The following is a 57671-nucleotide window of genomic DNA, read 5'->3' on the forward strand; positions in this document are numbered from 1 at the left end:
GTCACCGCTCCGGCTCCGGTCGTCGTCCTTTCTGCCGTCACCGCCCCTGCTGCCGTCGTCGCTCCGGCCGCCGCCCTCGCCGCCGTACGCGGTGACATCACCGTTCGCCTGATGCATGCCTGTCAGGTTGGCGGCCTGCCTCCTGGTACGACGCCGTTAGGTCCGCCGCCGGGAGTGCAACGTAACTGCCTGGAGGGATGATTGCCCGCATGTCATGATCGGCGCATGACCGATCCGGGGGCCACCGCAGCCGTGGCGGACGTGGCCGACCGCGCTGCCTGGGTACGTGCGGCAGCTCGTAACAACGCCGAATGGTGCGACGCGGTCTGCCGCGCCCACGGGCTACGGGGGGACTTCGGCGGCGGCGCCTGGACCAGCCCCCGCCGCACTCCCCCGCTCTACCCGGACGCCGTGACGCTCACGGACCGCGTCAGCGCTTCCGCCGAGCTTCTGGAACGGATCGACACGGCGTCTCCCGGATGCTCGGTCAAGGACAGTTTCGCCTGCCTGGACCTGGCCCCGGCCGGATTCGAGGTGCTCTTCGAGGCCCGGTGGATCCACCGCCCGGCCCATGCGCCCGCGCCCACCCCCATTTCCGCACCCGTCCCTGTTCCCGCACCCCTCCCCGCACCCGAATCCACCCCCGTACCCGAGTCCACCTCCTCGGCCAGGCCCGCCGCCCACATCACCTGGGATGTGATCACCGCGCCCCGCGACCTGTCCGCCCGGGCGGCGGCCTGGGGAGCCGAGCCGGGCGGCTGCGACCCGTTCCGGCCGGAACTGCTCACGGACGACGCCACCCGCTTCCTGCGCGCCCGGTCCGCCGACGGGACGGTCCTGGCCGGGGCCGTCGCCACGCTCAGCGGCGAAGTGGTCGGCCTGTCCAACGTCTTCACCGCTTCCGGAGCCGCGGCTTCCGGGCTCGGTCCTCGGAGTACCCGGGCCGGCTGCCTCTCCGCCGTGACCGCCCGGTGGCCCGGCCTGCCGGTCGTCGGTTACGAGTCCGGCGCCGGCCTGGAAGCGGCGGTGGGGGTCGGGTTCCGGCCGGTCGGGCCGCTGCGTGTGGGGTGGCGGCAGTAGTGGCGTCCGCCGCAAGCCCGTTGCTGCGGCGGGTGGGTGACCTGTGGGAGACGCTGAGTGCGGCGCCCGTGAGGTTTCCGCCGCCCGGCAGCCCCCCGGTCGTGGTCGTCTCCCCGGACTCCGGCCTGTGCCCGGCCTCGTGGGCGGGGATCGTGGCGCTCGGGCCGTCGGCCATCGTCACCGCGCCGGACCCGACCGCCGCGTATGCCCTGCGCACCTCGCTGAGCGCCGTACCGGCCGACGCGCTGACCTGCCCGGACGCCATCCGCGCGGTGCTGCCCGTCGCGGACGTCCTGGGCCCGGCCACCCTGGCGTACGTGACGGAGGACGCGTTCCGCCGCGTACCGGACGGCGGTGGGGTGCGGCGGCTTGCGGCCGGGCACGCCGCCGTGATGACCCTGTTGCGGGCCGTCGGCCGTACGGACGCGGAGGAGAGCGGCCTGGCGGAGATCACTTCGCCCGCCTTCGTCATCCAGGACCCGGCAGGCCCGTCAGGCCCGTACGCACCCGAGGCCTTTGTCACCGCCGCGGCCGGTTACCGTCTCTGGCCCCGCGGGACCGCGCACCTCTGTGTGCTCACCGCGCCGGACCGGCGCGGTCAGGGGCTCGCCCGCCGTGTGGCGTCCGCCGCGGTGGCGCACGCGCTCACGGCCGGTCTGCTCCCCCAGTGGCGCGCCCGTCCCCCGGCTTCGCGGCGCGCGGCGCGGGCGTTGGTGTTCCGGGAGGTGGGAAGCCAGTTGAGCGTACGGCTGGCGGCGGAACCGGATGTCTGCGGCGCACGGGCCCCCGGAATGCCGTACAGCCGGTACGGCCGGATTCCGCCCACGGGTTCACAGGGGTGACGGAAGGGTCGTAACGGGAACAGCCGTGCGGGCGATGACGGAGAGCATGACCACTCGATCAGCAGCGGCCTGGTCGGCCCTCGTCCTCACCCTGACCACCCTGTCGGCGGCGGGCCCCGCCCTCGCCGCCCCCGGCCCGGCGACCGCCGCCACTCCCGCGGCCGTCCGCGCTCCCGTGACCGCCGCCGCGCCCGCCACCGCAACCACTCCGACCGGCCCGGACGTGGCCGTCTCCCAAGCGGGCAATTACCCCACCACACCCAACAGTTACGGCACCTTCTCCGTCAGCTGGTCCTCGGTCGGTACGGCCGACACCACCGGGATCACCCGCCTGACCGTCGATCTGCCGCCCGGCCTGAGGACCGGTGGCGCGCTGATGTACTCGACGCCGTACGACTACACCTTCGAGCAGACCGTGTCGCCGGACGGGCGGCATCTGGAGGCGACCTTCCGCGGGACCCGCGTGCCCGGCCGCGGCGACTTCATGAAGGTGCAGGTGTCCTCGGGCCCGGAGCGGCCGTCCGGGGTGATCAGGGCGACCGTCGCCAACCGTGACGACGTCGATCCCGCCGACAACGTGAGTACGTACACGGTCAACGGCCCGCAGCAGCCCGCCGAGGCGCCGGTCCGCCCGGTGGTGACCGGAATCGGCACGACCACCGGCCCGGGCACCGGCGGCACCGCCGTCACCGTCACCGGGACCGGCCTGAGCAGCGGGTTCGTGCTCTTCGGGAACGACGTGGCGAAGGACGTCCGCTGCACGGCCACACGGTGCACCGCGACCACGCCCGGTGGTTCCGGCAGCGTCCCCGTCACCGTCGTCACCCCGGGCGGAGCCGCGGCAGCCCCGACCGGCTTCGCCTACACGGGTCCGCCGCCCACGCCGCCCGCCGCCCCGGTGGTGACCGGCCTGAACGTGCGCGGCGGCCCGTCGCAGGGCGGGACTTCGGTGTACGTCCTCGGGAAGAACCTGGCAGGCGGCACGGTCGCGTTCGGGGACGCGCCGGCCGCGCACGTCTCCTGCGGGGACTCCTTCTGCGGCAGCACCTCGCCCGCCGGATCGGGGACCGTGCACGTCACCGTGACGACGGCGGGCGGCACCAGCGCCACTGTGGACGCGGACCGGTTCACGTACACGGACCCAGACGCGGACACGCACGCGCACGCGGCAGCACGTCACCAGGGGCAGGGCACCGTCGCGACGCACCGCCGCGGCGCCCCACCCGTCGCCGCAGCACCATTGCACTGATCGGTGGCTGCTGGTTAGCTCTTGAGGGCTCCCGGCCGTACGGTCCGGGGGCCCGGGGGCGGGCGCAAACGGTTCTGCGAAACCTTGGACCGGTTCTTCGAGGGGGTGGCCGGTGACGCGCGACGCGACCGGCGGGGACACGAGCTCGACGGACTTACGGGACGACGGCGTCGCACGGCGCCCTGCCGGACCGACCCGGCGCCGTCTCCTGCACACCGGCGCCGCGCTGGCGGCCGGCGTCGCGGGCGCGCCGCTCCTCGGCGCCTGCCGGTCCTCGGCGGCCGGCAGTGTGGGCGCCGACGGCAGGGTCCTCGTCGAACTGTGGCACGGTCAGGCCGACACCGGCCGCAAGGCCGTCCAGTCGCTCGTCGACGACTTCAACCGCAGGCAGTCGCGCATCCGAGTCGACGCCGGGGGCGGCGGGGTGGTGGCCGACGCGATGCTCCAGAAGGTGACGGCGGCGCTGGCCGCGGGCTCGTACCCGGACATCGCGTACATCTTCGGGGCCGACCTGGCCAGGGTGGCCCGCAGCCCGCGCGTCGTCGACCTCACCGACGCGCTGCGCGGCACCGCGTACTGGCCGCGGTTGTGGGGCTCGGTCCGCGACGCGGTCGAACTCAACGGCCAGGTACGGGCCGCGCCCGCCGTACTGGACTCCCTGTGCGTCGTCTACAACAGGAAGCTGTTCCGGCGGGCCGGGATCCCGTACCCGAAGGCGGGCTGGACGTGGGACGACTTCATCCGTACGGCGCGCCTGCTGACCGACCGGCGCCGCGGCACGTTCGGTACAAGCTGGCCGGGCACCGGTGACGAGGACACCGTGTGGCGGCTGTGGCCGCTGGTGTGGGACCTCGGCGGCGAGGTCATCGCCCCGGACGGGCACAGCATCGGCTTCAAGGACGTCGGGGAGCAGGCGCTGGGCACCCTGGCACGGCTCGCCGCCGACAAGAGCGTCTACGTCGACCCCAAGCCGGGCAGCGAGCAGATGCACCAGGTCTTCATCGGCGGCCGGATGGGCATGATGGCCACCGGCCCGTGGGAGCTGCCGGACATCATCGAGGGCAAGGTCGACTACGACGTGGTGGCGCCGCCGACCTACAGCGGACGGCCCTGCACGATCTCCGGCCCCGACACCTGGACCGTCTTCGACAACGGCCCGGAGCGTTCGCGGGCGGCGGTCGAGTTCCTGCGCTGGCTGGGCGATCCGGCACAGGACGTGCGGTGGGCGCTGGGCGGCGGCAGCCTGCCGCTGAGCAAGGCGTCGGCCGCGCGCCCGGAGTGGCGGCGGCACTCGGCGCGGACCGCCGGGCTGCCGGTGTTCACCACCGCGCTGGACACCGCGCGGGTCCGGCCCGTCCACCCGGCGTACCCGCAGATCTCGCAGGCCGTCGGTGAGGCGATCGTGGCCGTACTGCTGGGGCGCAGCTCCCCCGCCGAGGCGCTGCGCACCTGTGCCGAAAAAGCCGACGCGGCCCTGCTGATCCCGCGATGAGACCGGACGACGCCCACGAGGCGGCCGGACACGGCCGGACGGGAGAGGGTGCGATGCCGTCAGATTTCCACGGGGGCCGGCGGACGGCACGAGGCCGTACGGAGCCGCGCCGTACGGAGCCGCAACGTATGGAGCCGAGCCGTACGCGACCCGGGCACTCGGCGCCCCGCCGCACCACCCCCCGCGCCTTCACCCTCGACCCGCGCCGCGACGCCACCGGCCGACGGGCCACGACAACGAACCGGCCCCCCGGCGCCCCCGCACCCCGCCGTCCCCGTACCCTCGCCGGCCGCGCCCGCCGGGAGAACGCCACCGCCTGGGCGTTCATCAGCCCGTCCGTCCTGATCATCCTCGGACTGAGCATCGTCCCCGTCGTCTGGTCGCTGCTGCTCTCCTTCCGGGCCGACGACCTGGTCACGCCGGGACGCTGGGTGGGCCTGGACAACTACCGGGCGCTGGTGCGGGATCCGGGCTTCCGTACGGCGGTGGAGAACACCCTCGGCTACGCGGGTCTGTACGTGCCGCTCAGCCTGGCCGGCGGGCTGGCCCTCGCGCTGGCGCTCAACCGCCGCATCCGGCTGATCGGCCTGTACCGGACGCTGGTCTTCATCCCGTTCGTGATCTCGGCCGCCGCGCAGGGCGTGCTGTTCTTCTTCATCCTCGACCCGCAGTTCGGGGTGGCCAACTCCCTCCTGCACCACCTGGGAGTGTCCCCGCAGGGCTTCCTCTCCGACCCCGGACAGGCGCTTTACCTGCTGGTGCTCATCTCCCTGTGGAGCGGGATCGGCTTCTGTGTCGTCGTCTACCTGGCCGCGCTCCAGGACGTACCGCCGGAGCTGATCGAGTCGGCGCGGCTGGACGGCGCGGGCCGGCTGCGGGTGCTGTGGCACATCAAGCTGCCCTCGCTGACGCCGGTGACCGTCTTCCTGCTGCTGTGGCAACTGATCACCGCGCTCCAGGTGTTCGACCTGATCTACGTCACCACGAAGGGCGGCCCCCTCGGGTCGACCACCGTCATCGTCTACTTCGTATGGGAGCAGGCGTTCCAGATGTTCACCGCCGGGTACGGGGCTGCCGCCGCGTACGTCCTCGCGGTCGCTCTGCTCGTCGTGGGCACCGCCCTGCACCTGTACCGGCGGCGCCGGCCGGGCGCCGCGCCGGACGGAGCGGTCCGTTGACCGCGCCCGCGGCCGTGCCGCCCGGACCCGCCGGCCCGTCCGGTGCCGCACGCCCGCGCGGGAGCGCCGCGCCTCGGCGCCCGGCCCGGCGCCGCCTGCCCTTCAGCGCCTGGCACCTGCTGCTCGCGCCCCTGTCGCTGGGCTTCGCGCTGCCGCTGGTGTGGCTGGTGCTCAGTTCGGTGATGACCAACGCGGAGATCAACCGCTTCCCGCCGTCGCTGTGGCCGTCCGGCATCGACCTCGGCGGGTACGACTACGTGCTGGGCAACGCGATGTTCCCGCGGTGGTTCGCCAACTCCTCGATCGTCGCGGTCACGGCGGTGCTCTCCAACCTGGTGCTCGGCTCGCTGGGCGGCTACGCCTTCGCGCGGATGCGGTTCGCCGGGTCGCGGGTGCTGCTGGGGCTGATGCTGGCGACCATGGTCATCCCGTTCCAGCTGACCATGATCCCGACGTTCCTGGTGATGAAGAACCTGGGGCTGATCGACACGCTGGGGGCGCTGATCGTGCCGTCCCTGGTCACGCCGTTCGCAGTCTTCCTCTTCCGGCAGTTCTTCCTGGCGCTGCCGCGGGAGCTGGAGGAGGCGGCCTGGATCGACGGGTGCTCGCGGCTGCGGGTGCTGTACTCCGTCGTCCTGCCGCTGGCCCGCCCGGCGCTGGCCACCGTCGCCGTACTGACCTTCCTGACCACCTGGAACGATCTGACCTGGCCGCTCATCGCGATCAACCACGACACCCAGTACACGCTCCAGCTGGGGCTGACGACCTTCCAGGGCCAGCACCACAACCGGTGGTCGGCGATCATGGCGGGCAATGTGCTCACCGTGCTGCCGGTCCTGGTGGCGTTCCTCTTCGCGCAGAAGACTTTCATCCAGTCGCTGACGTCCAGCGGACTGAAGGGGTAGCCCCGCCCCAGGCTCTCCTCCCCCGCGTTCCTCCCTCTGCCGCCCCGTCCTCCCCGGAGGTGCCCGTGCCCCGCTCCTTCGACCTCCTCGTCATCGGCGACGCCAATCCCGATGTGGTGGTCGGCCCGGTCCCGCGCACTCTGGAGTTCGCGCAACGCGAGCAACTCGTCGCCTCCGGGAGCCTGCTGACGGGCGGCTCGGCCGCGATCACGGCCTGCGGCGCGGCGCGGCTGGGGCTGCGCGTGGCGTTCGCCGGGCGGGTCGGCGACGATGCCGCGGGGGCCTTCGTCCGTACGGCGCTGGCCGAGCGCGGCGTGGACGTCTCGGCCCTGGCCACCGATCCGGAGCTGCCCACCCCGCTCACCACCGTCCTCACGCACGGCGACGACCGCGCCATCCTGACCGCCTCCGGCTGCCTGGCCGCCACCGGGCCGCGGGACGTGCCGGACCGGCTGCTGGCCGACTGCCGGCACGTGCACGCCGGATCGTTCTTCCTGATGCCACGGCTGGCCCGGTCCCTGGGCGAGGTGTTCGCGCGGGCCCGCGGGCACGGCGCGGCCACCTCACTCGACACCAACGACGACCCCGCGCGGCGCTGGGACGCCGAACTCCTCGGCCCGGTCCTGAAGTCCACCGACGTACTGCTGCCGAACGCGGCAGAGGTACGGGCCCTGGCCGGGTCGCTGGCACCGGAGCCGGACCGGCCCGCGTCCGTGGACGCGGCGGACCGCGACGACGGCCCGGCCACCGCGAACCGCGACGTCAGCCCCGCCACCGCTGCCGCCGCCCTGGCCCGCCTCGGCCCGCTGGTCGTCGTCAAGGACGGCGCGGCGGGCGCGCTCGCCCACGACGGCGCCACGCTCACCCGTACCGCCGCCGTCCCCGCCGACCCGGTGGACAGTGTCGGCGCCGGTGACAGCTTCGACGCCGGTTTCGTCGCCGCGGTCCTGCACGGCATGGACCTGCCCGCGGCGCTCTCCTTCGCCGCGGCCTGCGGCGCCCTGTCCACCCGCGCCCACGGTGGTACGGCGGCCCAGCCCACCTGGGACGAGGCCCGTGCCGCCGCCCTCACGACCCGACCAGGGAGCCACGCATGACCAGCACCGCCCCGACCGGCCGCACCGGCACCGTGAAAATCGCGTTCATCGGCGCCGGCAGCGTCGTGTTCACCCAGGGCCTCCTCGCCGACCTGCTCACCTTCCCCGAGCTGCGGCGCGTCCACGTCGCCCTGCACGACATCGACCCCGAACGCCTCGCCACCGCCGAAGGCGCGGCGCGCCACATCGCCACCGCACGCGGCGCCGAGCCGGTCGTCACGGCCCACCTCGACCGGCGCGCGGCGCTCGACGGCGCCGACTTCGTGATCAACACCGTCCAGGTCGGCATGAACGAGGCCACCCGTACGGACTTCGGCATCCCCGCCCGCTACGGGCTGCGCCAGACCATCGGCGACACACTCGGCATCGGCGGCATCTTCCGCGCCCTGCGCACCTTCCCGCTGCTGCGCGCCCTCGCCGACGACATCGCCGAACACTGCCCGGACGCGTGGCTGCTGAACTACACCAACCCGATGGCGATGAACGTGATGTACCTGGCACAGGCCACGCCCCTGCGCCGCGTCGTCGGACTGTGCCACTCGGTGTACTGGACCGTGCACGACCTCGCCGAGCTGCTGGGCGTCCCGTACGAGGAGATCTCGTACCTGGCCGCCGGGGTCAACCACCAGGCGTGGGTGCTGCGATTCGAACGGAACGGGCAGAACCTGTACCCGCTGCTCGACGAGGTGATCGCCAAGGACCCGCAGCTGCTGCGCCGGGTCCGCGTGGACATGTACCGCAGGCTCGGTCACTACCCGACCGAGACCAGCGAGCACTCCTCCGAGTACGTGCCCTGGTACCTCCACCACGACAGCGAGGTGGAGCGGCTGCGGCTGCCCATCGGCACGTACCTGGACATCATCGAGGAGAACACCGCGGAGTACGAGCGGACCCGGGACGCGCTCGCCGCCGGAACGCCGCTGCCGGTGGAGGGGACCATGGAGTACGCGCCGCAGATCATCCACAGCATCGTCTCCGGCACCCCGCGCACCGTCTACGGCAACGTCCCCAACCACGGCCTGGTGGACAACCTGCCCGGCACCGCGGTGGTGGAGGTGCCGTGCCTGGTGGACTCGCTGGGGGTCCAGCCCACCCGGATCGGCGCCCTGCCCCCGCAGTGCGCGGCCCTGAACCGGGCTTACGTCAGCGCCAACGAACTGGTCGTACGCGCAGCGGTGGACGGCGAGCCGCGCCACATCAGGCACGCGGCGATGGCGGACCCGGCCACCGCCGCCGCGCTGCCCGTCGAGCGCATCTGGGACCTGTGCGACGACCTCGTACGCGCCCACGCCGACCTGCTCCAGCCGGAGCTGCGGGAGGTGCTGGGGCACTGAGCCGAGGCAGCGCGGACCGGGCCCGGCGCCGCTACTGGAGGCCGAGCGCCATCCACTTGCCGGGCTCGGCCAGCGGCTCGAAGCCCACCCGCGCGTACACGTCGTGGGCGTCGCCCGTCGCCAGCAGGATACGGCGCAGGCCGTACGGCGCCAGGTGGTCGCGGACGCGGGCGACGAGGGCGGTGCCGAGGCCCTTGCCACGGGCGGCGGGGGCGATGTAGACGTCGCAGAGCCAGGCGAAGGTGGTGCGGTCGGTGACGACGCGGGCGTAGCCGACCTGCCGTCCCCGGCCGGATCCGGCGCCGTCCGCCTCGTACAGGCCGAAGTTGAGCGAGCCCGCCACCGCCCGGTCCTGGCGCTCACGGGAGCGCCCGAGGGCCCAGTAGGCGTCGGTGGAGAGCCAGTGGTGGATCAGGGCCAGATCCAGCCGGTCCGGATCGGTGGAGACCTCGTAGCCGGCCGGGATGCCGTCGGGCACGGCCGCGGGGGCGCCCTCGGCGGGGGCGTCGGGTGTGCTGTGGTTCATGGACGGAGACTCGCAGAGCGGCCGCGCGCGGTCGAACGGATTAAGGGCGCTTCCGATGGGTCTCAGTGGCCTCACGACGCCCGGCACGCACCCTGGCCGTCGGCCCGGCCACCTGCCGGCACCTCCTCGTACGCCGCGCGCAACCGCCGCGCGCCCTCGGCCAGTTCGGCCGTTCCGGCGGCCGAGGCGAAGGTCAGGCGCAGGTGCGGGGCCGGGGGCTCGGCGGCGAAGTACGGGCGGCCCGGGGCCACCGCGACGCCCGCGCGCAGTGCCGCGCCGGCGAGCGCCGCCTCGTCCGTACCGTCGGGCAGACGCAGCCAGAAGTGGTAGCCGCCAGGTGGCACGATCCGCACGCCGGGGCCGGGCCCGGCCGGTTCCGTACCGCCGAAGTGCAGCCGCAGCGCCGCGGCGAGCGCCTCCCGCCGCACCGCCAACTGCCCTGATATGACGCGCAGGTGGCGGCTCCACGCCGGGGAGCCCACCAGCTCCAGGGCCGCTTCCTGGAGGGGCCTGGGGACGAAGAAGCTGTCCACGACCTGGATGGCGCGCAGCCGGTCGAGCACCGGTCCGTGCGCGGCGAGCGCGCCCACGCGCAGGCTGGGCGAGGTGGCCTTGGTCAGCGAGCAGACGTGGACGACCGTGCCGTCAGGGTCGTCGGCGATCAGTGTGGGCGGCAGCGGGGGCGCGTCCTCGTGGACGAGGCGGCGCGCGAAGTCATCCTCGACCACGAAGGCGCCGGCCGCGCGGGCGATCCGCAGCACCTCGGCCCGGCGTCCGGCGGCCAGCACGGCCCCGGTCGGGTTCTGGAAGAGCGGCTGGCACACGAAGAGCCGGGCCCCGCTGGCGCGGAAGGCCTCGGCCAGCAGATCGGTCCGTACACCGTCCGCGTCCATCGGTACGGGTACGGGGCGCAGCCCGGACGCGCGGGCGGCGGCCAGCATGCCCGGGTATGTCGGCGACTCGACCAGCACCGGCGCGCCGGGCGGGGCCAGCGCCCGCAGCGCCGCGGTCAGCGCGCTCTGCCCGCCCGCCGTCACCAGCACGTCCGAGCCCGCGAGCGCTCCGGCGGGGCCGCCGATCTCGCGCGCGAACCAGGCGCGCAGTTCGGCCACGCCTTCCATGGGCGGCCGGCCCCAGGCTCCGGGCCGGCGTCCGGCCCGGGCGAGCGCGGCGGCCAGCGCGCGCTCCGGCTGCAGGCCCGGGTGCAGGTAACCGCCGTTCAGCTCGATGACGCCGGCGGCGGGTGCGGCCAGGGTGGCCAGCACACCGGAGGCGTCCACGCCGCGTGGCGCGTGGTCGTCAGCCGCCTCCGCGCTCAGCGCGATCTCCTGCCAGGAGGTGTCCACCGGGCGGGCCTGCGGCCGGGCCTCGGCGCGGAAGGCACCGGCGCCGGGCCGGGTGGTCACCAGGCCCTCGGTCGCCAGCTCGGCCAGGGCTCGGGAGACCGTCACCGGACTCACCCGGTGCCGCTCCACCAGGGCGCGGCTCGACGGCAGCTTCTCACCCGGAGAGTAGCGGTTGAGGCCGTCACGGAGGATCGCGGCCAGTTCAGCGACGCTGCTACGCTCATGCATGAGAGATCACGATAGCGCTACTCCGGGCACGACGATAGCGGTCAACGCACCGGGCGCCGCCCGCACCGCCGAAGCCGACCACCCGTCCGCCGAGGCCGCCGGCCCGGCCACCGAAGCCCGCCCGACCGCCGTCACGCACGTGCCCGCCCCCGGCACAGCCACCCCGGCCCGCGGCACCCTCCTCGCCGTCCTCGGCGTCGCCTCCTTCTCCCTCACCTTCCCCGCCACCGCCTGGGCCCTGGAAGGCATGGGCGCCTGGACGGTGGTGACCCTGCGCAGCGTGCTCGCCGCCGCCATCGCCGGCTGCTGCCTGGCCGTCTTCCGCGTCCGGCTGCCGCAACGCCGCCACTGGGCGGGCCTGGCCGTCGTGGCGGCCGGTGTCGTCCTCGGATTCCCGCTGCTGACCACCCTCGCGCTGGAGACCTCCACCACCTCCCACGCCGCGGTCGTGGTCGGCCTGCTGCCGCTGACCACCGCCGCGTTCTCGGCCGTACGGACCGGCGCGCGGCCGTCCCGTACCTTCTGGGCCGCGGCGCTGGCCGGGGCGGTCGTCGTCATCGGCTTCGCCGTCCAGCAGAGCGGCGGCGCGCTGAGCACCGGGGACCTCTGTCTCTTCGCCGCACTCCTGGTGTGCGCGGCGGGCTACACCGAGGGCGGCCGGCTCGCCCGCCACCTGCCCGGCTGGCAGGTGATCGGCTGGGCCCTGCTGCTGGCCCTGCCGGTCACCGTGCCCGGCGCGGCCCTGGCGCTGCTCGCCGAACCGCCGCACCTGACGGGGCACGCGGTGGCGGGCCTGTTGTGGCTGGCCCTCGGCTCGCAGTTCCTCGGCCTGGTGGTCTGGTACCGCGGCATGGCGGTCATCGGCGTGTCCAAGGCCAGTCAGCTGCAGCTCGCCCAGCCGCTGCTGACGCTGGTGTGGTCCGTACTGCTGCTCGGCGAACAGCTGCCGCTGGCCGCCCCGGTCGCCGCCGTCGCCGTACTCGTCTGCATCGCGGTCACCCAGCGCTCGGCCACCTGACGGGCAGGTGGCCGAGGACCGGCCAGGTCCCCCGTACGGTGGCGCGTTCCGCGGGTGCATCGGCGGGGCCCGGCCGTAGACTTGCCGCCACGGAACAGTCACCCTCCGACCGACTGACGAGGAGGCCGTAGCCGATGAGAGCCAGTGTGGGAGACCGGCTGCTGGTGCACGGCAGGATCGTGGGGCAGCAGGACCGGACCGCCGAGATCATCGAAGTCCTGGGGGCGGACGGCACCCCGCCGTACCGCGTACGTTTCGCGGACGGCCGCGAGACGCTGATGTCCCCGGGCCCGGACACCGTCGTACGGCACTTCCCGACGGCCGACGCCCAGGAGTAGGGGCGCGGCCGCCGCTCACGCGGGGCGCGGGGGCCGGACCGGCCCGTGGTAATGGTCGGCGACGACCCGCGCCATCGCGCCGGTGCGGTCCTCGGCCACCTCCTTCGCGGAGAAGAAGATGTGGCCGCGCACCTCCGGGTAGCGGCGGGCCAGGGTCAGGTGGCGGGAGAGTTCGGCGGGGTCCTGCCAGGCGGGCGGCTGGCCGGGCGCACCCGCCTTGTACAGGGCCTCGCCGATGCACAGCTGGACGCGGGTGCCGGTGACCGTCTCCGACCACCAGGGCAGGAGCTTGGCGTAGTCCGCCGCGGGAAAGCCGATGTTCCAGTACACCTGCGGCACGATGTAGTCGATCCATTCCTCGCGCACCCACTTGCGGGTGTCGGCGTAGAGGTCGTCGTACGTCTGCACGCCCGCGCGGGTGTCGGAGCCGGACGGGTCGGTGGCCTGGTTGCGCCATATGGCGAAGGGGCTGATACCGAACCGTACGGGGCGGTGGTGCGTACGGCGCGGCCGGTGCCGGCGGCCCCCGCCGCGGCCGGGCCACCGGCCGCCGCCCGGCGACCGCGCGTCCCGCACCCGCTCCCCCGTCTCACGCACCAGCAGGTCGATGTTGTCGCGCCGCCAGTCCGCGCGGGTCGCGAAGTCCCCGCCGTACTCCTCGTACGCGGCGTCGTCGTCGAAGGTCTGGCCCGCCACCGGGTAAGGGTAGAAGTAATCGTCGAAGTGGACGCCGTCGATGTCGTAGCGCTCCACCGCGTCGAGGATCGCGTCCTGCACGAAGGCGCGGACCTCGGGCAGGCCCGGGTTGTAGTACAGCTTGCCGCCGTACGGCACGGCCCAGTCCGGGTGCAGCCGCGCCGGGTGGGTGGGCACCAGCCGCGTCGGGTCGGTGTGGTTGGCGATGCGGTACGGGTTGAACCACGCGTGCAGTTCCAGGCCGCGACGGTGGGCCTCGCGCACGGCGAGGCCGAGCGGGTCCCAGCCGGGGTCCCGGCCCTGGACACCGGTCAGGTACTCCGACCAGGGCTCGTACGGGGACGGCCACAGCGCGTCGGCCGTCGGCCGCACCTGGAAGACCACCGTGTTCAGGCGGCGCGCCACCGCAGCGTCCAGGTAGGCGCGCAGTTCGGCCTGCTGCGAGGCGGCCGGCAGCCCCGGTCCGGACGGCCAGTCCCGGTTGGCGACGGTGGCCAGCCACATGCCGCGGAACTCCGGCCGGCCGCCGTCCGCACCGCGGCCGCGGGCCGCCGCGCTCCCCGGCGCCGGTGCCGCGGCGGCCGCCGTGAGGGCCGCGACCGCGAAGGCTCTGCGTGTGATCCGTCTCATGCCGCGCCCCCAAAGTGTCCGGAACGTCCGTCTCAGGACACCAGAATGCCCGCCCCTGCCCCCGCTGCACAGCATCCCGCGGAGTAACGTCGGGGCCGAGGCGGACGCCGGGGTCCCTGCCACCGGCACGGACGGCCCCGCGCGTCCCGCCGGACCCCGAGATCAGCGAAAGGCACGATGTGACCGACATCGAACGCGTCGGAGTGGTGGGCTGCGGCCAGATGGGCGCCGGTATCGCCGAGGTGTGCGCCCGCTCCGGCCTGGACGTGATGGTCGCTGAGACCACCGGCGAGGCGCTGGAGCTGGGCCGCACGCGGCTGACCAACTCGCTCGGCAAGGCAGCCGAGCGCGGCAAGATCACCGTCGCGGAACGCGACGCGACGCTCGGCCGGCTCAGCTTCACCACCGACCTCGGCGAGTTCGCCGACCGCGACCTCGTCATCGAGGCGGTCGTGGAGAACGAGCAGGTCAAGACGGAGATCTTCCAGGTCCTCGACCAGGTGGTGACCCGCCCGGACGCGATCTTGGCCTCCAACACCTCCTCCATCCCGCTGGTGAAGCTGGCGGTCGCCACCTCCCGTCCCGACCAGGTCATCGGCATCCACTTCTTCAACCCGGCGCCGGTGCAGAAGCTGGTCGAGCTGATCCCCGCGCTGACCACCGGCGAGGAGACGATCAAGCGGGCCGAGGCGCTGGTGCAGAACGTGCTGGGCAAGCACGCGATCCGCGCCCAGGACCGCTCCGGCTTCGTCGTCAACGCGCTGCTGATCCCGTACCTGCTCTCGGCGATCCGGATGTTCGAGTCCGGCATCGCCAGCCGCGAGGACATCGACAACGGCATGGAGATGGGCTGCGCCCACCCGATGGGCCCGCTCAAGCTCTCCGACCTGATCGGCCTGGACACCGTCGCCTCGGTCGCCGCCTCGATGTACGAGGAGTACAAGGAGCCGCTGTACGCCGCTCCTCCGCTCCTCGCGCGCATGGTGGACGCCGGCCGCCTCGGCCGCAAGACGGGCTCCGGCTTCTACTCGTACTGAGCCACCACCGCCACCACGGCGTGCGGGCCGCCTCCCCGTCGGAGGCGGCCCGCACGCCGTTTCTCCGCCGACGCCCCCTCACCGCCGCTGCCCGCGCTCGGCCTCGTCCCCGTCACCAGCCGGACCACGCCCAGGATCACCGCCCCCGCGGCCCAGACAGCGATGCCGAGGCCCGCACCGAGGGCCGTTCCCACGTCGTCGGCGTAGGGCGGAGCCGACCCCGCAGACGGAGTGATGGGCCGTACGGACCGGCCTACCGGCCCTGCCGAGCCCTCGGCCCTGCACCGGAGTAAGGGCGGACCCGGTCCCCCGGCCCCGCCCTTTTCCGCGTCGTCGGTGCGATGCCCGCGACCGTGTGTGCCGCCCGCCGTCCTTCCGGCCCCCTGAGTGGCGTCCCCCGTTGTGGTCCGCCCGCCGCTCGGGGGAAAGACGGCGGGCGGACAACCGGCCGATGGGCGCCCGTCCACCGGCAGCGGCCCCCGTTAGAATCCAGCGTCGGGCTTCCGGGCCATGGTCGGGAGCGTGTGAACGCGGCCGCTTGTGGTGCGCGGTTCGCACCCCGTGTGAACCGCGCACTCCCTCCGGGCCCGTCACGGCGGGTGACTTCACACGGGGTGTGCGCGGCAGACCCGCATATTCCTTCCGCACACGCTCCCGCCGTACGTGCCGAGGCAGTTGACTGGTGCGCGTATGGACAACGAAGTCCCGCCCGAGAGAGGAAAGAGGAGCGGACCGTGACCGCCCACCCCGAACCCGATCTGGTTGCCACCGATACGGCGGAGTTGAGACGCTGCCTGGATGTGCGGACCGCACGTGTCGACGGCCAGTTGGCGCTGCTCGCGCAGCGCTCCGAACAGAATGAACGTGACGCGGGCGACCTGCAGGCCCGCGTCACGCGGTTGGAGCACGGCCGCTGGCCGCTGCCCTCCATCGCCGCACTCACGGGGCTCGCGGCGCTGGCGATCGCCGTATGGCAGGCGATGGGGCGCTGAGGCCGGCGGGTCCGCGGCGCACCGTGCGCGCCGCGGCCCGGGTCACCCCAGCCGGATGTGATGCAGCAGCAGCAGTGCGGCCGCCATGTTGGCGGCCGGCACCTCCCCTCTGGCGATCATGTCGGGTACCAGTTTCAGGGGGACCCACTCCCGTTTGTCGGACTCGAAGTCGTCCTCGGGATGGCCCACGTACGCGCCTTGGTCGGACCAGAAGATGTGGTGCCGGGCGTCCGTGAGGCCGTTGGACGGCTCCACGGAGAGGAGGTGTTCGAGGGGGCCGGGGCGCCACCCGGTCTCCTCCTCCATCTCCCGGGCGGCCGCGGCGGCGATGTCCTCGCCGTCCTCGACCACCCCTGCGGCGAGTTCCCATCCCCAGGTGTCGGTGATGAAGCGGTGCCGCCACAGCAGCAGCACCTCGTTGGCCTCGTTGACCACTGTGGCCACGGCGACGGGCCGCAACCGGATCAGGAAGTGATCCAGGTGGCGGCCGTCGGGGAGTTCGACATCGGCGAGGTTGACCCGGAACCAGCGGTTCTCGTACACGGTCTGCTCACTGAGATTCTTCCATCGCACGTATGTGCCACCTTCCGCCGTTGAGCCGGCAAGGTGACACGGGCCGGCTTCACAGTGGAACGCGCAGCGCCTCGTCGATCAGATCGGCAGCTTCGTCGGTGGCGGAACCTCCGGTTTCGGCCAGGTGCTCGCGCACCGCCCGCAGCCGGTCCCGTAACCGCTGCGACTCCATTCCCCGCGCCTGTTCGGTCATCTGCGCGGCGTTGGCCACAGCCTGGTCCGCGTCCCCTTGGCGCAGCTCGATATGGGTGAGCATGGCCAGCCGGTGGACCCGGCCCCGGTCGTGCGCGGGGGTGTCGACGGCGGCGTCCGCGTGGGCCCGGGCGGCCCGCAGGTCCCCCAGGCTCAGCAGCGCCTCCGCCACTTGGACGTTCACCAGGCCCGGCTGGACGTAATCCGTTTCGTCGGGTTCCTGACCAGGGCGTATGCGCTCGGCCGCCGCCTCCGCCCGCCGGATGCAGGAGAGGGCGCTCGCCCCGTCACCCAGGCGTGCGTACGCCTTGGCCTGCATCGCGTAGAGATCCGCCGCGAGCGCCGGGGTGATCTGCGGCCCCGCCGCCCGCAGGGCCGCCTCCGCGAAGGCGACCGCCTGACGGTACTCCCGTACGAACAGGGACTGGTTGACCAGCAGCGCGATGACGTACGCGCCGAGCCCCCGGTCCCCGCTCGCCTTGGCCAGCCGCAGTGCCTGATGGAAATAGCGCTGGGCCAGTCCGAGGGCGTCCGAGTCGTACGCACAGATGCCCGCGACGGCCACCAGTCCGCCGGTGGCCCGGTGGAGCTGACGTCCCGTCGCATCGGTGTAGCTGCCCCGCAGCAGCGGCGCCGCCTCGGTGTTGAGGAATCCCACGACCCGCGTTCTCGTCGCGATACCACCCGCCTTCCGGTACATCTGCTCGTAGTGCGTACGCGCCGCGCGGAGCATTTCGATGTCCGCCATGGAGACCCTGGTCAGGCCGTCCCGGGACACGTCGGAGTCCTCGGGCGGGTTCTCCCACTCCCAGACGGGGATGACCGCCGAGGTACCGGTGAGGGCAGGGGCGGACAGCACGTGGGGGCGCTGCTGCTCGTCGGAGCGCCACAGCGCGGTGGCGCGTTCCACGAACCCGGAGAGCGGCGTGTCCGGGACGCGGCGCACTCCCGGCCGGCTCAGTCCGATGTCGTCGAGCCCCACGGCCCGGTGCAGCCGCTCGCTGAGGACTTCGCAGATCAGGTCGGGTACCTGGCCCCGTGGCCGCTGGCCCTTCAGCCACCGGGCCACGGCTGTGTGTTCGTAGCGCAGCGCGAGTCCGCGCTGCCGGCCGAGCTGGTTGACGTGGAGCGCCAGCCCGGCGTGCGAGATGCCTGCCTCGTCGAGAATCGCGTCGAGCAGGCTGTTGGGCTCCATGGTGCCCTCCTGACGGGACCGCCCCGCTCTCCGGCCGGACGGCCCTCGTAGACTTGTCGACTCAACAACCCCTTGAGATCAGCGTAATGAAGCGCGCTGCACACGGGGTGTGAACCGGCCGCGCCCTCCTTCACTCCGCCCGGACACGCCCGCGCGCCAGGGCCGCCGCGTCCGCCTGGGCGGGTACCCGCAGGCGGTCGTTGCACAGCACCAGCAGCGCCACGTCGTCGGACAGCTGTCCGCCGGAGTGCCGCAGCAGCGCGGCCCGTACCTCGTCCACCAGCGCGGCGGCCCGGCAGTCCCGGACCGACCGGATGCCGTCGTCCAGCGCCCGCGGCAGCGGGAAGAACGTGCCGCCGGCATCCCGGGCGTCCGTCACCCCGTCCGTGTGCAGGAAGATCGCCTGGCCGGGCAGCAGCGGCGGGCGGTCCGTCACCGGCAGCTCGGCGGGGAGCGGGAAGAGGCCGAGCGGCGGCATCGGTTCACCGGGCGCGTCCGGCAGCGCGCCGCCGCGGCTGAGCCGGTACGGCCAGGGGTGCCCGCAGTTGAGGGTCCGTACGGCGCCGTCCCGGGCGATCTCCACCAGCAGCAGCGTCACGAACTCCTCGGACAGCGGGTTCTCCGGCTCTTCGGCACCCGCCGACGGGTGCTCGGCGCGGGCCCGCTCCCGCAGGTGCCGCTGAAGGGCACGCTCCAGGCGCCGCAGTACACCGCCCAGGTCCGGCTCGTCGTGGACCGCCTCACGGAAGCTGCCGAGCACCGCGGCGACCGTGCCCATGGCGCCGAGGCCGTGTCCGCGCACGTCACCGATGACGGCCCGGACGCCGTGCCGCGTCGCCACGACGTCGTACAGGTCGCCGCCGACCGTCGCCGCCTCGCCCGCCGCGAGGTGGTCGGCGGCGACCACGATGCCGTCCACCCGCGCGGGCAGCGGACGCAGCAGTACCCGCTGCGCGGCGGTCGCCACCTCCTTCGTACGCTCCAGCTCCCGCAGCAGGCGCAGGCGGCGCCCCGCGGTCAGGTAGCTGGCGGCGACGACCACGAGGACGGCGCAGCAGGTGCCGATTCGGGCGAGGGTGTGCGCGCCGGGGGACTCACCGAACGGGAGCAGTGCGAGCAGGGCGCACAGACCGCCGAGTACGACGCACTGCCGCCGGCCGGTGCCTGCGCAGGCTATGGCGGGGGCGGCGGCGAGGAGTTGGAGGAACTGGCCCTCGGCGGGGGTGCACAGTTCCCAGACGAGCACGCCGAGCACCCACAGGCCGGGCAGTACGAGGACGAAGGCCCGCCGGGCCCGCGCGGCCCGCGGCAGGCACGCTCCGCCCCGCCGCGCCCAGGTTCGGATCATGCCGATGCTCCCCCAGCAACCATCGAGGCGGTCGGCCCTGCCCTGGGCCCTGTCGTCGACGTCCCGTCCGTCCCTCGGGCTGACGGCGGGAGCGCGACGGCATGCCCTCGCCCCGCGGCAGACCCTCTGTCTGAGCAAGCCGCATCGTCCGATGACGATTCTCGCGACTGCGTGTGGCCAAACGGCCACTTTGCGCTCTGATCTCACTCGAACGGGTGAAGCCGAGGGAAACGCACCGGGGCCCGGCGACGAACTTCGGGTCGTCGCCGGGCCCCGGTGGGATGCCCGTGGCGTACGGGCGCCCACGGCGCGTGGATCACGCGCCGCGCAGCACCGCGCCCGTCCGCTCGACCGCGGCGGCGACCGCCGCGTCACGGGCGGCGGACGCCTCGTCGGCGGTCAGCGTGCGGTCGGGCGCCCGGAAGCGCAGCGCGTAGGCCAGGGACTTCTTGCCCTCGCCCACCTGCTCGCCGGTGAACACGTCGAACAGCCGCAGCGATTCGAGCAGGCCGCCCGCGCCGGAGCGGAGCGCCGCCTCGACCTCCGCCGCCGGGACCGACGCGTCCACGATCAGCGCGACGTCCTGGGTGGCGACCGGGAAGGTGGAGATCCGCGGGGCCTGCACCACGCCCTGGCCGGCCCGTTCCAGGCGGTCCAGGTCGATCTCCATCGCGCCGGTGCGCTCCGGCAGGCCGAGCGCCTTGGTGACGCGCGGGTGCAGCTCACCGGCGTTGCCGACGAGCACCTCCTCGCCGTCGATCACGGCGAGCAGCGCCGCGCAGCGGCCCGGGTGGAAGGGCGCGTGCTGGTCCTGGCGCACGATCAGCTCGACGCCCGCCTCGCGCGCCACGGTGCGGCCCGCCTCGACGGCGTCCGCCCAGGTGGCCGGGCGGCCCTTGCCCCACCAGCCGTCCTGCTCGCGGGCGCCGGCGAACACCACCGCGACCCGGCGCGGCTGCTCGGGCAGCGCGGCGTCGAGCGCGGCGATCTGCTCGTCGGTGGGCCGGCGGTCGACGGGCAGCCGCACGGACGGCTTCTCGTCGCCGGTCGGCCGGAAGACCAGGCCGGTCTCGAAGAGCGCGAGGTCGTGCGAGCCCCGGCCGTCGTTGCGGCGCAGTGCGGTGAGCAGGCCCGGGATCAGCGTGGTACGGAGCAGCGGCTCCTCGTCCGAGAGCGGGTTGACCAGCCGTACGGTCCGCCGGCGCGGGTCGTCGTCCTCGATGCCGAGCTGGTCGAGCACCGTCTCGCCGAGGAACGGGTAGTTCAGCGCCTCGACGTAACCGGCGCCGGCCAGCGCGCGGCCGACCCGGCGGTGCAGCCGCTGGCGCTCCGTCAGGCCCCGCCCGGCGGGCGGCTTCGGCAGCGTGGAGGGCAGGTTCTCGTAGCCCTCCAGACGGATGACCTCTTCGGCCAGGTCGTTGGGATCGGTCAGGTCGGGCCGCCAGGACGGCACCGTCACGACCAGCTCGTCCTGCCCGTACACGTCACAGCCGACCTGCTGGAGGCGCCGTACGACCGTCTCGCGGCCGTACGTGACGCCCGCGACGCGGTCCGGGTGGTCCGCGCGCACGGTGATCGTGCGCGGCCCGCTGGGCGAGACGACCTCGGTGACGCCGGCCTCGGCGGTGCCGCCCGCGAGCAGCACCAGCAGGTCGACGGTGCGCTGCGCCGCGGCGGACGCGGCCTGCGGGTCCACGCCGCGCTCGAAGCGCTTGGACGCCTCGGAGGTCAGCCGGTGGCGGCGGGCGGTGCGGGCGATGGAGACCGCGTCGAAGTGCGCGGCCTCGATCACGACCTCGGTGGTGCCGTTGACCAGACCGGTCTCCGGGTCGATGGGGGCACCTCCCACGCCTGAAGCAGTGGGGGACGCGTCCGCGATCTCGGTGTTGGCGCCGCCCATCACGCCCGCGAGGCCGATGGGGCCGCGGTTGTCGGTGATGACCAGGTCCCCGGCGTCCAGGACGCGCTTGGTGCCGTCCAGGGTCGTCAGCTTCTCGCCGGGCTCCGCGCGGCGCACGCCGATCGTGCCGTCCACGCGGGTGCGGTCGTAGGCATGCAGCGGCTGGCCGAGCTCCAGCATCACGTAGTTGGTGACGTCCACGGCGAGCGAGATCGGGCGCATGCCGGCCTTCTGCAGGCGGCGCTGGAGCCAGATCGGGGAGCGCGCCTCCGGGTCGAGACCGACGACCGTACGGGCCGTGAAGCGGTCGCAGCCCATCGGGTCGGCGATCTTGACCGGGTAGCCGAAGGAGTTCGGCGGCGGCACGTCCAGCAGCGCGGGGTCGCGCAGCGGCAGGCCGTAGGCGATGGCGGCCTCGCGGGCGATGCCGCGCATGGACAGGCAGTCGCCGCGGTTGGCGGTGACGGCGATGTCCAGGACCTCGTCGACGAGCTGGAGCAGCTCGATGGCGTCGGTGCCGGGCTCGTACTCCGGCGGCAGCACGATGATGCCCCCGCTGCCGTCGTCGCCCATGCCCAGCTCGTCGCCCGAGCAGATCATGCCGTGCGAGACCTTGCCGTACGTCTTGCGCGCGGCGATCTTGAAGTCGCCGGGCAGGGTGGCGCCGGGGAGCACCACGACGACCTTGTCGCCGACCGCGAAGTTGCGTGCGCCGCAGACGATCTCCTGCGGCTCGCCGGTGCCGTTGGCCTGGCCGACGTCGACCGTGCAGAAGCGGATCGGCTTCTTGAAGCCCTCCAGCTCCTCGATGGTCAGGACCTTGCCGACGACCAGGGGGCCCTTGAGACCGGCGCCCAGCTGCTCGACGGTCTCGACCTCCAGACCGGTGGCGACGAGTTTGGCCTGTACGTCCCGGCCGGACTCACCGTCCGGCAGGTCGACGTATTCCCGCAGCCAAGAAAGCGGGACCCGCATCAGATCTCCATCCCGAAAGGCCGGGTGAACCGGACGTCACCCTCGACCATGTCTCGCATGTCCTCGACGTTGTGGCGGAACATCAGCATCCGCTCGATGCCGAACCCGAAGGCGAATCCGCTGTACTTCTCCGGGTCGACACCGCAGGCCACCAGCACCCGCGGGTTGACCATGCCGCAGCCGCCCAGCTCGATCCAGCCCTCGCTGGAGCAGGTACGGCACGGGCGCTCCGGGTCGCCGACGGAGGCGCCGCGGCACACGTAGCAGACCATGTCCATCTCGGCGGACGGCTCGGTGAACGGGAAGTAGTTCGGCCGCAGCCGGGTCTGCATCCCCTCGCCGAAGAGCGCCTCGACCATGTGGTCCAGGGTGCCCTTGAGGTCCGCCATGGTCAGGCCCTCGTCGATGGCGAGCAGCTCGACCTGCGAGAACACCGGGGTGTGGGTGGCGTCCAGCTCGTCGGTACGGTAGACGCGGCCGGGGCAGACCACGTACAGCGGCGGCTCGCGGTCGAGCATCGACCGGATCTGCACGGGCGAGGTGTGGGTGCGCAGCACCACACCGGACTGGTCGGTGCCGGTCGCGGCGTTCTCGACGAAGAACGTGTCGTGCGTGGTGCGGGCCGGGTGGTCCGGCGACAGGTTCAGGGCGTCGAAGTTCAGCCACTCCGACTCGACCTCGGGGCCCTCGGCGACCTCGTAGCCCATGGCCACGAAGACGTCCTCGATCCGCTCGGACAGGGTGGTGAGCGGGTGCCGGGCGCCCGGCCGGGCGCGGTCGTACGGCAGCGTGACGTCCACCGCCTCCTCGACCAGCACCCGGGCGTCGCGCTCCGCCTCCAGCTCCTCCTGGCGCTTCTTGAGCGCCTGGCTCACCTGGCCGCGGGCCTGGCCGACGCGCTTGCCGGCCTCGGCCTTGGCCTGCGGCGGCAGCGCGCCGATCTCGCGGTTGGCCAGCGCCAGCGGCGAGGTGCCGCCGGTCTGCGCGACCTTCACCTCGTGCAGCTCCTGGAGGTCACCGGCGGCGGCGATGGCGGCGAGCGCCTCGTCCCGCATGCGGGCGATCTCTTCCGGTTTCAGGGCCTCGACCTCGACAGGGTCGTACGACTTATTGGGTGCGGACATCTCTTCCCGTGCTTCCGATGGGCTTGGCGCGCGGCTTGCCCCCGACGTGTGCAGTGCCAAAGGTGCCAAAGGTGCAGTCTACGGGGCAGGGCGGCCGCGCCTCATCCGAGCCCCGACGGGGGTGGGCCCGCCGGGCGCCGCTCAGGCCATGAAGGCCGGGGTCCCGACGGGCAGGATAAATCGGAACAGGGCGCCGCCGGCGGGCGCGCGGCCGACCGTGATCGCGCCGCCGTGGGCCTCGACGATGCCCTTGACGATGTAGAGGCCCAGGCCGGTGCCGCCGCGCTTGCTGCCCCGCCAGAAGCGGGTGAAGACGCGGCTCATCGACTCCTCGGGGATGCCGGGGCCCTCGTCGCTCACGCTGACGCTCGTCCCTTCCGCTCCGGAGACCGATGCCGGTCCCACCTCGATGGTGACGGTTCCGGCGCCGTGCCGCACCGCGTTTTCCAGCAGGTTGCCCAGCACCTGGTCGACCTTGTCCGGGTCCGCCCACAGGTCGGGCAGCGGCTCGACCGTGCGGATCAGGAAGCGGTCGGACGGCTGGCCCGCCGTCGTCTGCGCCTGGACGTGCCGGCGTACGGCGGCGGCCATGTCCACCCGCTGGCGGCGCACCTCCAGGCGGCCGGAGTCGATGCGGGAGATGTCCAGCAGCTCGGCGATGAGCCGGGTGACGCGGTTGGCGTCCGCGTCCACGGTCTCCAGCATCAGCCGCTTCTGGTCATCGGTGAAGCGCTCCCACTTCTGCAGCAGGGTGGCGGTGAAGCCCTTCACCGAGGTGAGCGGCGAGCGCAGCTCGTGGGCGACGGTGGCGATCAGCTCGGCGTGGCTCAGCTCGGTGCGGCGCCGCGCCTCGGTGCCGCGCAGCGCGACGACCAGCCGCCGGACGGGGCCGGTGGGGTGGCTGCGCACGTACCGCGCGGAGACCAGCACCTCGCGGCCGCCGAGCAGCAGGTTGCGCTCGGGCTGGCCGCTGCGGATCGCCAGTCCGCCGTACGGGTCGGTCAGCTGCCACCAGCGGCGGCCCTCGATGTCCTGGAGCGGCAGCGCCTTCTCCAGCGGGCGGCCCAGCGCGTCGCGCGGGTCGATGGCGGTGATCCGGGCCGCGGCGGCGTTGAAGCAGACCACCCGGCCGGTCTCGTCGGCGACGACCAGGCCGTCGGGCAGGTCGTCCGGTTCGAGCCCGGCGCCGGTGAGACCGGCTCCGAGGGGCCGCGGGCCGCCGTCCGGACAGGGATCGGCGGCGACCGTCGTACCGGATGCCCTCGTACTCATCCCCGCTACCCCCTTCCGGTTCCCCGGGCACGCAACCCTACTAGTCGCGGGAGGCGGAGCGGCACCCTCCGGTGGTGCGCTGGGCGCGGGCGGAGGCGTACAGGCACACGGCGGCCGCGGTGGCCAGGTTGAGGCTCTCGGCCTTGCCGTGGATGGGGACGCGCACCACGGCGTCCGCCAGTGCGCGGGTCTCCTCCGGCAGCCCCCACGCCTCGTTGCCGAACACCCAGGCCGTCGGGCCGCTCATGGTGCCCGCGTCCAGCTCGGCGTCGAGGTCGTCGGCGCCCGCCCCGTCGGCCGCCACGATGCGTACGCCGGCGTCCCGCAGCCCGCCGACGACCTGCTCGACCGGTACGCCCACGGCGACCGGGAGGTGGAAGAGCGAACCGACCGAGGCGCGGACCGACTTGGGGTTGTACAGGTCCACGGAGGCGTCGGTCAGCACGACCGCGTCGGCGCCCGCGGCGTCCGCGCAGCGCAGCACCGTTCCGGCGTTGCCGGGGTCGCGTACGTTGGCGAGCACCGCGACCAGCTTCGGCCGGGCGGCCAGGATCTCCTCGAAGGGCGAGTCCAGGAACCGGCAGACGCCGACCAGGCCCTGCGGGGTGACGGTCTGGGACAGGTCGGCGATGGTGGCGTCGTCGGCGAAGCGGACGGGTACGCCGGCCGCCCGTACCGCGGTGAGGATCTCCGCGTGCCGCTCGGCGGCCTCCGGGGTGGCGAACAGCTCGACGAGCGTGCGCTCGCCGCCGGAGCGGTGCTCCACGGCTTCCCGTACGGCCTGCGGGCCCTCGGCGATGAACCGGCGCTCCTTGCCGCGGAAGTTGCGGCGGGCCAGCCGCCGGGCGGCGGCGACGCGTGCGGAACGCGGGGAGATCAACTCGGGGGTGCCCATGGGCGGCGGCTCACTTCTTCGGGTGGGTGGGGCGTGCGGAAGAGCGACGGACCCGCAGGCCGGGGGCCTGCGGGTCCGTGACAAACGTGCCTCAGGCCGTGGTTCAGGCGGCCTTCGGGGCGTTGACGTCGCTCGGCAGCGCCTTCTGGGCCACCTCGACCAGCGCGGCGAACGCGTTGGAGTCGTTGACCGCGAGCTCGGCCAGGATCTTGCGGTCCACCTCGATGTTGGCGGCCTTCAGACCCTGCACGAAGCGGTTGTAGGTCATGCCGTTGGCGCGGGCAGCGGCGTTGATGCGCTGGATCCACAGCTGACGGAAGTCGCCCTTGCGCTTCTTGCGGTCGTTGTAGTTGTAGACGAGGGAGTGGGTGACCTGCTCCTTCGCCTTGCGGTAGAGGCGGGAACGCTGGCCGCGGTAGCCGCTGGCCTGCTCGAGGATCGCCCGGCGCTTCTTGTGGGCGTTGACTGCCCGCTTGACGCGTGCCACTTGTTAACTCCTTGTAGCGGGGCCGTGGGTGTCGTCACACGACCCGAATCGAATGGGTCCCGGTCCAGGTCCTGTGCCACGCCGTGGGGCGGGGCGGGCAGGACTTACTTGCCGAGAAGCTTCTTGATCTTCGCGGCGTCGCCCGGGGCCATCTCGGCGTTGCCGGTGAGGCGACGCGTCACGCGGGACGACTTGTGCTCGAGCAGGTGGCGCTTGCCGGCGCGCTCCCGCATCACCTTGCCGGAGCCGGTGACCTTGAAGCGCTTGCTGGCACCGCTGTGCGTCTTGTTCTTCGGCATGCGCCGTTCTCTCCTCTTGGATGGCGCCCCCACCGGTCCGGGGACCGGCGCCCGGGGGCGTCAGATGTATCGGTTGCTGTCCGGGGCGACCCCGGCGCGGTCCGGGGTTCGCACCCTGGATCACGCCTCGGCGGGCTCCTCGACGTCCTGCTCCGGGGCAGAACCCTGGCGCTCCGCCTTGCGGGCGGCCTGCGCCTCGCGGGCCTCGGCCATCGCCTCGGTCTTCTTCTTGTGCGGACCGAGGACCATGATCATGTTGCGGCCGTCCTGCTTCGGGTTCGACTCGATGAACCCGAGGTCCTGGACGTCCTCCGCGAGGCGCTGCAGCAGTCGGAAGCCCAGCTCGGGGCGGGACTGCTCGCGACCACGGAACATGATCGTGATCTTGACCTTGTCACCCTGCTTGAGGAACCGGACGACGTGACCCTTCTTGGTGTCGTAGTCGTGCGGGTCGATCTTCGGCCGGAGCTTCATCTCCTTGATGACCGTGTGCGCCTGGTTCTTGCGCGCCTCACGGGCCTTCATGGCCGACTCGTACTTGAACTTTCCGTAGTCCATGAGCTTGCAGACCGGCGGACGGGCGTTCGCCGCCACCTCGACCAGGTCGAGGTCGTACTCCTGCGCAAGCTCCAGGGCCTTGGCAAGCGGCACAATGCCGACCTGCTCGCCACTGGGACCGACGAGTCGCACCTCAGGGACGCGAATCCGGTCGTTGATGCGGGGCTCGGCGCTGATGGATCCTCCTCGGTAGCACCACGCGACGGCCTGGCGGACTGCCGCGTAACGTCTGTTTCGATGTGACCAACCGCGCCGGAACACGAAAAACGCCCCGGACGGGACACAGGCGGGGCTCCTCAATGGATCGGGAGCACCGCCGCGATGTCATCGCGGGGCGCAGCCAGACCGTTGACCCGCCGACCGTGAGGTCGGTTCGGGTGGGAGATCGGAGCCTCCACTTGTGGGTCGGGCACATGAGTGCTCGACCGGTCGGACTCCCAGAGTACACGAGCCGCGGGCCGGGCCCCACTCGCCCGTCCACGGGCCGCAGGGGCGGGCCCCTCCCGCCCGCGGGCGGGCCATAAGGTTGAGCCGACCCCTGAGCAGGAAGTGAAGCGCGAGCCATGAGTGACCAGACCCCGCAGCAGCCCGGCCCGGCCGGACCCGCCGCCCCCGCGAACCCGGACTTCGACGCCATGACCCGCGACATCGCGGACGTACCGGCCGTCGAGGTGATCACCACGGTCGCCGTGCACCTGATGTCCTCGGCGGCGGTCAACCTCGGCCTCGCCGAGGAGGGCGCCGAGCACAAGGACCTGGACGAGGCCCGCAAGCTCATCCAGGCGCTGGCCGGGCTGGTCACGGCCAGCGCGACCGAAATCGGCTCGTACCATGCCGCTCCGCTGCGGGACGGGCTGAAGTCGCTGCAGCTCGCCTTCCGTGAGGCATCGCTGGTGCCGGACGAGCCGGGGCAGGGGCCCGGGGAGAAGTTCACGGGGCCGGTGTACGGGTAGCCCGTACCGGGCCGGGCGGCGTACGGGTGGGCCCTGTGTCCCGTACGCGGCCCGGCGGCGCGCCCCGGGGGTGCGTCCGTCGCGCAGGCGAGGAGGCCGCTCCCGGCTCGGTGCCGGGGCGGCCTCCTCGTCGTAGGCGTCGTACGGTGCCGCGCCGCTACGTCGCGGAGCGTTCGTCCGCGACCAGCTTGGGTTCGTTCGGCGGGTGCGTGATCTGGTGGACCACCGCGGCCAGCGCGCCGCCGATCAGGGGCGCCACGATGAACAGCCACAGCTGCGACAGTGCGCCGCCGCCCGCGAACAGGGCCGGGCCGATGCTGCGGGCCGGGTTCACCGACGTACCGGTGAGCGGGATACCGATCAGGTGCACGACCGCCAGCGCCAGGCCGATCGGCAGGCCGTCGAAGCCGACCACCGCCACCCGGTGCGTGACCGCGAGCACCACGAACACCAGCAGGAACGTCAGCACGATCTCGGCCACGAAGGCGCCGCCGAGGTTGATGTGCACGGCCGAGCGGTCACCCCACCCGTTGGACCCGAAGGCCTCACTGGTCTTCAGGCCCGGCACCTGCTTGGCGACCAGGAACAGCAGCGCGGCACCGACGATGCCGCCCAGCAGCTGCGCGATCCAGTACTCGATTGCCGTACGGGGGGTGATGCGGTGGGCCAGCAGCATGCCGAGCGTCACCGCCGGATTGACGTGACTGCCCGAGATCGGGCCGATCGCGTACGCCAGGGCCAACAGGGTGAAGCCGAATGCCAGGGCGATGCCGAAGGTTCCGATGTACTCGCCGGCCAGCACCGCGGAGCCGACGGCGAAGAACACCAGGAGCAGCGTCCCGAGGAACTCGGATACGACCGTGCGGGTCTCCGTTGTCGTCTCCATGGGGCCTCCTCGCGCGGATCTTGCTCTCTCCTCGCATTGTGAGCCCCGTCACCGGGATCCGCCTCTCGGCGGGTGCTGTGACCGGCCGGTTCAGCGCTCGTAGAAGGGTTCGCCGGCGGATTCGGAACCCGGCGGCAGCAGGGCCAGGTCGAGGCCGCGTACGAGCCGGGAGCGCAGGGTCTCGTCGGCGGCCAGCGCCTCGGCCAGGCGCTGCGCGACGGCGGCGGGCGCGGCCTCCGGGGCGAGTTTGAGGGCCAAGGTCGCGTCGGCGTCCGCCGAGGGGTCCAGGCGGGCAGCCAGGACGTCCGGCTCGGCGGCCACCAGGGTGCGCAGCGCGTCGGTGACGGCCGGGTCCTCGCGCGGGTCGCTGCTCTCCCGGCCCTCCGCGAGGGCACGCAGCGCGGCGCCCGTGAGCTGGTACGTCGCCGGGCCCGCCAGGTCGATGACGACCGTGTCCGCCTTCTCGTGCGCGGCGGCGAGCAGGGCCTGGCGCATCGGCACGGCCACGGGGCGGGCGTCCGGCCGCCAGCGGTGCAGCGTGTCCATGGACGTGAAGGCGGGCAGCGCGCGGCGGCCGTCGGGGGCCTGCAGCGTCGGTACGGCCATGTCGCTGGTCTTCTCCCGCTTCAGGCCGTCCGGGCCGGTCTCCACCTCGCCGAGGACCGCGACGACCGGTACGAGGAGCCGGGCCCGGCTCAGGAGTGGCAGGAGCCGGGTCTCGGTCTCGGGCGACCGGGTCTCGGCGTGGGCCGCCAAGGCTGCCGCGAGTTCCGGGTCGGCCGTGCCGTCGTCGTCGGAGAAGTCCGAGGTGGGGATGTTCTTGAGCACGTCTTCGAGCCTAGCGGTGGGCCCTCTGGGCCCGGGGGTGGGGCCGGTCGGTCCCGATGTGCTGCTGCCTGCGGCGGGCTGGGCCGGTTCTTCGGTGCCGGTTCGCTTCGAGCTGCGGCGTCGTGTGCGCCTGCGGCGGGCTGTGGCCGCTGCGCGGGGCCGGCATGGTTCGGGGGCGGGGAGGGTCGTGGTGCGGAAGGCGGGTGGCTCGGTGCGGGGCCGGTTGAGGGCTGGGACCGGTGCGGTGGGTGGCTCGGAGCGGTCAGTTGTGGTGTTTGCGCCAGAGGATGGCTGAGGTGGTGATGAGGGCCAGGCCGGTGATCGTTGCGGTCCACGGGAGCCATGGAGTGGTGTCCGTGGACGTGTCGGCGGTCGGGCCCGTCCCGAAGTAGTGCTTGTCGTAGGTGGCTGCTTCGGGCTTTTGGGGTGTGGGCTTGAGGGTGGCGGCTTCCTCTATGGCCGCTGCCGGGTCGATCATGCCGGCGCCCAGTTCGTCGTTGCGGCCGCCTTCCGGGGCGTCCTGGGCGGTGTCGGTGAGGAGCTTCTTGATCTGGGCGGGACTGAGGCCGGGGTGGGCGGAGCGGATGAGCGCCACCGCGCCGGAGACGAAGGCGGACGCGGCGCTGGTGCCCCAGCCCTCGTAGTACTTGCGGTCCGGGTTGGCGATGACGACGCCGACGCCGGGTGCGCAGACCGTGGCGTACCAGCGGCGGGTGGAGAAGTTGGCGCGGGAGCCCCACTGGTCGACGGCGGTCACGGCGATCACGCCGGGGTAGGCGGCGGGGTAGGAGACGTGGTCGCCGTCCTTGCCGCCGTTGCCTGCCGAGGCGATGACGGGGACGCCCTTGCTCAGGGCGTACTGGATGGCGGCGTCCTCGCGGGGTTCGGGGTGGGCGGAGCGGCTGTCGTCGCCGAGGGACAGGTTGATCACGTCGGCGCCGTGGTCGGTGGCCCAGCGGATGCCGTCGGCGAGGGCGCCGGCACGTTCGGTGCGGGCGCGCTGCCGCTGCGGGTCGCTGTCCTCCAGGATCACCCGGACCGGGAGGATCTTGGCTTCGGGGGCGACGCCGATCACACCGTCGGCCTGGTCGGCGCCGTGGCCGTGACCGGCGATGATGCCGGACATGGCGGTGCCGTGCTCGGCCCAGGAGCTGTCGCCGGGGCGGGCCCCGAAGCCGACCAGGTCGTTGGCGGGCAGGACCTGGCCCTGGAGGTCGGGGTGGTCGGCGTCGACGCCGGTGTCCAGGACGGCGACGGTGATGCCGTCGCCCTTGGTGGTCTCCCAGGCCTTCTCGGCGTGCAGGGCGTTCAGCGCCCACTCCTGGGCGCGTATGCCGTCGGCGTGCGCGGGCAGGCCGGGCAGCACGGTCAGCGCGGCGGCGGCCAGCGCGACGCCGGCGGCGCGCAGCAGGGGCCTCCTGGTCATTGCGGCTCCGTGGTTCCCTTGGCGGCCTGCTTGCGGAAGGTCTGCTCGATGCGGTCGGCGACGGCCTTGGCGTCGTGGCCGAGCCCGGCTTCGGCGGGGGCGGTGGTGGCGCCGGTGCGGGTGGCTTCGGCGGCGGGCTGCGGGTCATCGACGGTGCGGCCGTCGGCGAAGCCGGAGACGGCGTAGACGACGACGGGCAGGTCGTCGAGGACGCGGATGCTCCAGCTGGCGCGCTGGCCGGGCCCGAAGCCCGCCGCGGGGGTGCCCTCGGCGGCGTACGGGCGGGGCATCAGGTCCGTACGGGTGTCGAGGTGCTCCTTGGCGAAGCGGCGGCGCAGGTCCTGCATGGCGGTGCGGTCGGCCTTGGTGGAGACGGCGCCGGCGGTGATGACGTTGGTGCGGGTGGCGTCCACGTAGGTGGCGCGTACCAGGCGGTTGCAGCCGACCGGGGCGAGTGCCTTGGCCAGCAGCGGGTCGAACGCTCCGGCGCAGCCGCTGTCGGGGGCGACGGCGATGCGGGTCCAGGTGCGGTCCGCGCCGCCGGGGCCGGTGCCCAGGCCGTTGAATGTGCGGGGGAAGAGCGTGTCGACGGGGGCGCTGTGCCAGACCTCGCGGCCCTGGGCGAAGACCGCTTCGGCGGCGGGGCTGCCGTCCGGGTCGTCGGCGAGCCAGGTGCCGGCGGAGGCGCCCGCGACGAGGCCGAGGCCGAGTACGAGTCCGGCGGCCGCGAGCGCGGTGCGCCGGGAGGTTTTGGGGGCGTACGGCGGTGCCGGGGGTGCGGGCGGGCCGGTGAGCGGGGGGCCGGTGGGGGGCGGTGCGGTCCCGGCCGGGGGCTGGATGGGGCGCGGTGGGATGGCCGGGGCTTTCGGGTCGGGACCGTTCCAGAGTGCCTCGCTGTTGGCGAGGTGGAAGGCGGCGGTGTCGCGAGGGGTGGCGGAACGGTCCGCCGGGGCCTGGGCGGGGACCGGTGCGGGCGGGGACGGGGTATCCGTACGGGGCGGAGCCGGGGCGCCGGCGGGACGCGGCGGGATGCCGGCCGGGGGCGGGCTGTCCGCCACTGCGGGCGCTGCCGGGGCGGCGGGCCGGGGCGGGGTGGCGGCCGGGGCCGCGACGGGTGCGGCGGGCGGCATGGGGTCGGGGCCGGGTGTGGCGGGGCTTTCCGCCGGGACGGGGCGCAGGACGGCGGTGTGCGGGTCCTCTGCGGGCGGTGCCGGTACCTGCGGGGCCCGGGGCGGGGTGGGGGGAAGGCGATGCGCGTCGGCGAAGTCGGCTTCGGTGCTCACCCGCGCTCCCCCTCGCGCCTGTGTTCCCCGGCCCGACCAGCAATCGGGGCAGGGTGGTTCGTATCCGGACATCACACCGCTGACCTGCTGGTTGCGGCGTCCGCCACTCTACGGGCTGGCGCCGCCGGTGCTCCAACTCGTCCGGCGTACCCGGGCGTCCGGCGCCCGGTCTGTCGTGTTCTCTCCCCCTACCCACCCGTAACCCCTTCTGGCAGGCTGCGGGCCATGTCCCGGTACACGTGCGACGCAGTTGGTGACAGGGCCCGCCTCGACCGGGCCACCGCCCGTCTCGACGCGCCGCTGGCCGTCGTCGATCTGGGGGCGTTCGATGCCAATGCCGCCGATCTGGTGCGGCGGGCCCAGGGCAAGCCGGTGCGGGTGGCGAGCAAGTCGGTGCGCTGCCGCGCCCTGCTGGAGCGGGCGCTGGCGCGGGACGGCTTCGCGGGGATCATGAGTTTCACGCTGGCCGAGTCGCTGTGGCTGGCCCGGTCGGGGTTCGAGGACGTGCTGCTGGCGTATCCGTCGGCGGACCGGGCGGGTTTCGCGGAGCTGGCCGCCGATCCGAAGCCGGCGGGCGCGGTGACCGTGATGGTCGACGACGTGGCGCAGCTGGACCTGATCGACGCCTGCCGCCCGGCCGGGGGCGGTGAGGAGGTGCGGGTGTGCCTGGAGTGGGACACCGCCTTCCGGCCGCTGGGCGGCCGGGTGCGCGTCGGTGCGCGGCGCTCGCCGCTGAGCCGGCCGGAGCAGGTGGCCGCGCTGGCCCGCGCGGTGACGCGCCGTCCGGGGTTCCGGGTGGTGGGCCTGATGGCGTACGAGGGGCATGTGGCGGGTGTGGGTGACGCGGTCGCCGGGCATCCGCTGCGCTCGCGCGCCGTACAGGCGATGCAGGCGGCGGCGCGCCGGGACCTGGCGCGGCGGCGCTGGGAGGTGGTGCGCGCGGTGCGGGCCGAGGCGCCGGACCTGGAGTTCGTCAACGGCGGGGGCACCGGCAGCGTGCAGCACACGGCCGCCGAGGCCGCGGTGACCGAGGTGGCGGCGGGGTCGGGCCTGTACGTGCCGCGGCTGTTCGACCATTACCGGTCGTTCACGGGCCGTCCGGCGGCACTGTTCGCGCAGCCGGTGGTGCGGCGGCCGGGCGGAGGTGTGGTGACGGTGCTGGGCGGCGGATATCCGGCGTCGGGTGTGGCGGGCCGGGACCGGTCGCCGGTGCCGTTCCTGCCGGAGGGGCTGCGGTACGACCCGCAGGAGGAGGCCGGGGAGGTGCAGACGCCGCTGCTCGGGCCGGCCGCTGACGGGCTGCGGCTCGGCGACAAGGTGTGGTTCCGGCACGCGAAGGCCGGTGAGCTGTGCGAGCGGTTCGCGGAGCTGCACCTGGTCGAGGGCGACCGGGTGGTGGAGACGGTGCCGACGTACCGCGGGGAGGGCCGCACCTTCCTGTAGGGCGGCCCTCCCGGGCGTCACGGCTTCCGCCGGTCCGGCGTGTCGGGCCGGGTCAGGCGTGGATGCGGTCCCGCTGGTCGGGCACGACGGTGCCGTCGGGGCGGCGGACCGCGCCGAGGCCGCCGTCGGTGTTGGTGTAGCCCTTCGTGGCGCAGGGGTACGTGCCGGACTTGCGGGGCAGCGGCTCGATGAACATCGGGTTGACCACCCAGCGGCCGTCGGCGTTGTCGTAGCCGCGGCACATCAGTTCCGGCTGGTTGCGGTTGATGGCCAGGTGCACGCCGGTGGCGTCGTTGACGAAGGTGACGTCGGTGTTGGCGTCGCCGCCGCCGAGCGCGATGCGGTGCGCGGGGTCCTGGAAGCGCCAGGCCTCGGCGCCCTTGATCTTGAATATCTCCTGGTTGATCAGGCAGCGCTTGCCGTCCATGTACGGCAGCACCTCGCCGTGGCCGTCCTTGACGTCGCCGCAGCCGCGGATGCCGGTGGTGAACCGGCCGTTTTCGGTGAGGCTGCGGACGCCGATGGTGTGCGCGCGGTCGATGCCGACGCCGCCGGACCACGCCTCGGCGATGGTCTCGGAGGACGCGGAGACGATGTAGACCTGGAAGCCGGCCGCCTTGAGGGTGCGGATCAGGTCCTTCTGCTGGTCGTAGTAGCGGATGTAGCCGGCCAGCTGGTGGGTGCCGACGGTCTGCTTCGTGCCGATGGGCGCGGCGAGGTTCTCCGCGCGGGCCTGCTCGGCGTACGAGGTGACCTGGGCCGGGGTCAGGCCGGCGAACAACTGCGGGATCCAGGCGTACTCGGGCTTGGTGCGGCGGTGGTTCCACTCGCCCGCGAAGGCGGCCTGGCCGCTCATGGTGCGGGCCTCGCTGCGGATCTCCATGATCTCGTCGGCGCAGGCGGCGTTCTTGGAGGTGCGCAGCGGGCGGCCGGCGGGTACGGAGGTGCCGCACGCCTTGGTCAGGGCGCGGTCGGCGGCGGTGGTCATCCAGGGGCTGGTGGACTTCCAGCTCCTGGGCCGCAGGATCTTGTCGTGCTTGAGGGACCAGGCGAGCGTGGCGTCGGAGATGTCGTTCTTGACGACGGTGTTGTCCCAGTCGAAGGCGGCGACGGGGCGGCCCTCGGGGCCCGGCTTCGGGTGTGAGCAGCTGCCGCGCTCGTCGATCATGCGCTGGATCCTGGCGCGGTTGTCGCCGTACCACTTGATCTTCTTGGAGAGCTGCGGACAGCTCGTACGCTCCGGGGCCTTCGCGGGGTGCGCGGGGGCCGCGGCGATCGCGGGCCCGGTGGCCGCGAGGGTGGTGACGGTCGCGGCGGTGGCCAGCCCCAGGGCGAGGGCGTGTCTGGTGCGCATGGTTCTCCGGTGATAGGGGCGGAATGTCGGCAGTGACGTTCCTGCGGGCAGAAAAACCCCGGGACCGGCGCGCCGGGGCACCGGTCCCGGGGTGATCTTCGGACTGTATCCGCGAAGAAGGCTGCGGCCTACACGGGTGTGACGTACGCCCCTGCGATTCCGCCGTCCACCAGGAACTCCGCGGCGTTCACGAAGGACGAGTCGTCGCTGGCGAGGAAGGCGACCGCGGCCGCGATCTCCTCCGGCTCCGCGAACCGGCCGACGGGGACGTGCACCAGGCGGCGCGCGGCCCGCTCCGGGTCCTTGGCGAACAGTTCCTTCAGCAGCGGCGTGTTCACCGGCCCCGGGCACAGCGCGTTCACCCGGATGCCCTCGCGGGCGAACTGCACCCCCAGCTCACGGGACATCGACAGCACACCGCCCTTGGACGCGGTGTAGCTGATCTGCGAAGTGGCGGCGCCCATCACGGCCACGAAGGACGCGGTGTTGATGATGGAGCCCTTGCCCTGGCGCTGCATGTAGGGCAGCGCGTGCTTGCAGCACAGGTAGACGGAGGTGAGGTTGACCTCCTGGACGCGCTTCCAGGCGTCCAGCCCGGTGGTGAGGATCGAGTCGTCGTCGGCGGGCGAGATGCCGGCGTTGTTGAAGGCCACGTCGACCGAGCCGTACGTGTCGTACGCGGCCTTGAACAGCGCCTCGACCTGGCCGGAGTCGGTCACGTCGACCTGGACGAAGGTGCCGCCGACCTCCTCGGCGGCGGCCTTGCCGGCCTTCTCGTCGATATCGGCGCAGACCACGTTCGCGCCCTCGGAGGCCAGCCGGCGGGCGGTGGCCAGGCCGATGCCGCTGCCGGCGCCGGTGATGACGGCGGTGCGGCCGACGAGCCGGCGGCACACGGGGGTCGCGCTGCCTTCGGCGGCCGCGGTGGTCTGGTCGGTCACTGCTGCTCCTCGGTGCTGATGAAGATGTTCTTGGTCTCGGTGAAGGCGGCGAGCGCGCCGGGGCCCAGTTCCCGGCCGAGGCCGGACTGCTTGTAACCGCCGAACGGGGTCCAGTAGCGGACGCTGCTGTGCGAGTTGACGGAGAGGTTGCCGGCCGCGACCGCGCCGGAGACGCGCAGCGCGCGGCCCACGTCGCGGGTCCAGATGGAGCCGGACAGGCCGTAGTCGGTGGCGTTGGCGAGCCGGACGGCGTCGGCCTCGTCCTCGAAGGGCAGGGCGACGGCGACCGGGCCGAAGATCTCCTCGACGGCGGTACGGTCGTCCGGCCGGCCCTCCAGGACGGTCGCCGGGTACCAGAAGCCCTTGCCCTCGGGGACCTCACCGCGGATGGCGGCGGGCGCGTCCTCGGATACGTACGACCGTACGCGCTCGCGCTGGGCCTCGGAGATCAGCGGCCCCATCTGCGTCGCGGGGTCGGCCGGGTCGCCCGCGACGAAGGACTTCACGGCGGGCTCCAGCAGCTCCATGAAGCGGTCGTAGACCGAGCGCTGGATCAGGATGCGGCTGCGGGCGCAGCAGTCCTGGCCGGTGTTGTCCAGGAAGGAGCCGGGCGCGGCGGCCGCGGCCCGTTCGAGGTCGGCGTCGGCGAAGACGATGTTGGGGCTCTTGCCGCCGAGTTCGAGGGTCAGCCGCTTGGTCCGCGCGGCGCACTTGGCGGCGATGTGCCGGCCGGTGGCGGTGGAGCCGGTGAAGACGACCTTGGCGACGCCGGGGTGTTCGACCAAGGCGTTGCCCGTGACCGCGCCCTCGCCGGGCAGCACCTGGAACAGGCCCTCGGGCACGCCCGCTTCCAGCGCGTACTCGGCGAGCCGGAGCGCGGTGAGCGGGGTGGTCTCGGCGGGCTTGAGGAGGACGGCGTTGCCGGCCGCGAGCGCGGGGGCGGTCCCCCAGGCGGCGATCGGCATCGGGAAATTCCAGGGGGCGATGACGGCGACGACGCCCAGCGGCTCCTGGACGGTGATGTTCAGCCCGCCCGCGACGGGGATCTGCCGGCCCGTCAGCCGCTCCACTCCCCCGGCGGCGTAATGCAGCAGGTCGACGACGTTGTTCGCCTCCCACTCGGCGTTGCCCAGAGGGTGTCCGGCCTCCGCCAGTTCGAGCCGGGCCAGCGCGGGGACGTTCTCCCGTACGGCCCCGGCGAACCGCCGCAGCACGCGGGCCCGGTCCCCGGGCGGCAGCGCGGCCCACTTCTCCTGTGCCGCGGCGGCCCGCCGGACCGCTTCGTCCACCTCCGCGGGAGTGGTGACGGGGACGACGGCTTCCAGTTCCTCGGTCGCCGGGTTGATGATGCGCAGCTCTTGCAACACGTCGCAGTTTTCCTTACATGCGCTCGAAGGAGCGGAAGCGCTCCCAGTCCGTGACGGCGGCGTCGTACGCGTCCTGTTCGACGCGGGCCATGTGGAGGTAGTGCTCGACGACCTCGTCACCGAACGCCTCGCGGGCGATCGGGCTGGCCTCCCACAGGGCGGCGGCGTCGCGCAGCGTGGTGGGGACGTGCTCGGCGTCGCCTGCGTAGGCGTTGCCCGTACACGCCTCGGACGGTTCCAGCTCGTGCTCGATGCCGTACAGACCGGCCGCGACCATGGCGGCGACCGCCAGGTACGGGTTCACGTCGCCGCCGGGCAGGCGGTTTTCCAGGCGGTGGCCGGGCCCGTGGCCGATGACCCGCAGGGCGCAGGTGCGGTTGTCCGGGCCCCAGGCGACGGCGGTGGGGGCGAAGGAGCCGGGCCGGAAGCGCTTGTAGGAGTTGATGTTGGGGGCGTAGAAGAGCGTGAAGTCGCGCAGCGCGGCGAGCTGTCCGGCCAGGAAGTGCCGCATGGTCCTCGACATGCCGTACGGGCCCGCATCGTCGGCGAGGACCGGCTGCCCGGCCTCGTCGCGCAGCGAGAGGTGGATGTGGCAGGAGTTGCCCTCGCGCTCGTCGTACTTGGCCATGAAGGTGAGCGCCATGCCCTCCTGGGCGGCGATCTCCTTGGCGCCGGTCTTGTAGACGGAGTGCTGGTCGCAGGTGGTCAGCGCCTCGTCGTAGCGGAAGGCGATCTCGTGCTGGCCGAGGTTGCACTCGCCCTTGGCGGACTCCACGGTCATCCCGGCGGCGCCCATCTCGTTGCGGATGCGGCGCAGCAGCGGCTCGACGCGTCCGGTGCCGAGGACGGAGTAGTCGGTGTTGTACTGGTTGGCCGGCGTCATGCCGCGGTAGCCGCGGTTCCAGGCGTCCTCGTAGGTGTCCCGGAAGACGATGAACTCCAGCTCCGTGCCCGCGTAGGCGCTCCAGCCGCGCTCGGCGAGCCGGTCGAGCTGGCGGCGCAGGATCTGCCGCGGGGAGGCGGCGACGGGCGAGCCGTCGTGCCAGGCGAGGTCGGCGGTGAGCAGGGCGGTGCCGGGGTTCCACGGGGTGCGGCGCAGGGTGGCGGCGTCGCCGTGCATGGCGAAGTCGCCGTAACCGCGCTCCCAGGAGGACATCGCGTAGCCCTGGACGGTGTTGACGTCCACATCCACGGCCAGGAGGTAGTTGCAGCCCTCGGTCCCGTGCTCCAGCACCTCGTCGAGGAAGTGGCGGGCCGCGAACCGCTTGCCGGTCAGCCTGCCCTGCATGTCGGTGAAGGCCAGGACGACAGTGTCGATCTCCCCGGTGTCGACGAGCCGTCTGAGCTCGTCGACGGAGAGCGGGGGCGTGCGGTCTGCCACGGTGGTGCCTCCTGTCGCTGCATCCGGAGGTCATAAGGTAGGCCCGCGAACCATTGGTTGGGAAGGGGTTCCGGTGGACGGTGCGAACAACGGCGCGGCGGGCTCCGCGGCAGACGGTCCGGCGCGGCGCCCGGCGGACCGGCTGGCGCCCGTACTGCGTCCCGTACGGGCGGGCAACGGCTTCGAGGAGGCACTGGAGCAGATACTCCAGGTCGTCCGGCTGGGCCTGGTCCCCGGCGGCGAACGGCTGCCCGCCGAACGGGAGTTGGCGCAGCGGCTGCACATCAGCCGGGTGACGCTGCGCGAGGTGCTCAAGGTCCTCCAGGACGAGGGGCTGGTGGAGAGCCGGCGCGGCCGGTACGGCGGTACGTTCGTCCGGCCGCGCCGGGAGACCGCGGGCGAGGACGAACTGCGGCGCCGTGTCGGGAAGGTCGACGTCGAGGACGTGCTGCGGTTCCGCGAGGTGCTGGAGGTGGGCGCCGCCGGGCTGTGCGCCGCGCACGGCCTGGACGACGCGCAGACGCGGCGGCTGCGGGAGGCGCTGGCGGCCACCCGCGACGCGCCGCTGGTGGACTACCGGCGGCGCGACACGCTGCTGCATCTGACGCTGGCGGAGCTGGCCGGTTCGCCGTCGCTGGCGGCGCAGTACGCCGCGGTGCGGGCGGGCGTGAACGAGCTGCTGGACTGCATCCCGCTGCTGGTGCGCAACCTGGAGCACTCCCAGGCGCAGCACACCGCCCTGGTCGAGGCGGTGCTGGAGGGGGACGCGGACGGGGCGCGGGAGGTGATGCGCGAGCACTGCGCGGGTACGGCGGCGCTGCTGCGCGGGTTCTTGACGGGCCCGCCCTCGTAACCAGTCTTTTACGCAGGGGGCTTGCGCTCGGCCGTACGGCAGGGCAAAGGTGTGCGGCTGAACCATTACTGCACTTCCCCTCACGCACCCCCTCGGCGAGGCAGGAGCGGCTCATGGCCGACAGCACGGACCCCCATACCGCACCGCCCTCCCCCGGCACGGGCGACGCCTCCCCACCGCACGACGCCTACCTGCAAAAACGCTCCCTTCGACGCGGCAGCGCCGGCCCGCTCCTGCTCACCGGCCTGGGCGTCGCCTACGTCGTCTCCGGCGACTTCTCCGGCTGGAACAACGGCCTGGCCCACGGCGGTTTCGGCGGGCTGGCCATCGCCGCCGTCCTGATGGGCGTGATGTACACCTGTCTGGTCTTCGCGCTGGCCGAACTGGCCTCGGTCCTGCCGACGGCGGGCGGCGGCTACGGTTTCGCGCGGCGCGCCCTGGGCACCTGGGGCGGCTTCCTGACCGGCACGGCCATCCTCATCGAGTACGTGCTCGCGCCCGCCGCGATCTCCATTTTCATCGGCGACTACGTCGCATCCCTCGGCCTGTTCGGCCTGACCTCCAGCTGGCCCGTGTACCTGGCCTGCTTCGTGGTCTTCATCGGCATCCACCTGTGGGGCGTGGGCGAGGCACTGCGCTTCAGCCTGGCCGTCACCGCCGTCGCGGTCGCCGCGGTCGTCGTCTTCGCGTGCGGCGCGCTCAGCGACTTCCACGTCAGCGCCCTGGACGACATCCCGGTCGACTCCGGTGCGTTCGGCGCCAGTTCCTGGCTGCCGTTCGGCGTCCTCGGCATCTGGGCGGCGTTCCCGTTCGGCATGTGGTTCTTCCTGGGCGTCGAGGGCGTGCCGCTGGCCGCCGAGGAGACGAGGGACCCGGCCCGTACGCTGCCCAGGGCGATGGCCGCCGCGATGGGCATCCTGCTGCTGCTCGCGCTGGTCACCTTCGTCGCCGCGACCGGCGCCCGGGGCTCCGCCGCCATCCAGTCGGCGGGCGATCCGCTGGTGCAGGCGCTCCAGCCGCACGGCGAGCCCACCACCGTCTCCCGCATCATCAACTACGCGGGCCTGGCGGGCCTGGTGGCCTCCTTCTTCTCGCTGATCTTCGCCGGATCGCGGCAGCTGTTCGCGCTCTCCCGGGCCGGCTACCTGCCCCGCTTCCTGTCCCTGACCAGCCGCCGCAAGGCCCCGTACCTGGCGCTGCTGGTGCCCGGCGCGCTGGGCTTCGCGCTGGCCGCGGCGACCGGCGACGGCGCCCGGATGCTCAACATCGCCGTCTTCGGCGCCACCATCTCGTACGCCCTGATGTCGCTCTCGCACATCGTGCTGCGCCGCCGCGAACCTGAGCTGTCCCGCCCGTACCGCACCCCCGGCGGCATCCTGACCTCGTCCACCGCCTTCGTCCTGGCCTGTGCCGCGCTGGTGGCGACGTTCCTCGTGGACGAGCAGGCCGCCCTCATCGCTCTCGGCGTCTACGGTGTCGCCCTGGCGTACTTCGCGTTCTACTCCCGGCACCGGCTGGTCGCGGCGGCCCCGGAGGAGGAGTTCGCGGCGCTCGCGGCGGCCGAGGCCGAGCTGGAACGCGACTGACCGGCACCCCGCCGGAACAGCCCCCGCACCCGCACCACCCGGAGGACCCGTGCCCACGCATCCGCCCCTCATCGGTGTCACCACCTACGTCGCCGACGACGCCCGCTGGGGTGTCTGGGCCCTGCCCGCCGCCGTGCTCCCGGCCGGCTACCACCGTCTCGTACAGCGCTGCGGCGGTCTCGCCGCGCTGCTGCCACCCGGCGACCCGGGCACCGCGGCCGCGGCCGTCGCCCGGCTGGACGGCCTGGTGATCGCGGGCGGCCCGGACGTGGAACCCGTACGGTACGGAGCCGACGCCGACCCGCGCACCGGCCCGCCGGCCCGCGACCGGGACACCTGGGAGCTGGCGCTGATCGAGGCCGCGCTGGACGCGCGCGTACCGCTGCTCGGCATCTGCCGGGGCCTGCAACTGCTGAACGTCGCGCTCGGCGGCACGCTCGTCCAGCACATCGACGGGCACGCGGGCCCGGCCGGCGTCTTCGGCCGCCACGAGGTCAAACCGGAACCCGGCACCCTGCTCGGCACGCTGCTGCCCGAGGCGGTGACCGTACCGACCTACCACCACCAGGCCGTGGACCGGCTCGGCGACGGCCTGCTCCCCTCGGCCCACGCGGCGGACGGCACGGTCGAGGCCCTGGAGCTCCCGGAAGCGGACCACTTCGTGCTGTCCGTACAGTGGCATCCGGAGGCCGGGGACGACACGCGGGTGATGGACGCTCTGGTGCGGGCGGCAGGGGGTTCCTGAGGGCCGCTGCCCACTCCCCGAAGACTGCAAATTGCTGCGGCAAACCCACACGATTCGGCGATGTCATCACGGCCGAGAGCCTGGATACGCTCGCTGCACCGGCGCTGACCTGCGTCAACGCCACGGGGCTGCGCCATTTCCCGGCGCGGCCCGGCTTCGTGCCGTCCTTCCGACGGAAGTGGGTTCCACCATGACAAACCGATGCCACCTGAAGTCCACCGCCGTGGGGCTGTCCGCCGCGCTGGCCCTCGGCTTCCTCACCCAGACCGGGTCCGCCGTGGCCGCCCCCGGGCAGTGCGCGGGCAGCGAAAGCGACTTCATCCAGTCCCCGCAGGAGGGCGGAAGAGCACCGTTCGAACTGTCCAAGCCGTACACCCAGGACGGCACCAAAGTACGGACCGTACAGTTCAACGCGGGCAACTCCATGACGGTCGTGCCGACGAACTCCGCTGCGACGGCGGACGGGTTCTGGTTCTTCGAGCCGCCGAACGGCAGCCATCCCGCCAAGAAGGGGGTGGTCACCTTCGTGACACGGGTGTCCATGCCCGACGGGTCGCGGTACCGGACCGTCTTCACCGTCCCGGTCCCGGTCTGCAACCCCCAGAACCGTCAGCGTCCCACCAACGTCTTCCAGATCAGAGGGGACCGCACGCTCACCTACACCGCTCCCGACGGCAGGACGGCCACCGCCGCGGACGCGGCGTACCAGGCCGACCGCTGACCCGCCCGGGCCCCGCGGTCACGGCAGGGCCCTGGTCAGGCCCAGCAGGTGGCGGGCCGGGCCCGCCGGCCGCTGCCCGGTCGGCCAGACGGCCCGCAGCTCGCGGCTGAAGCGCGTACCGAGCACCGGCACCTCGACCAGCCGCCGGGCCGCCAGCTCCTCCCGCACGGCCAGTTCGCTCAGCACCGACGGCCCGGCGCCGCTCACCGCGGCGGCCTTGACCGCCGTCGTGGAAGCCAGCTCCAGCAGCGGCGCCGCGAGCCCGCCGTGTCCGGCCAGTGCCGCGTCCAGGACCTGGCGGGTGCCGGAGCCGCGTTCGCGCAGGATCAGCGGGGTCGCGGCCAGTTCGGCCACCGTCAGGTCCGTACGGCGCCGTGCCCACGGGTGGGCGGGCGCGGCGACCACCACCAGCCGGTCGTGGCCGATGACCGCGCCGTCCAGTCCGGCGGGCACGTCGAGCCCCTCCACGAAACCGAGGTCGGCCTCGCCCGCGAGGAGGCGTTCGGCGACGGCGGCGGAGTTCCCGGCCAGCAGGGACACCGCGGTGTCCGGGCGCTGCGCGCGCAGCGCGATGAGCCAGCCGGGCAGCAGGTACTCGGCGATCGTCATGCTGGCGGCGACCCGCAGCCGCGAGTCCCGGCGCCCGCGCAGCGCCTGCGCGCCCGCGTCGAACGCCTCGGCGGCCTCCACCACCCGCCGCGCCCAGTCCGTGACCAGTGCCCCCGCGTCCGTCAGGCGTGAGCCGCGCGGCGAGCGCTCGACGAGGGCGACGCCCAGTTGCCGCTCCATCGAGCGGATCCGGCTGCTGGCGGCGGGCTGGCTGATGCCCCGTTCGCGGGCCGCGCGGCCGAGGCTGCCGAGCCGGGCGACGGCGAGCAGCAGTTCCAGCGCGCCGAGGTCCGGTACGCGGTGCGAGAGCGGGACCACGGGGTCCGTCCCGGACGGTTCTTCCTTCACGCTGCTCATAACCCCACCTTATGTGCTCATAGGGACGGGGTCCCTGGTGGGAGGTGGTGCGGTGGCCGACCCTGGAAACATGGCAACCCTGACGCAGTCCCCCGCACACACCGGCGCCCGCCTCCCCGTCCGCTCCTCCGGTGCGCCCCCGGCGCTGCGTCAGCTCGGCCCCAACTGGTACGCCGCCGTCATGGGCACCGCCATCGTCGCCAACGCCGGCGCGGCCCTGCCGCTGCGCTCCCCGGGCCTGCGCGGCGCGTACGTCGCGGTCTGGGCGCTGTCCGCCGTCCTGCTGGCGGCCCTGCTGACCGCCCGTACCGTCCACTGGCGCCGCCACGCCGACCAGGCGAGGCGCCACCTGCTCGACCCGGCGGTGGCGCCGTTCTACGGCTGCCTGGCGATGGCGCTGCTGGCGGTCGGCGGCGGGACGCTCGCCGTCGGGCCCGACGTGCTGGGTGAACGGACGGCCGTCGCCGTCGACGCCGTCCTGTGGTGTGCCGGGACGGCGACCGGCCTCGCGGCGGCCGCGGCGGTGCCGTACCTGATGGTGGCCCGGCACCGGATCGAGGCCGGCACCGCCTCCCCGGTGTGGATCCTGCCGCTGGTCGCGCCGATGGTCTCGGCCGCGCTGGGCCCCGGCCTGGTGCCGCACCTGCCCGCCGGACAGTGGCAGGAGGCGATGCTGCTCGCCTGCTACGCGATGTTCGGGATGTCGCTGCTGGCCACCCTGCTGGTGCTGCCGCTGGTCCTGGCCCGGCTGATCCACCACGGCCCGCTGCCGCTCGCGCTGACGCCGACGCTGTTCCTGGTCCTCGGTCCGCTCGGCCAGTCCACGACCGCGGTCGGCAACCTCGCGGACGCCGCGCCGGGCGTGGTCGGTGCCGGGTACGCACAGGCGATGAGCGGCTTCGCGCTGCTGTACGGCGTGTCGGTCACGGGCTTCGCGCTGCTGTGGCTCGCGCTGGCGACGGCGCTGGTCGTCCGGGCCTTCCGGACCGGGATGAAATTCTCGATGACCTGGTGGGCGTTCACCTTCCCGGTCGGTACGTGCGTGACGGGCGCGGCGGGTCTGGCACGGCACTCGGGACTCACGGCCCTCACCTGGCTCGCGGTCGGGCTGTTCGCCGTACTGGTGGCGGCCTGGCTGGTGGCCGGGGTCCGTACGGCGCTGGGGCTGGCGCGCGGTCAGCTCCTCGCGCCGTCGCCGGAGAAGTCCGGGGCGGCAGCGGAGTCGGCGGGAACCCCGGCCGCTCAGGCTCCGGCCCCGGCCGCCCCGGCCCCGGCCGCCCCGGCCCCGGCCGCCCCGGCCCAGGCTGCCTCGGTCAGCGAGCCGCGTCCAGCGCACTCCTGAGCACCGCCGGCGCCTCGGCCAACGAGGGCCCGTACCAGGTGAGATGACGCCCGCTGACCAGCGCGGACGGCAGCCCCGGGAACGCCTCGGGGCCGTCGTCCGCCGTGAAGCGGTACGGCTCGTCCGGCAGCACCACCAGGTCGGCGCCGCGCGCGTTCAACTCCTCGACGGGGACGCGGGGATACCGTTCGGCGTGGTCCGCGTACAGGTTCCGCACGCCCAGCCGGGCTAGCAGGTCGCCCGCGAAGGTGTCCCGGCCCAGCACCATCCAGGGCCGCCGCCAGATCGGCACCACCGCACCGCGCGCGGCCGCCGCCTCGGCCCGTGCGTCCCGCCAGGCGTCCGCCGCGTCGTCCAGCCAGCCGGGCCGGGGCAGCCGGCAGCCGCGGACCAGCACCCGTTCCAGTTCGCGCAGTGCCTGGTCCAGGTCGCGGATCTCGGTGACCATGACGTCCAGCCCGGCGGCCCGCAGCGCGCCGAGGTCCGGCGCCCGGTTCTCCTCCTCGTTGGCCAGCACGAGGCCGGGCGCGAGGGCGGCGATCCGGGCGGTGTCCGGGTTCTTGGTGCCGCCGACGCGCGGCACGTCCAGATCGGCGGGGTGGCTGCACCAGTCGGTGGCGCCGACGAGCAGTTCGGGCGCGGTGGCGGCCACGGCCTCGGTGAGCGAGGGCACGAGGGAGACCACGCGCGGGGCGCGGCGCTGACCTGTCGTCATCACCCCACCGTACGCGGGCCGGGCCGCGCCCGACGGACGAAGGCCCCACCGTACGCGGACGCGGCCACGGCCGACGCGCAAAACCCCGCCCCCGGCCGTACAGCCAGGGGCGGGGCCCGCGCGGTGCGTTCAGCGCCTCACTTCACCGGTGCCATCCTGTCGACGATGCCCGGGTGGGCGTCGATCCACTTCTCGACACCGTCGTTCTCGTGGCCCTTGCCGGCGTCCTGGATCTCCTTCTCCAGGCTGCCCAGCTCCTCGGGCGTCATCTTCCAGTTCTTCAGCCAGCCGTTGAGCTCCGGGAACTTCTCCGGGAAGCTCTTGTGGCCGAGCGTCTTGATCTGGTTGTTGTCGCCCCAGGTGTGCTTCGGGTCCGCCAGTTTGGTCAGGTCGTACTTGCTGTACGCCCAGTGCGGCGACCAGAGCACGACCGCGATCGGCTCCTTCTTGGCGTAGGCGCGGTCCAGCTCGGCCAGCATGGAGCTGGTGCCGGCCTCGGTGATCTCGAAGTCCTCCAGGCCGTACGCGGGTGCGACGGTGTCCTTCAGGCGCTTCATCTCGCCGGTGCCCGGCTCGATGCCGATGATCTTGCCCTTGAACTCGTCCTGGTGCTCGCGCAGGTCGTCCAGTGTCTTGACGTCCTTGACGTAGGACGGCACCGCGATCTCCAGCGACGTCTTGTCGTACCACGCGCCGACGTCGACGAGATCGTTCTTGTACTGGTCCCAGTACTGCTTCTGCGCGACCGGCAGCCAGGCGTCGAGCTCGACGTCGATCTGCCCGCTGGACAGACCGGTCCACATCGGGCCGATGTCCAGGTTGCGGATGCTGGGCTGGTAGCCGCGCTTCTCCAGGACGTTCTTCCACAGGTACGTGGTGGCGATGCCCTCGTCCCACGCCGGGTAGCCGATGTTCGGCGCGGCGCCGGCGTCCTTGCCCTTGACGTACGTGACGTTCGCCGACGGGGCCAGCTTGTCGACCAGGCCCGGGTTCTTCTTCAGCCAGGTGCGCACGCCGTCCTGCTCGTGGCCCTCGCCCGCGCTCTTGACGTCGTTCTCCAGGCTGGTGAGCTGCTTCTCGTCCAGGTGGAAGTTCTTCATCCACCGGGCGACCTGGGGCTCGTCCTGCGCGAAGCCCTTGCGGCCGAGCAGGTGCAGGCTGTCACCGGAGCCGAAGGAGCCCTTGGGGTCCTTGAGCTTGGTCAAGCCGTACTTGTCGTACGCCCAGTGCGGCGACCACAGCGTGACGGCGATCGGCTTCTTCGCCGCGTACGCGCGGTCCAGCTCGGTGAGCATGGACGCGGTGCTGGACTCGGCGACCTTGTACTCACCCTCCAGGCCGTAGTCCTTGAGGACCTTGTCCTTGAGGATCTTCATCTCGCCGGCGCCCGGCTCGATGCCGGTGATCTTGCCGCCGAACTCGTCGGCCCGGCCCTTGAGGTCGTCGAGGGTCTTGACGTCCTTCATGTACGACGGGACCGCGATCTCCAGCGACGTCTTGTCGTACCAGGCGCCGAGGTCCTCCAGCTTGTCCTCGTACTTCTTGTAGTACTCGGCGTGCGTGGTGGGCAGCCAGGCGTTGGTCTGCACGTCGATGTCGCCGCGCGCCTGCCCGGTGAACAGCGCGCCGGCCTCCAGGGCCTGCGCCTTCGGCTTGAAGCCGCGCTGTTCGAGGATCTCCTTCCACAGGTACGTGGTGGCCTTGCCCTCGTCCCAGTTGACGTACCCGAGGGTGACCGGGCGGCCGCCGCCGTCGGTCTTCGCACCGTCCTTGCCGAAGACGTTCAGACCGCCCGCGACCAGCGCGAGGACGACCACGCCGGCCATCGCGACGGAGGTGGCGGGCTTCCAGTACAGGAACTTCGCGCCGCCCAGCGCGGCCTGCGCCTTGGCCAGCGCGCGGCGTCCCAGCGGCGAGACCCGCTCGTTGAGGGCGCCGGTCATCCGGTCCAGGTACATGGCGAGGATGACGACGGCGAGGCCGGCCTCGAAGCCGAGGGCCACGTTCACGGAGCTGACCGCGTTGTAGACCGAGGATCCCAGGCCCTCGGCGCCGACCATGCCGGCGATGACGACCATGGAGAGCGCCAGCATGATGACCTGGTTGACACCGGCCATGATCGTGGGCAGCGCCAGTGGCAGCTGTACGCGGAACAGGGTGCGCCGCGGGTGCGTACCGAACGCCTCCGCCGCCTCGACGAGTTCGCCGTCGACCTGGCGGATGCCCAGCTCGGTCATCCGGACGGCGGGCGGCATCGAGAAGATGACGGTCGCCACCATGCCGGGCATCACGCCGATGCCGAAGAACAGGATGCCGGGGATCAGGTAGACCATCGCGGGCATCGTCTGCATCAGGTCCAGGACCGGGCGCAGCGCACCGCCGACGACGCGGTTGCGGGCCGCCCAGATACCCAGCGGTACCGCCACGACGATGGTGATGATGCAGGCCACCAGCACCAGTGACAGGGACTGCATGGTGGCCTGCCACTGTTCGATCGAGTCGATCAGCGCGAAGCCGGCGAAGGTGAGCACCGCTGCGGGCAGGCCGCGCAGCCACCAGGCGAGCACCGCGAAGATGCCCATCAGCAGGAACGGCTGCGGGGCGGTCAGGGCCGCCTCGATGCCGTTGTACATGTCCGTCAGGACGCGGGAGACGAAGTCGAAGAGCCACGTGAGGTGGTGGCGCAGCCATTCGACACAGGTGTTGGCCCAGGAGCCGACGTCGATCCTAGGCACCGGCGGTCACCTTGCCCCCGGGCTTGCCGCCCGTCTCGCCTTCGGGTGTGCCGTCGGGCTGGAGGGCTTTCTTTCTTCCGGCCCTGGTGTCGGCGGGCGCGGCGTCCTCGGGTGCCCGGGCCTCGGCCGGGTCCTGAGCGGCCTCGGCCTTCCCGGCCGCACCGCCCTTCCCCGGCTCCCCGGACTTCTCGGCCTTCCTGGGCTTTCCGGCCCCTGCGGCCTTCGCGGTCCCTTCGGCCTTCTCCGCCGTACCGGCGTCCGTCTCCCGCTGTCCGCCCTCGCCGAGCACGGACAGCAGCCGCCGCGCCGGCACCGCGCCGACCAGCTCACCGTCCGCGCCGACGACGGCGACCGGTACGTTCCCGGCCGAGCAGGGGCCGAACAGCTCCGCGACCGGCGTGTCCCGGTGGACCGTGGCGGGCGTGGCGGCGAGGAGGTCATCGGCCGTACGGATCTCCGTACCGTCCTCCGCCGTGCCGCCCAGCACCTCGCCGGGCTCGACCATGATCGCCCCGGCGGTGAGCACCCGGGAACGGTCGACGTCCTGGATGAACGACGCGACGTAGTCGTTGGCGGGCCTGAGGAGGATGTCCTCGGCACTGCCGATCTGCACGATGCGGCCGTCGCGCATGACGGCGATCCGGTCGCCGAGGCGCATGGCCTCGTTCAGGTCGTGGGTGATGAAGACGATGGTCTTCTTCAGCGTCTTCTGGAGCTCCAGGAGCTGGTCCTGCATGTCGCGGCGGATCAGCGGGTCCAGCGCGCTGAAGGACTCGTCCATCAGCAGGAGGTCGGCGTCGGTGGCCAGCGCGCGGGCCAGGCCCACCCGCTGCTGCATTCCGCCGGACAGCTCGTCGGGCCAGGACTTCTCCCAGCCCTTGAGACCGGCGAGGTGCAGTGCCTCGGTGGCGCGCTTCTCACGCTCGGCACGCGGCAGGCCCTGGACCTCCAGCCCGTACGCGGCGTTCTCCAGCACACTGCGGTGCGGGAAGAGCGCGAAGTGCTGGAAGACCATGGAGATCTTCTCGGAGCGGACCTTGCGCAGCTCCTTGCCGCTGAGCGAGGTCAGGTCCTGGCCGTCGAACCGGACGCTTCCGTGGGTCGGCTCCAGCAGCCCGTTGAGGGTTCGCAGGAGGGTGGACTTACCGGATCCGGACAGCCCCATGACGACGAAGATCTGGCCCTCGTCCACGGAGAACGACGCGTCGATGACCGCGGCGGTCGTTCCGTCGGCCCGCAGCTCCTCGCGGCTTGCACCGTCTTCGAGCCGTCGTACGGCGTCCTCGGGTCGTCTCCCGAACACCTTGTACACGTGCTCGGCTTGCAGCCTGGCCACATACACCTCTCGAATTGACTGAGTACGACCCGACTCCCCCGTCGGCAGGTCGTGGCGCGGCACGGGTCGGGCCCGCCGTTAACCGGTGGAAATGTTGAAAATCCACCGGCTCCGCTCCGGCCGCGCGCCTGCCCCCTTTCCGAAATGACAAACGCAGAAGTGATCCAGTTCACACCCTTCGCGCGGCCCGTCACCGCGGCACCATCCGCGCATGTCACAGGGGTGCGGCATCATGCGGGGTGTGACTCGACGCCTGATGCTCCTCGACACCGCCTCCCTCTACTTCCGGGCCTATTTCGGCGTACCGGAGTCGGTCAGGGCCCCGGACGGCACTCCGGTCAACGCGGTGCGCGGGCTGCTGGACTTCATCGCCCGGCTCGTCCAGGACCACCAGCCCGACGACCTGGTGGCCTGCATGGACTTCGACTGGCGCCCCCAGTGGCGGGTCGACCTCATCCCCTCGTACAAGGCGCACCGCGTCGCCGAGGAGGCCCCGGCCGGCTCCCCCGGGCCGGACGCGGAGGAGATTCCGGACACCCTCTCGCCGCAGGTCCCGGTGATCGAGGAGGTGCTCGACGCGCTCGGCATCGCCCGGGTGGGCGCCGCGGGCTACGAGGCGGACGACGTCATCGGCACCCTCACCGCCCGTGCCACCGGGCCGGTCGACATCGTCACCGGCGACCGCGACCTGTTCCAGCTGGCCGACGACGCACGCGGCGTCCGCATCCTGTATCCGCTCAAGGGCGTCGGCACCCTCCAGATGACCGACGAGGCCCTGCTGCGCGAGAAGTACGGCGTGGACGGCCCGGGTTACGCGGACCTGGCGCTGCTGCGCGGCGACCCCAGCGACGGCCTGCCGGGCGTGCCGGGCATCGGCGAGAAGACCGCCGCCAAACTGCTGGACCGGTACGGGGACCTGGCGGGCATCATGGCCGCGGCCGGCGACCCGGCGTCCAAGCTCACCCCTTCGCAGCGCAAGCGGCTGACCGAGGCGCGCCCGTACGTCGAGGTCGCGCCGAAGGTCGTACGGGTCGCCGCCGACGTACCGGTGCCGGACTTCGACGCCGCGCTGCCCGGCGAGCCGGCCGATCCGGAACGGCTGGAATCGCTCGCCGGACAGTGGGGACTGGGCGGCTCTCTGCAGAGGCTCCTCGCCACGCTCCACTCGTGAACTGTTAGGTTAGGTAAACCTAACAAGACCGTGGCAGGGGAGATCGTCGTGGCAGCAGAGCGTCCGGCCCGCAAGAAGCCCAAGCTCATTCACGCACAGGTGCTGCGCACCGAACAGCTCACGCCGCACATGGTGCGGGTGGTGCTGGGCGGTGACGGCCTGGCGGAGTTCTCGGCGGGCGAGTACACCGACCATTACGTCAAGCTGGTCTTCCCGATTCCCGGCGTCGCCTACCCGCAGCCGCTGGACATCGCCGAGATCCGCGCCTCCTTCCCCCGCCACCAGTGGCCCAAGACCCGTACGTACACCGTGCGCACCTGGGACCCGGACACGCGCGAGCTGGCGGTCGACTTCGTGGTGCACGGCGACACGGGCCTCGCCGGGCCCTGGGCCGCATCCGCCCGCCCGGGCGACGAGGCGCTCCTCCTCGGCCCCGGCGGCGCGTACGCCCCGGACCCCGACGCCGACTGGCACCTGCTCGCCGGCGACGAGAGCGCCCTGCCGGCCATCGCTGCCTCCCTGGCCCGGATGCCGGAGGACGCACCCGTCCACGCCTTCGTCGAGGTCGCCGGCCCCGAGGAGGAGCAGAAACTCCAGGCCCCGGCCGACGCCGAGATCACCTGGCTGCACCGCGGCGACACGCCGGTCGGCGAGCGCCTGGTCGAGGCCGTCCGCGCACTGGACTTCCCGGCGGGCCGGGTGCACGCGTTCGTCCACGGCGAGGCCGGCTTCGTGAAGGAGCTGCGCAAGTTGCTCCGCGTCGAGCGGGAGATCCCGCGCGAGGCCCTGTCGATCTCCGGCTACTGGCGCAAGGGCCACGACGAGGACGGCTGGCAGGCCTCCAAGCAGCTGTGGAACCAGCAGGTCGAGGCCGAGCAGGAGAAGGCCGCGCCGACCGCTCCCTGACCCGCCTTCAGGGGCGGCGGTACCGGGGTTCGCGGACCGGGTGCCGCGGGTAGGCGAACTGCTGGCGCCCGTCGAGGAGTTGGCGTGCACCGCAGCCGGTCCCGCCGACCGGCCCACGACACCGGCACGCACGCCGCACCGAAGACCTCACCGACCGGCGACTTCCGACACGCCGTCACGGCCCGTGCCGGACGGCGCTCCCCGCCGAGCCGTGCCTCCGGCCCCTCGGCCCCGGCGGCCGTGGCCGGGATCGCACAAGTGACGGCGGCGCGGCGCGCCTCCTGGTGGAATGCGGCCCTCCGGACACCGTACGGCCCGGCATTCCAAGAGCGGGGTGGGCTCACGGGTGGCGACGGACTGCCGGGCCTCCACGAGCGCGGCGGCCCGCCGCCACGTCGTCGCTGCGGAACCGGAGGCACGTACGGCGTGTCGGACCGGTGCGCGCGCCGCGTACGACACGCCGTACGAGCCCGGCGCACCGGCCGGAGCCGGACGCGCACGGGCGCGCCCCGGACCGTACGGCGGCCCACACCGTACGGCTCCGCGCCCTCAGCTCAGCACGCTCCCGATGACCGCCACTCCCTCCGCGATCTCGGTCTCCGTGCTCGCGGCGTAGCCCAGTACCAGGCCCGGCCGTCCGGGGGCCAGGCGGTGCCAGGACAGCGGTTGGGCCTTGACGCCCCGGGCGAGCGCGGCCGCCGCCAGGTCGGTGTCGGTGAAGTCCGCGTCGAAGGTGATCGTCAGGTGCAGGCCGGCGGCGGCTCCCCGCACGGCTGCGCCCGGGAGGTGCGTGGCAATCGCCCGGATCATCGCGTCGCGGCGCGCCCGGTGCCGTTTGCGCAGGTGCCGCAGCCGGCGTTCCAGCTCGCCGGTCTCCATCAGGTCGGCGAGCACCAGCTGCGGCAGCGCGGCGTTGCCGAGGTCGGTGAACCGCTTGGCGTCCACCAGCGCGCCGTGCAGCTCCGGCGGCGCGACGACCCACCCCGTCCGCAGCGCCGGCGCCAGCAGCTTCGAGACGCTGCCCGCGTAGCAGACGTGCTCGGGCAGCATCGCGCGGAGAGCGGGCACCGGCGGCCGGTCGTAACGGTGCTCGGCGTCGTAATCGTCCTCGATGATCAGGCCGCCGCCGTCGGCCGCCCAGTGCATCAGCTCGCGCCGCCGCCCGCCGCCGAGCACCACCCCGGTCGGGAACTGGTGTGCCGGTGTCACCAGCACGGCGGGGGCGCCGCAGGCCCGCAGCTCCCGGACACGGACACCGTCCGCGTCGACCGGCACCGGTGGCGTCCGCAGCCCCCAGTACCGGAGGGTCTGGCGCGTCCCGAGCGACCCCGGGTCCTCCACCGCCAGCTCGCAAACGCCCCGGTCACGCAGGACGCGGGCCAGCAGACCGAGTGTCTGCGCGGTGCCGGAGACGATCAGCACCTCGTCCGGGCCGACCGCGATGCCGCGGTTGCGGGCCAGCCACTTGGCGACGGCGTGCCGCAGCTCCGGTGTGCCGCGCGGGTCCCCGTACCCGAAGCCGGGGGCCGCGAGCGTGCCGAGCACCCGGCGTTCCGCGCGCAGCCACGCCGCACGCGGGAAAGAGGCCAGGTCGGGCGTGCCGGGGCTGAGGTCGATGCGGGCCGGTGCGGCCCGTACCGCGTCGAAGACGTCCGCACCGGGCTCGGCGGTGAACACCGCGTCCGGTGGCGGCCCTTCGGCCGGGCGTGCGGGTACCGGTGCCGCCGCCGGGACGGGAGCGGCGACGACGACCGTGCCGCCGCGGCCGCGCCCGACCGCGTGCCCGTCCTCGATCAGCCGCTGGTACGCCTCGGTGACCACCCCCCGGGAGACCCGGAGTTCCTCGGCGAGCGTACGGGTGGCAGGCAGCCGGTCGCCCACCGCGAGGCGGCCGTCCGAGACGGCGAGCCGCAGGTGCCGCGCCAGCCAGTCGGACAGGCCGCCCGTGGGCGCGTCGGCGGCGTTGAGCTGGAGGAAGTCGGATCCGGAGCTGGGGGAGGAAGTTATGGACCGGTCAGCCGGGATGTCTTTGGACCTGGGCACCGGACCATTGTGGGGCCAGAGTGACGGCATGAGAACGGCAGCAACGGAAGCAACAGCGGCAGGGACAGCAACAGCTACATCTACGGAGAAGGCGGCGGGCGGTGAGTGCGGGGACACGATCGGGCATCCGGCCCCCGCTCCCCGCGATTCCGGTTACGTACACGGTTATTCGGCCCACGAAGCCCGCCGGCTGACCGACCAGGCGGACACCCTGGCGGCGCTGCTGCACGCGGGCACGGCGTACCCGGCGGGCAGCCGGGTCCTGGAGGCCGGGTGCGGGGTCGGCGCCCAGACGGTGCACCTGGCCGCGTCCAGCCCGGGGGCGCACATCACCGCGGTCGACATCTCCGCGAGCTCGCTCGACCAGGCCCGCGCCCGCCTCGCCGCCCGCCCGCACGCGGCGACGGTGCGCTGGCAGCAGGCCGACCTGACCGACCTGCCGTACGCCGACACCTCCTTCGACCACGTCTTCGTCTGCTTCGTCCTGGAGCACCTGCCCGACCCCGCACAGACGCTGGCGGACCTGCGGCGCGTGCTGCGGCCGGGCGGCAGCATCACCGTCATCGAGGGGGACCACGGGTCGGCGTTCTTCCATCCGGACAGCGCCCACGCCCGTACCGTCATCGGCCACCAGGTCCGTCTGCAGGCCGCGGCGGGCGGCAACGCGCTGCTCGGCCGGGAGGTGCAGCCCCTGCTGACTGCCGCCGGGTACGAGGAGGTCGTGGTCCGGCCGCGTACGGTCTACGCCGACACGACCCGGCCCGGTCTGGTCGACAGCTTCACCCGCAACACCTTCATCGCGATGATCGCGGCCGTACGGGACGACGCGCTGGCCGCCGGACTGACGACCGAGGCGGACTGGGAGCGCGGCATCCGCGACCTGCGCCGTACGGCGGAGGCCGGAGGAACGTTCCACTACACGTTCGCCAAGGCCACCGCCGTCAAACCGGCCGGGTGACCCACGGTCCCCGTACGCCCGGACCACGGAGGTCGGGCGTACGGGGACCGCGGGGCCGACCCGGTCGCGCGTACGGGCCGCGGGCCCGCCCCGGGCCTCCGGCCCGCCGGCTACCTCACCCCACCGACGAGTACGCCACCACACCCCGCAGCACCGCGTCCACGGCCTTGCGGGCGTTGCGCGCCACCTCCGGGGGCGCGGCCGCCGCGATCTGGCCGAGGACGTCGATCAGCTGCTTGCACCAGCGTACGAAGTCACCGGCGGGCATCTCCGCCTCGCGCAGCACCTCGTCCAGGCCGAACCCGGAGGCCCAGCGGTACGCGGCCCAGGCGAAGCCGAGGTCCGGCTCACGCTGGCCGACGCCCTCCGCCTGGTTGATCTTGTGGTCCTCTTCCAGGGCGTCCAGCCGGCCCCAGATCCGTACCATCTCGCCGAGCGCGTCCCGCGCCTCGCCCGACGGCAGCTTCGGCGCCACCGCGTCGTCCGCCTGCCGGGCCTCGTAGACCAAGGCCGAGGCGCAGGCGGCCAGTTCGGCGGGGCCCAGGCCGTTCCAGACGCCGGCACGCAGGCACTCGCTGGCCAGCAGGTCCAGTTCGCCGTAGAGCCGCGCCAGCCGCCGGCCCTCGTCCGTGACCGTGTCACCTTCCAGGTAGTCAAGTTCGGTCAGCAGGCCACAGATCCGGTCGAAGGTGCGCGCGATCGTGTTCGTACGGCCCTCGATACGGCGCTCCAACTGCCGGGTGTCACGCAGCAGCCGGTGATACCGCTCGGCCCACCGCGCGTGGTCCTCGCGCTCGTCGCAGCCATGGCAGGGGTGCGCCCGGAGCTCCGTACGCAGCCGCGCGATCTCCCGGTCGTCGGCCGCCGCCGACCGCTGCTTGCGGTGCCGCTCCGGCGCGATGTGCCCGGCCTTCGTCCGCAGCGCGGACGCCAGGTCGCGGCGCGACTGCGGGCTGCGCGCATTGAAGGACTTCGGGATGCGCATCCGGTCCAGCGCCGCCACCGGCACCGGGAAATCCATCGACGCCAGCCGCTTGACCTGCCGCTCGGCGGTCAGCACCAGCGGCCGGGGACCGTCGTGCGCGTCGTAGCCGCGGTGGCCGTTGGTGCGCCCCGACGGCATACCCGGGTCCAGCACCAGCGCCAGCCCCGCGTACTTGCCTGTCGGTACGTGGATCACGTCACCCGGCCGGAGCTTCTCCAGCGCCGCGGCGGCCGCGGCCCGGCGCTGCGCCGCGCCCTGCTTGGCCAGCTCCGTCTCCCGGTCCTTCAGCTCCCGGCGCAGCCGCGAATACTCCTCGAAGTCGCCGAGGTGGCAGGTCATGGACTCCTTGTAGCCGTCCAGGCCCTCCTCGTTCTTCTGCACCTGCCGCGAGATCCCGACGACCGACTTGTCCGCCTGGAACTGCGCGAACGACATCTCCAGCAGTTCCCGCGAACGGTGCCGCCCGAACTGCGAGACCAGGTTGACCGCCATGTTGTACGACGGCTTGAAGGACGAGCGCAGCGGATACGTACGCGTACCGGCCAGGCCCGCGAGCGCGCCCGGGTCCATACCGCGCTGCCACAGCACCACCGCATGGCCCTCGACGTCGATGCCGCGGCGGCCGGCACGGCCGGTGAGCTGGGTGTACTCGCCCGGGGTGATGTCGGCGTGCTGCTCACCGTTCCACTTGACCAGCTTCTCCAGGACGACGGAACGGGCGGGCATGTTGATGCCCAGCGCCAGCGTCTCCGTCGCGAAGACCGCCTTGACCAGCCCCTTCAGGAACAGCTCCTCCACGACCTCCTTGAAGGTCGGCAGCATGCCGGCGTGGTGCGCGGCGATGCCCCGCTCCAGCCCCTCCAGCCACTCGTAGTAACCCAGCACATGCAGGTCCTCGTCCGGAATGCCGGCCGTACGCTCCTCCACGATGGCGCGGACCTTCGCGCGCCCCTCCTGGTCGTTGAGCCGCAGCCCCGAATACAGGCACTGCTGGACGGCGGACTCGCACCCGGCCCGGCTGAAGATGAACGTGATCGCCGGCAGCAGACCTTCCTGGTCCAGCCGGTCGATCACCTCGGCACGGCCCGGCGTCCAGATACGGCTGCGCTGCCGCCGCTCACGCTCGCGGTCCGCCTCCCGCTGGTTGCGGCCGCGGCGCTTGTCCCGGCCGAACGTCGGACGGCTGTTCTCCATCCGCGCCAGCCGCTCCAGGTCCGGATTGACCTCCCGGCGCCCGGCGCCGGAACGGCCCTCGCGCTCCTCGAAGAGGTCGTACATCCGACGCCCGGCGAGCACGTGCTGCCACAGCGGCACCGGGCGGTGCTCGGAGACGATCACTTCCGTGTCGCCGCGCACCGTGTCCAGCCAGGCGCCGAACTCCTCCGCGTTGGAGACCGTCGCGGACAGGGACACCAGCGTCACGGACTCGGGAAGGTGAATGATCACTTCTTCCCAGACGGCGCCCCGGAAGCGGTCGGACAGGTAATGCACCTCGTCCATGACCACATACCCGAGCCCGGACAGCGACTGCGAGCCCGCGTACAGCATGTTCCGCAGCACCTCGGTGGTCATCACCACCACCGGCGCCTCGGAGTTGACACTGTTGTCACCGGTCAGCAGGCCGACCTTGTCCGCGCCGTAGCGCCGCACCAGGTCCTGGTACTTCTGGTTCGACAGCGCCTTGATCGGCGTGGTGTAGAAGCATTTACGGCCCTGCTCCAGGGCCAGGTGGACGGCGAACTCGCCCACGATCGTCTTGCCGGATCCGGTCGGGGCCGCGACCAGCACGCCCTTTCCGGCCTCCAGGGCCTGGCACGCCTCGATCTGGAACGCATCCAGCGCGAAGTCGTACATCTCACGGAAAGGGGCGAGTGCGGTGGCCTGCTCCGCCGCCCGCAACTTGGCGGCGGCGTAGCGCTCAGCAGGGGACATGTCCTCGGT

General features: G+C 73.0%; 50 protein-coding genes (2 of these 50 only partly in view). 22 read left to right on the top strand and 28 right to left on the bottom strand.

Annotated features, from left to right (window positions below; genetic code table 11):
* Positions 1-117: the start of a GNAT family N-acetyltransferase gene (locus tag ACZ4Z1_RS02010; RefSeq protein ID WP_468484625.1), read on the bottom strand. It extends 351 nt beyond the left edge of the window; the window shows 117 of its 468 coding nt (coding positions 1-117); it begins with the start codon at positions 115-117; its stop codon lies beyond the left edge, outside the window.
* Between the two features lie 108 nt (positions 118-225).
* Here ACZ4Z1_RS02010 and ACZ4Z1_RS02015 point away from each other — a divergent pair, with 108 nt between their 5' ends.
* From ACZ4Z1_RS02015 to melA, 8 genes are all read left to right on the top strand, one after another.
* Entirely contained in the window at positions 226-1080 is an 855-nt protein-coding gene (locus ACZ4Z1_RS02015) for a hypothetical protein (protein WP_468484626.1), read from the top strand.
* Positions 1080-1922, top strand: a complete 843-nt coding sequence (locus tag ACZ4Z1_RS02020) for a GNAT family N-acetyltransferase (protein ID WP_468484627.1) — start codon at positions 1080-1082, stop codon at positions 1920-1922. The genes ACZ4Z1_RS02015 and ACZ4Z1_RS02020 overlap by 1 nt, the downstream gene beginning before the upstream one ends.
* Before the next feature lie 46 nt (positions 1923-1968).
* Entirely contained in the window at positions 1969-3171 is a 1203-nt protein-coding gene (locus tag ACZ4Z1_RS02025) for an IPT/TIG domain-containing protein (protein ID WP_468484628.1), read from the top strand.
* A 208-nt stretch (positions 3172-3379) separates the two neighbouring features.
* The gene (locus tag ACZ4Z1_RS02030) at positions 3380-4663 is read left to right on the top strand and encodes an extracellular solute-binding protein (protein ID WP_468484854.1); all 1284 of its coding nucleotides are present in this window, start codon (positions 3380-3382) and stop codon (positions 4661-4663) included.
* A 128-nt stretch (positions 4664-4791) separates the two neighbouring features.
* A complete protein-coding gene (locus tag ACZ4Z1_RS02035) occupies positions 4792-5841 on the top strand; it encodes a carbohydrate ABC transporter permease (RefSeq protein WP_468484629.1) in 1050 nt (349 codons plus the stop codon).
* Between the two features lie 14 nt (positions 5842-5855).
* Complete coding sequence (locus ACZ4Z1_RS02040) at positions 5856-6746, top strand: carbohydrate ABC transporter permease (protein WP_468484855.1); 891 nt, start codon at positions 5856-5858, stop codon at positions 6744-6746.
* Between the two features lie 65 nt (positions 6747-6811).
* The gene (locus ACZ4Z1_RS02045; RefSeq protein WP_468484630.1) at positions 6812-7843 is read left to right on the top strand and encodes a carbohydrate kinase family protein; all 1032 of its coding nucleotides are present in this window, start codon (positions 6812-6814) and stop codon (positions 7841-7843) included.
* The gene (gene melA, locus ACZ4Z1_RS02050; protein WP_468484631.1) at positions 7840-9177 is read left to right on the top strand and encodes an alpha-galactosidase; all 1338 of its coding nucleotides are present in this window, start codon (positions 7840-7842) and stop codon (positions 9175-9177) included. The genes ACZ4Z1_RS02045 and melA overlap by 4 nt, the downstream gene beginning before the upstream one ends.
* A gap of 31 nt (positions 9178-9208) precedes the next feature.
* Here the strand turns inward: melA and ACZ4Z1_RS02055 are convergent, their stop codons facing one another.
* Positions 9209-9703 (bottom strand): GNAT family N-acetyltransferase, encoded by a 495-nt coding sequence (locus ACZ4Z1_RS02055; protein WP_468484632.1) that lies wholly within the window; start codon positions 9701-9703, stop codon positions 9209-9211.
* Positions 9704-9774: 71 nt separating this feature from the next.
* Positions 9775-11277 (bottom strand): aminotransferase-like domain-containing protein, encoded by a 1503-nt coding sequence (locus ACZ4Z1_RS02060; RefSeq protein ID WP_468484633.1) that lies wholly within the window; start codon positions 11275-11277, stop codon positions 9775-9777.
* On the opposite strand from ACZ4Z1_RS02060, the gene ACZ4Z1_RS02065 reads away from it, so the two are divergent.
* Entirely contained in the window at positions 11276-12295 is a 1020-nt protein-coding gene (locus ACZ4Z1_RS02065; protein ID WP_468484634.1) for a DMT family transporter, read from the top strand. The two genes, ACZ4Z1_RS02060 and ACZ4Z1_RS02065, sit on opposite strands and share 2 nt — an antisense overlap.
* Positions 12296-12429: 134 nt before the next feature.
* On the top strand, positions 12430-12633 hold the full coding sequence (locus tag ACZ4Z1_RS02070) for a DUF1918 domain-containing protein (protein ID WP_468484635.1): 204 nt from the start codon (positions 12430-12432) through the stop codon (positions 12631-12633).
* A gap of 15 nt (positions 12634-12648) precedes the next feature.
* On the opposite strand, the gene ACZ4Z1_RS02075 is transcribed toward ACZ4Z1_RS02070, so the two are convergent.
* Entirely contained in the window at positions 12649-13959 is a 1311-nt protein-coding gene (locus ACZ4Z1_RS02075; RefSeq protein ID WP_468484636.1) for a glycoside hydrolase family 10-like protein, read from the bottom strand.
* 179 nt (positions 13960-14138) lie between these two features.
* Between ACZ4Z1_RS02075 and ACZ4Z1_RS02080 the strand changes: the two genes are divergently transcribed.
* Together ACZ4Z1_RS02080 and ACZ4Z1_RS02085 are read left to right on the top strand one after the other, a co-directional pair.
* Positions 14139-14996, top strand: coding sequence for a 3-hydroxybutyryl-CoA dehydrogenase (locus ACZ4Z1_RS02080; RefSeq protein ID WP_468484637.1), 858 nt, complete (start codon positions 14139-14141; stop codon positions 14994-14996).
* 734 nt (positions 14997-15730) lie between these two features.
* On the top strand, positions 15731-15988 hold the full coding sequence (locus ACZ4Z1_RS02085) for a hypothetical protein (protein WP_365841949.1): 258 nt from the start codon (positions 15731-15733) through the stop codon (positions 15986-15988).
* 42 nt (positions 15989-16030) lie between these two features.
* Here ACZ4Z1_RS02085 and ACZ4Z1_RS02090 read toward each other — a convergent pair whose 3' ends face one another.
* The 10 genes from ACZ4Z1_RS02090 to infC form a co-directional block, all read right to left on the bottom strand.
* Entirely contained in the window at positions 16031-16561 is a 531-nt protein-coding gene (locus ACZ4Z1_RS02090; RefSeq protein ID WP_030017683.1) for an NUDIX domain-containing protein, read from the bottom strand.
* Positions 16562-16610: 49 nt separating this feature from the next.
* On the bottom strand, positions 16611-17948 hold the full coding sequence (locus ACZ4Z1_RS02095; protein WP_468484638.1) for a transcriptional regulator: 1338 nt from the start codon (positions 17946-17948) through the stop codon (positions 16611-16613).
* A 130-nt stretch (positions 17949-18078) separates the two neighbouring features.
* A complete protein-coding gene (locus ACZ4Z1_RS02100; protein WP_468484639.1) occupies positions 18079-19296 on the bottom strand; it encodes a PP2C family protein-serine/threonine phosphatase in 1218 nt (405 codons plus the stop codon).
* 316 nt (positions 19297-19612) lie between these two features.
* Entirely contained in the window at positions 19613-22171 is a 2559-nt protein-coding gene (gene pheT, locus ACZ4Z1_RS02105) for a phenylalanine--tRNA ligase subunit beta (RefSeq protein WP_468484640.1), read from the bottom strand.
* Complete coding sequence (gene pheS / locus ACZ4Z1_RS02110) at positions 22171-23295, bottom strand: phenylalanine--tRNA ligase subunit alpha (protein ID WP_468484641.1); 1125 nt, start codon at positions 23293-23295, stop codon at positions 22171-22173. The genes pheT and pheS overlap by 1 nt, the downstream gene beginning before the upstream one ends.
* Positions 23296-23436: 141 nt before the next feature.
* Positions 23437-24567, bottom strand: a complete 1131-nt coding sequence (locus ACZ4Z1_RS02115; protein ID WP_468484642.1) for a sensor histidine kinase — start codon at positions 24565-24567, stop codon at positions 23437-23439.
* Positions 24568-24607: 40 nt separating this feature from the next.
* Positions 24608-25462, bottom strand: coding sequence for a TrmH family RNA methyltransferase (locus tag ACZ4Z1_RS02120; RefSeq protein WP_468484643.1), 855 nt, complete (start codon positions 25460-25462; stop codon positions 24608-24610).
* Between the two features lie 103 nt (positions 25463-25565).
* Positions 25566-25949 carry a 50S ribosomal protein L20 gene (gene rplT / locus ACZ4Z1_RS02125; protein ID WP_030017690.1) on the bottom strand — a complete coding sequence of 128 codons (384 nt, stop codon included), beginning with the start codon at positions 25947-25949 and terminating at the stop codon, positions 25566-25568.
* A 104-nt stretch (positions 25950-26053) separates the two neighbouring features.
* Positions 26054-26248, bottom strand: a complete 195-nt coding sequence (gene rpmI, locus ACZ4Z1_RS02130) for a 50S ribosomal protein L35 (protein ID WP_030017691.1) — start codon at positions 26246-26248, stop codon at positions 26054-26056.
* A gap of 120 nt (positions 26249-26368) precedes the next feature.
* Complete coding sequence (infC, locus tag ACZ4Z1_RS02135; protein ID WP_360135417.1) at positions 26369-26983, bottom strand: translation initiation factor IF-3; 615 nt, start codon at positions 26981-26983, stop codon at positions 26369-26371.
* Between the two features lie 386 nt (positions 26984-27369).
* Here infC and ACZ4Z1_RS02140 point away from each other — a divergent pair, with 386 nt between their 5' ends.
* Positions 27370-27759 carry a DUF1844 domain-containing protein gene (locus tag ACZ4Z1_RS02140; protein ID WP_468484644.1) on the top strand — a complete coding sequence of 130 codons (390 nt, stop codon included), beginning with the start codon at positions 27370-27372 and terminating at the stop codon, positions 27757-27759.
* Between the two features lie 157 nt (positions 27760-27916).
* Here ACZ4Z1_RS02140 and ACZ4Z1_RS02145 read toward each other — a convergent pair whose 3' ends face one another.
* The 4 genes from ACZ4Z1_RS02145 to ACZ4Z1_RS02160 form a co-directional block, all read right to left on the bottom strand.
* Positions 27917-28645: an MIP family channel protein gene (locus ACZ4Z1_RS02145; RefSeq protein WP_468484645.1), complete on the bottom strand. Its 729-nt coding sequence runs from the start codon at positions 28643-28645 to the stop codon at positions 27917-27919.
* Between the two features lie 90 nt (positions 28646-28735).
* On the bottom strand, positions 28736-29473 hold the full coding sequence (locus ACZ4Z1_RS02150; protein ID WP_468484646.1) for an SseB family protein: 738 nt from the start codon (positions 29471-29473) through the stop codon (positions 28736-28738).
* Positions 29474-29735: 262 nt separating this feature from the next.
* On the bottom strand, positions 29736-30899 hold the full coding sequence (mycP, locus tag ACZ4Z1_RS02155; RefSeq protein ID WP_468484647.1) for a type VII secretion-associated serine protease mycosin: 1164 nt from the start codon (positions 30897-30899) through the stop codon (positions 29736-29738).
* Entirely contained in the window at positions 30896-32182 is a 1287-nt protein-coding gene (locus tag ACZ4Z1_RS02160; protein ID WP_468484648.1) for a hypothetical protein, read from the bottom strand. The genes mycP and ACZ4Z1_RS02160 overlap by 4 nt, the downstream gene beginning before the upstream one ends.
* Before the next feature lie 225 nt (positions 32183-32407).
* Here ACZ4Z1_RS02160 and ACZ4Z1_RS02165 point away from each other — a divergent pair, with 225 nt between their 5' ends.
* A complete protein-coding gene (locus ACZ4Z1_RS02165; RefSeq protein WP_468484649.1) occupies positions 32408-33625 on the top strand; it encodes an alanine racemase in 1218 nt (405 codons plus the stop codon).
* A gap of 52 nt (positions 33626-33677) precedes the next feature.
* On the opposite strand, the gene ACZ4Z1_RS02170 is transcribed toward ACZ4Z1_RS02165, so the two are convergent.
* The 4 genes from ACZ4Z1_RS02170 to ACZ4Z1_RS02185 all read right to left on the bottom strand — a co-directional run bounded on the left by ACZ4Z1_RS02170 (position 33678) and on the right by ACZ4Z1_RS02185 (position 38668).
* Positions 33678-34979: an HAD family hydrolase gene (locus ACZ4Z1_RS02170; protein ID WP_468484650.1), complete on the bottom strand. Its 1302-nt coding sequence runs from the start codon at positions 34977-34979 to the stop codon at positions 33678-33680.
* A gap of 128 nt (positions 34980-35107) precedes the next feature.
* Positions 35108-35920, bottom strand: a complete 813-nt coding sequence (locus ACZ4Z1_RS02175; RefSeq protein ID WP_468484651.1) for a 3-oxoacyl-ACP reductase — start codon at positions 35918-35920, stop codon at positions 35108-35110.
* The gene (locus tag ACZ4Z1_RS02180; RefSeq protein ID WP_468484652.1) at positions 35917-37287 is read right to left on the bottom strand and encodes an aldehyde dehydrogenase family protein; all 1371 of its coding nucleotides are present in this window, start codon (positions 37285-37287) and stop codon (positions 35917-35919) included. The genes ACZ4Z1_RS02175 and ACZ4Z1_RS02180 overlap by 4 nt, the downstream gene beginning before the upstream one ends.
* A 13-nt stretch (positions 37288-37300) precedes the next feature.
* Complete coding sequence (locus tag ACZ4Z1_RS02185) at positions 37301-38668, bottom strand: glutamine synthetase family protein (RefSeq protein WP_468484653.1); 1368 nt, start codon at positions 38666-38668, stop codon at positions 37301-37303.
* A gap of 73 nt (positions 38669-38741) precedes the next feature.
* Between ACZ4Z1_RS02185 and ACZ4Z1_RS02190 the strand changes: the two genes are divergently transcribed.
* From ACZ4Z1_RS02190 to ACZ4Z1_RS02205, 4 genes are all read left to right on the top strand, one after another.
* Positions 38742-39521, top strand: coding sequence for a FadR/GntR family transcriptional regulator (locus tag ACZ4Z1_RS02190; protein ID WP_468484654.1), 780 nt, complete (start codon positions 38742-38744; stop codon positions 39519-39521).
* 113 nt (positions 39522-39634) lie between these two features.
* Positions 39635-41107: an ethanolamine permease gene (gene eat, locus ACZ4Z1_RS02195; protein ID WP_468484655.1), complete on the top strand. Its 1473-nt coding sequence runs from the start codon at positions 39635-39637 to the stop codon at positions 41105-41107.
* Between the two features lie 49 nt (positions 41108-41156).
* Positions 41157-41852, top strand: coding sequence for a gamma-glutamyl-gamma-aminobutyrate hydrolase family protein (locus ACZ4Z1_RS02200; RefSeq protein WP_468484656.1), 696 nt, complete (start codon positions 41157-41159; stop codon positions 41850-41852).
* Between the two features lie 190 nt (positions 41853-42042).
* A complete protein-coding gene (locus tag ACZ4Z1_RS02205) occupies positions 42043-42573 on the top strand; it encodes a hypothetical protein (RefSeq protein ID WP_468484657.1) in 531 nt (176 codons plus the stop codon).
* Between the two features lie 18 nt (positions 42574-42591).
* Here the strand turns inward: ACZ4Z1_RS02205 and ACZ4Z1_RS02210 are convergent, their stop codons facing one another.
* A complete protein-coding gene (locus tag ACZ4Z1_RS02210) occupies positions 42592-43539 on the bottom strand; it encodes a LysR family transcriptional regulator (protein WP_468484658.1) in 948 nt (315 codons plus the stop codon).
* 70 nt (positions 43540-43609) lie between these two features.
* On the opposite strand from ACZ4Z1_RS02210, the gene ACZ4Z1_RS02215 reads away from it, so the two are divergent.
* Positions 43610-44881 (top strand): TDT family transporter, encoded by a 1272-nt coding sequence (locus ACZ4Z1_RS02215; protein WP_468484659.1) that lies wholly within the window; start codon positions 43610-43612, stop codon positions 44879-44881.
* Here ACZ4Z1_RS02215 and ACZ4Z1_RS02220 read toward each other — a convergent pair.
* From ACZ4Z1_RS02220 to ACZ4Z1_RS02230, 3 genes are all read right to left on the bottom strand, one after another.
* Positions 44853-45596, bottom strand: a complete 744-nt coding sequence (locus ACZ4Z1_RS02220; RefSeq protein ID WP_468484660.1) for a helical backbone metal receptor — start codon at positions 45594-45596, stop codon at positions 44853-44855. The two genes, ACZ4Z1_RS02215 and ACZ4Z1_RS02220, sit on opposite strands and share 29 nt — an antisense overlap.
* Before the next feature lie 137 nt (positions 45597-45733).
* Positions 45734-48331, bottom strand: a complete 2598-nt coding sequence (locus ACZ4Z1_RS02225; RefSeq protein WP_468484661.1) for an ABC transporter permease/substrate binding protein — start codon at positions 48329-48331, stop codon at positions 45734-45736.
* On the bottom strand, positions 48324-49667 hold the full coding sequence (locus ACZ4Z1_RS02230) for a quaternary amine ABC transporter ATP-binding protein (protein ID WP_468484662.1): 1344 nt from the start codon (positions 49665-49667) through the stop codon (positions 48324-48326). Before ACZ4Z1_RS02230 ends, ACZ4Z1_RS02225 begins: the two co-directional genes overlap by 8 nt.
* A gap of 256 nt (positions 49668-49923) precedes the next feature.
* Between ACZ4Z1_RS02230 and ACZ4Z1_RS02235 the strand changes: the two genes are divergently transcribed.
* Together ACZ4Z1_RS02235 and ACZ4Z1_RS02240 are read left to right on the top strand one after the other, a co-directional pair.
* The gene (locus tag ACZ4Z1_RS02235; RefSeq protein ID WP_468484856.1) at positions 49924-50838 is read left to right on the top strand and encodes a 5'-3' exonuclease; all 915 of its coding nucleotides are present in this window, start codon (positions 49924-49926) and stop codon (positions 50836-50838) included.
* A 48-nt stretch (positions 50839-50886) separates the two neighbouring features.
* A complete protein-coding gene (locus ACZ4Z1_RS02240; protein ID WP_468484663.1) occupies positions 50887-51744 on the top strand; it encodes a siderophore-interacting protein in 858 nt (285 codons plus the stop codon).
* 549 nt (positions 51745-52293) lie between these two features.
* On the opposite strand, the gene pdxR is transcribed toward ACZ4Z1_RS02240, so the two are convergent.
* Positions 52294-53817 carry a MocR-like pyridoxine biosynthesis transcription factor PdxR gene (gene pdxR / locus ACZ4Z1_RS02245; protein ID WP_468484664.1) on the bottom strand — a complete coding sequence of 508 codons (1524 nt, stop codon included), beginning with the start codon at positions 53815-53817 and terminating at the stop codon, positions 52294-52296.
* Between pdxR and ACZ4Z1_RS02250 the strand changes: the two genes are divergently transcribed.
* Positions 53816-54745 carry a methyltransferase domain-containing protein gene (locus ACZ4Z1_RS02250; protein WP_468484665.1) on the top strand — a complete coding sequence of 310 codons (930 nt, stop codon included), beginning with the start codon at positions 53816-53818 and terminating at the stop codon, positions 54743-54745. The two genes, pdxR and ACZ4Z1_RS02250, sit on opposite strands and share 2 nt — an antisense overlap.
* A gap of 115 nt (positions 54746-54860) precedes the next feature.
* Here the strand turns inward: ACZ4Z1_RS02250 and ACZ4Z1_RS02255 are convergent, their stop codons facing one another.
* A protein-coding gene (locus ACZ4Z1_RS02255) for a DEAD/DEAH box helicase (RefSeq protein WP_468484666.1) crosses the window boundary here: on the bottom strand, positions 54861-57671 show its 3' portion. Its footprint extends 3 nt past the window's final position; only the last 2811 of its 2814 coding nucleotides appear in the window; the start codon falls outside the window, past its right edge; the stop codon is at positions 54861-54863.

Source organism: Streptomyces sp. NPDC030165, from assembly GCF_055573595.1.

Coding starts and splice junctions, on each gene's coding strand:
- ACZ4Z1_RS02015 (WP_468484626.1), top strand. CDS start 226: ATGACCGATCCGGGGGCCACCGCAGCCGTGGCGGACGTGGCCGACCGC.
- ACZ4Z1_RS02025 (WP_468484628.1), top strand. CDS start 1,969: ATGACCACTCGATCAGCAGCGGCCTGGTCGGCCCTCGTCCTCACCCTG.
- ACZ4Z1_RS02035 (WP_468484629.1), top strand. CDS start 4,792: ATGGAGCCGAGCCGTACGCGACCCGGGCACTCGGCGCCCCGCCGCACC.
- melA (WP_468484631.1), top strand. CDS start 7,840: ATGACCAGCACCGCCCCGACCGGCCGCACCGGCACCGTGAAAATCGCG.
- ACZ4Z1_RS02055 (WP_468484632.1), bottom strand. CDS start 9,703: ATGAACCACAGCACACCCGACGCCCCCGCCGAGGGCGCCCCCGCGGCC.
- ACZ4Z1_RS02065 (WP_468484634.1), top strand. CDS start 11,276: ATGAGAGATCACGATAGCGCTACTCCGGGCACGACGATAGCGGTCAAC.
- ACZ4Z1_RS02060 (WP_468484633.1), bottom strand. CDS start 11,277: ATGCATGAGCGTAGCAGCGTCGCTGAACTGGCCGCGATCCTCCGTGAC.
- ACZ4Z1_RS02070 (WP_468484635.1), top strand. CDS start 12,430: ATGAGAGCCAGTGTGGGAGACCGGCTGCTGGTGCACGGCAGGATCGTG.
- ACZ4Z1_RS02075 (WP_468484636.1), bottom strand. CDS start 13,959: ATGAGACGGATCACACGCAGAGCCTTCGCGGTCGCGGCCCTCACGGCG.
- ACZ4Z1_RS02095 (WP_468484638.1), bottom strand. CDS start 17,948: ATGGAGCCCAACAGCCTGCTCGACGCGATTCTCGACGAGGCAGGCATC.
- ACZ4Z1_RS02100 (WP_468484639.1), bottom strand. CDS start 19,296: ATGATCCGAACCTGGGCGCGGCGGGGCGGAGCGTGCCTGCCGCGGGCC.
- pheT (WP_468484640.1), bottom strand. CDS start 22,171: ATGCGGGTCCCGCTTTCTTGGCTGCGGGAATACGTCGACCTGCCGGAC.
- pheS (WP_468484641.1), bottom strand. CDS start 23,295: ATGTCCGCACCCAATAAGTCGTACGACCCTGTCGAGGTCGAGGCCCTG.
- ACZ4Z1_RS02115 (WP_468484642.1), bottom strand. CDS start 24,567: ATGAGTACGAGGGCATCCGGTACGACGGTCGCCGCCGATCCCTGTCCG.
- ACZ4Z1_RS02120 (WP_468484643.1), bottom strand. CDS start 25,462: ATGGGCACCCCCGAGTTGATCTCCCCGCGTTCCGCACGCGTCGCCGCC.
- rpmI (WP_030017691.1), bottom strand. CDS start 26,248: ATGCCGAAGAACAAGACGCACAGCGGTGCCAGCAAGCGCTTCAAGGTC.
- ACZ4Z1_RS02140 (WP_468484644.1), top strand. CDS start 27,370: ATGAGTGACCAGACCCCGCAGCAGCCCGGCCCGGCCGGACCCGCCGCC.
- ACZ4Z1_RS02145 (WP_468484645.1), bottom strand. CDS start 28,645: ATGGAGACGACAACGGAGACCCGCACGGTCGTATCCGAGTTCCTCGGG.
- mycP (WP_468484647.1), bottom strand. CDS start 30,899: ATGACCAGGAGGCCCCTGCTGCGCGCCGCCGGCGTCGCGCTGGCCGCC.
- ACZ4Z1_RS02165 (WP_468484649.1), top strand. CDS start 32,408: ATGTCCCGGTACACGTGCGACGCAGTTGGTGACAGGGCCCGCCTCGAC.
- ACZ4Z1_RS02170 (WP_468484650.1), bottom strand. CDS start 34,979: ATGCGCACCAGACACGCCCTCGCCCTGGGGCTGGCCACCGCCGCGACC.
- eat (WP_468484655.1), top strand. CDS start 39,635: ATGGCCGACAGCACGGACCCCCATACCGCACCGCCCTCCCCCGGCACG.
- ACZ4Z1_RS02205 (WP_468484657.1), top strand. CDS start 42,043: ATGACAAACCGATGCCACCTGAAGTCCACCGCCGTGGGGCTGTCCGCC.
- ACZ4Z1_RS02210 (WP_468484658.1), bottom strand. CDS start 43,539: ATGAGCAGCGTGAAGGAAGAACCGTCCGGGACGGACCCCGTGGTCCCG.
- ACZ4Z1_RS02215 (WP_468484659.1), top strand. CDS start 43,610: ATGGCAACCCTGACGCAGTCCCCCGCACACACCGGCGCCCGCCTCCCC.
- ACZ4Z1_RS02220 (WP_468484660.1), bottom strand. CDS start 45,596: ATGACGACAGGTCAGCGCCGCGCCCCGCGCGTGGTCTCCCTCGTGCCC.
- ACZ4Z1_RS02235 (WP_468484856.1), top strand. CDS start 49,924: ATGCTCCTCGACACCGCCTCCCTCTACTTCCGGGCCTATTTCGGCGTA.
- ACZ4Z1_RS02250 (WP_468484665.1), top strand. CDS start 53,816: ATGAGAACGGCAGCAACGGAAGCAACAGCGGCAGGGACAGCAACAGCT.
- pdxR (WP_468484664.1), bottom strand. CDS start 53,817: ATGCCGTCACTCTGGCCCCACAATGGTCCGGTGCCCAGGTCCAAAGAC.